Source organism: Candidatus Kurthia intestinigallinarum, from assembly GCF_003991225.1.
Lineage (GTDB): Bacteria > Bacillota > Bacilli > Bacillales_A > Planococcaceae > Kurthia > Kurthia populi.
Genome location: NZ_JTFC01000042.1, coordinates 57,672 through 115,342, shown reverse-complemented (window position 1 = coordinate 115,342; position 57,671 = coordinate 57,672). Strand labels below are relative to the sequence as shown.

Annotated in this window: 58 protein-coding genes, 1 pseudogene, 1 riboswitch and 1 other annotated feature (2 of these 61 cut by a window edge); of the genes and pseudogenes, 19 read left to right on the top strand and 40 right to left on the bottom strand. The window is 39.2% G+C overall.

The window, feature by feature from the left end; genetic code table 11:
* Positions 1 to 502, bottom strand: the 5' portion of a protein-coding gene (gene grpE, locus QI30_RS17050; RefSeq protein WP_126991783.1) for a nucleotide exchange factor GrpE. The gene continues 254 nt to the left of window position 1, outside the view; only the first 502 of its 756 coding nucleotides appear in the window; its start codon is at positions 500 to 502; the stop codon falls past the left edge of the window.
* A gap of 194 nt (positions 503 to 696) precedes the next feature.
* On the opposite strand from grpE, the gene QI30_RS17045 reads away from it, so the two are divergent.
* The gene (locus QI30_RS17045) at positions 697 to 1,173 is read left to right on the top strand and encodes a DinB family protein (RefSeq protein ID WP_126991782.1); all 477 of its coding nucleotides are present in this window, start codon (positions 697 to 699) and stop codon (positions 1,171 to 1,173) included.
* A 153-nt stretch (positions 1,174 to 1,326) separates the two neighbouring features.
* Here QI30_RS17045 and QI30_RS17040 read toward each other — a convergent pair whose 3' ends face one another.
* The 6 genes from QI30_RS17040 to QI30_RS17015 all read right to left on the bottom strand — a co-directional run bounded on the left by QI30_RS17040 (position 1,327) and on the right by QI30_RS17015 (position 8,966).
* Entirely contained in the window at positions 1,327 to 2,496 is a 1,170-nt protein-coding gene (locus QI30_RS17040) for a YbfB/YjiJ family MFS transporter (RefSeq protein WP_126991781.1), read from the bottom strand.
* A 135-nt stretch (positions 2,497 to 2,631) separates the two neighbouring features.
* Complete coding sequence (locus tag QI30_RS17035) at positions 2,632 to 2,943, bottom strand: hypothetical protein (RefSeq protein ID WP_126991780.1); 312 nt, start codon at positions 2,941 to 2,943, stop codon at positions 2,632 to 2,634.
* A 663-nt stretch (positions 2,944 to 3,606) separates the two neighbouring features.
* Positions 3,607 to 5,172: an L-glutamate gamma-semialdehyde dehydrogenase gene (gene pruA / locus QI30_RS17030; protein ID WP_126991779.1), complete on the bottom strand. Its 1,566-nt coding sequence runs from the start codon at positions 5,170 to 5,172 to the stop codon at positions 3,607 to 3,609.
* A 196-nt stretch (positions 5,173 to 5,368) separates the two neighbouring features.
* Positions 5,369 to 6,346, bottom strand: a complete 978-nt coding sequence (locus QI30_RS17025; RefSeq protein WP_126991778.1) for a proline dehydrogenase family protein — start codon at positions 6,344 to 6,346, stop codon at positions 5,369 to 5,371.
* Between the two features lie 202 nt (positions 6,347 to 6,548).
* Positions 6,549 to 8,243 (bottom strand): FAD-dependent oxidoreductase, encoded by a 1,695-nt coding sequence (locus tag QI30_RS17020; RefSeq protein WP_126991777.1) that lies wholly within the window; start codon positions 8,241 to 8,243, stop codon positions 6,549 to 6,551.
* A 90-nt stretch (positions 8,244 to 8,333) separates the two neighbouring features.
* The gene (locus tag QI30_RS17015) at positions 8,334 to 8,966 is read right to left on the bottom strand and encodes a hypothetical protein (protein ID WP_126991776.1); all 633 of its coding nucleotides are present in this window, start codon (positions 8,964 to 8,966) and stop codon (positions 8,334 to 8,336) included.
* Positions 8,967 to 9,155: 189 nt separating this feature from the next.
* Between QI30_RS17015 and QI30_RS17010 the strand changes: the two genes are divergently transcribed.
* Entirely contained in the window at positions 9,156 to 9,887 is a 732-nt protein-coding gene (locus QI30_RS17010) for a DUF2087 domain-containing protein (RefSeq protein WP_233600623.1), read from the top strand.
* Positions 9,888 to 9,939: 52 nt separating this feature from the next.
* On the opposite strand, the gene QI30_RS17005 is transcribed toward QI30_RS17010, so the two are convergent.
* From QI30_RS17005 to QI30_RS16995, 3 genes are all read right to left on the bottom strand, one after another.
* Complete coding sequence (locus QI30_RS17005; protein ID WP_126991774.1) at positions 9,940 to 10,248, bottom strand: DUF3243 family protein; 309 nt, start codon at positions 10,246 to 10,248, stop codon at positions 9,940 to 9,942.
* Between the two features lie 71 nt (positions 10,249 to 10,319).
* Positions 10,320 to 11,099: a TatD family hydrolase gene (locus QI30_RS17000; RefSeq protein WP_126991773.1), complete on the bottom strand. Its 780-nt coding sequence runs from the start codon at positions 11,097 to 11,099 to the stop codon at positions 10,320 to 10,322.
* 73 nt (positions 11,100 to 11,172) lie between these two features.
* Complete coding sequence (locus QI30_RS16995) at positions 11,173 to 11,895, bottom strand: hypothetical protein (RefSeq protein WP_126991772.1); 723 nt, start codon at positions 11,893 to 11,895, stop codon at positions 11,173 to 11,175.
* A gap of 239 nt (positions 11,896 to 12,134) precedes the next feature.
* On the opposite strand from QI30_RS16995, the gene QI30_RS16990 reads away from it, so the two are divergent.
* Positions 12,135 to 13,001: a hypothetical protein gene (locus QI30_RS16990; protein WP_126991771.1), complete on the top strand. Its 867-nt coding sequence runs from the start codon at positions 12,135 to 12,137 to the stop codon at positions 12,999 to 13,001.
* Between the two features lie 38 nt (positions 13,002 to 13,039).
* Here the strand turns inward: QI30_RS16990 and QI30_RS20850 are convergent, their stop codons facing one another.
* Complete coding sequence (locus QI30_RS20850) at positions 13,040 to 13,189, bottom strand: hypothetical protein (RefSeq protein WP_199754713.1); 150 nt, start codon at positions 13,187 to 13,189, stop codon at positions 13,040 to 13,042.
* A 261-nt stretch (positions 13,190 to 13,450) separates the two neighbouring features.
* On the opposite strand from QI30_RS20850, the gene QI30_RS16985 reads away from it, so the two are divergent.
* A complete protein-coding gene (locus QI30_RS16985; protein WP_126991770.1) occupies positions 13,451 to 13,951 on the top strand; it encodes an Lrp/AsnC family transcriptional regulator in 501 nt (166 codons plus the stop codon).
* The gene (locus QI30_RS16980; protein ID WP_186439541.1) at positions 13,951 to 15,126 is read left to right on the top strand and encodes an aminotransferase; all 1,176 of its coding nucleotides are present in this window, start codon (positions 13,951 to 13,953) and stop codon (positions 15,124 to 15,126) included. Before QI30_RS16985 ends, QI30_RS16980 begins: the two co-directional genes overlap by 1 nt.
* A 133-nt stretch (positions 15,127 to 15,259) precedes the next feature.
* Here QI30_RS16980 and QI30_RS16975 read toward each other — a convergent pair whose 3' ends face one another.
* The 3 genes from QI30_RS16975 to aac(6') form a co-directional block, all read right to left on the bottom strand.
* Complete coding sequence (locus QI30_RS16975) at positions 15,260 to 15,871, bottom strand: DUF2247 family protein (protein ID WP_126991769.1); 612 nt, start codon at positions 15,869 to 15,871, stop codon at positions 15,260 to 15,262.
* Positions 15,868 to 16,332 carry a DUF6985 domain-containing protein gene (locus QI30_RS16970; protein ID WP_126991768.1) on the bottom strand — a complete coding sequence of 155 codons (465 nt, stop codon included), beginning with the start codon at positions 16,330 to 16,332 and terminating at the stop codon, positions 15,868 to 15,870. Before QI30_RS16970 ends, QI30_RS16975 begins: the two co-directional genes overlap by 4 nt.
* 655 nt (positions 16,333 to 16,987) lie before the next feature.
* On the bottom strand, positions 16,988 to 17,425 hold the full coding sequence (aac(6'), locus tag QI30_RS16965; RefSeq protein WP_126991767.1) for an aminoglycoside 6'-N-acetyltransferase: 438 nt from the start codon (positions 17,423 to 17,425) through the stop codon (positions 16,988 to 16,990).
* A 128-nt stretch (positions 17,426 to 17,553) separates the two neighbouring features.
* Here aac(6') and QI30_RS16960 point away from each other — a divergent pair, with 128 nt between their 5' ends.
* The gene (locus QI30_RS16960) at positions 17,554 to 21,138 is read left to right on the top strand and encodes a right-handed parallel beta-helix repeat-containing protein (protein ID WP_126991766.1); all 3,585 of its coding nucleotides are present in this window, start codon (positions 17,554 to 17,556) and stop codon (positions 21,136 to 21,138) included.
* A 78-nt stretch (positions 21,139 to 21,216) separates the two neighbouring features.
* On the opposite strand, the gene QI30_RS16955 is transcribed toward QI30_RS16960, so the two are convergent.
* A complete protein-coding gene (locus QI30_RS16955; RefSeq protein ID WP_126991765.1) occupies positions 21,217 to 21,456 on the bottom strand; it encodes a hypothetical protein in 240 nt (79 codons plus the stop codon).
* A gap of 594 nt (positions 21,457 to 22,050) precedes the next feature.
* On the opposite strand from QI30_RS16955, the gene brnQ reads away from it, so the two are divergent.
* Complete coding sequence (brnQ, locus tag QI30_RS16950) at positions 22,051 to 23,394, top strand: branched-chain amino acid transport system II carrier protein (protein WP_255411585.1); 1,344 nt, start codon at positions 22,051 to 22,053, stop codon at positions 23,392 to 23,394.
* Between the two features lie 122 nt (positions 23,395 to 23,516).
* On the opposite strand, the gene QI30_RS16945 is transcribed toward brnQ, so the two are convergent.
* Positions 23,517 to 24,080 (bottom strand): YdcF family protein, encoded by a 564-nt coding sequence (locus QI30_RS16945; RefSeq protein WP_126991763.1) that lies wholly within the window; start codon positions 24,078 to 24,080, stop codon positions 23,517 to 23,519.
* 195 nt (positions 24,081 to 24,275) lie between these two features.
* Here QI30_RS16945 and QI30_RS16940 point away from each other — a divergent pair, with 195 nt between their 5' ends.
* Complete coding sequence (locus QI30_RS16940; RefSeq protein ID WP_126991762.1) at positions 24,276 to 25,970, top strand: methyl-accepting chemotaxis protein; 1,695 nt, start codon at positions 24,276 to 24,278, stop codon at positions 25,968 to 25,970.
* Between the two features lie 43 nt (positions 25,971 to 26,013).
* On the opposite strand, the gene QI30_RS16935 is transcribed toward QI30_RS16940, so the two are convergent.
* From QI30_RS16935 to QI30_RS16915, 5 genes are all read right to left on the bottom strand, one after another.
* Positions 26,014 to 26,400, bottom strand: a complete 387-nt coding sequence (locus tag QI30_RS16935; RefSeq protein WP_126991761.1) for a hypothetical protein — start codon at positions 26,398 to 26,400, stop codon at positions 26,014 to 26,016.
* Between the two features lie 215 nt (positions 26,401 to 26,615).
* A complete protein-coding gene (locus QI30_RS16930) occupies positions 26,616 to 27,815 on the bottom strand; it encodes a M20 family metallopeptidase (RefSeq protein WP_126991760.1) in 1,200 nt (399 codons plus the stop codon).
* Positions 27,816 to 27,835: 20 nt separating this feature from the next.
* Positions 27,836 to 28,690, bottom strand: a complete 855-nt coding sequence (locus QI30_RS16925) for a MetQ/NlpA family ABC transporter substrate-binding protein (protein ID WP_126991759.1) — start codon at positions 28,688 to 28,690, stop codon at positions 27,836 to 27,838.
* 12 nt (positions 28,691 to 28,702) lie between these two features.
* Positions 28,703 to 29,365 carry a methionine ABC transporter permease gene (locus QI30_RS16920; RefSeq protein WP_126991758.1) on the bottom strand — a complete coding sequence of 221 codons (663 nt, stop codon included), beginning with the start codon at positions 29,363 to 29,365 and terminating at the stop codon, positions 28,703 to 28,705.
* Entirely contained in the window at positions 29,355 to 30,380 is a 1,026-nt protein-coding gene (locus QI30_RS16915) for a methionine ABC transporter ATP-binding protein (RefSeq protein WP_126991757.1), read from the bottom strand. The genes QI30_RS16920 and QI30_RS16915 overlap by 11 nt, the downstream gene beginning before the upstream one ends.
* 95 nt (positions 30,381 to 30,475) lie before the next feature.
* Positions 30,476 to 30,581: riboswitch (SAM riboswitch) on the bottom strand.
* Positions 30,582 to 30,893: 312 nt separating this feature from the next.
* Here QI30_RS16915 and QI30_RS16910 point away from each other — a divergent pair.
* Positions 30,894 to 31,766, top strand: a complete 873-nt coding sequence (locus tag QI30_RS16910; protein ID WP_126991756.1) for a YitT family protein — start codon at positions 30,894 to 30,896, stop codon at positions 31,764 to 31,766.
* 35 nt (positions 31,767 to 31,801) lie between these two features.
* Here QI30_RS16910 and QI30_RS16905 read toward each other — a convergent pair whose 3' ends face one another.
* On the bottom strand, positions 31,802 to 32,818 hold the full coding sequence (locus QI30_RS16905) for a 5-methylcytosine restriction system specificity protein McrC (protein ID WP_126991755.1): 1,017 nt from the start codon (positions 32,816 to 32,818) through the stop codon (positions 31,802 to 31,804).
* Positions 32,819 to 32,821: 3 nt separating this feature from the next.
* Positions 32,822 to 34,156: an AAA family ATPase gene (locus QI30_RS20490; RefSeq protein ID WP_158621058.1), complete on the bottom strand. Its 1,335-nt coding sequence runs from the start codon at positions 34,154 to 34,156 to the stop codon at positions 32,822 to 32,824.
* Between the two features lie 109 nt (positions 34,157 to 34,265).
* Between QI30_RS20490 and QI30_RS16895 the strand changes: the two genes are divergently transcribed.
* Positions 34,266 to 35,072, top strand: a complete 807-nt coding sequence (locus tag QI30_RS16895; protein ID WP_126991754.1) for a glycerophosphodiester phosphodiesterase — start codon at positions 34,266 to 34,268, stop codon at positions 35,070 to 35,072.
* 124 nt (positions 35,073 to 35,196) lie between these two features.
* Here the strand turns inward: QI30_RS16895 and QI30_RS16890 are convergent, their stop codons facing one another.
* From QI30_RS16890 to sigB, 5 genes are all read right to left on the bottom strand, one after another.
* Entirely contained in the window at positions 35,197 to 35,424 is a 228-nt protein-coding gene (locus QI30_RS16890; protein ID WP_126991753.1) for a sulfurtransferase TusA family protein, read from the bottom strand.
* Positions 35,425 to 35,532: 108 nt separating this feature from the next.
* Positions 35,533 to 36,660 carry an MBL fold metallo-hydrolase gene (locus QI30_RS16885; protein WP_126991752.1) on the bottom strand — a complete coding sequence of 376 codons (1,128 nt, stop codon included), beginning with the start codon at positions 36,658 to 36,660 and terminating at the stop codon, positions 35,533 to 35,535.
* A 38-nt stretch (positions 36,661 to 36,698) separates the two neighbouring features.
* Positions 36,699 to 37,262: a sulfurtransferase TusA family protein gene (locus QI30_RS16880; protein WP_126991751.1), complete on the bottom strand. Its 564-nt coding sequence runs from the start codon at positions 37,260 to 37,262 to the stop codon at positions 36,699 to 36,701.
* 17 nt (positions 37,263 to 37,279) lie between these two features.
* Complete coding sequence (locus tag QI30_RS16875; RefSeq protein WP_126991750.1) at positions 37,280 to 37,756, bottom strand: DsrE/DsrF/DrsH-like family protein; 477 nt, start codon at positions 37,754 to 37,756, stop codon at positions 37,280 to 37,282.
* A gap of 284 nt (positions 37,757 to 38,040) precedes the next feature.
* The gene (gene sigB, locus QI30_RS16870; protein ID WP_126991749.1) at positions 38,041 to 38,796 is read right to left on the bottom strand and encodes an RNA polymerase sigma factor SigB; all 756 of its coding nucleotides are present in this window, start codon (positions 38,794 to 38,796) and stop codon (positions 38,041 to 38,043) included.
* A gap of 228 nt (positions 38,797 to 39,024) precedes the next feature.
* Here sigB and QI30_RS16865 point away from each other — a divergent pair, with 228 nt between their 5' ends.
* Together QI30_RS16865 and QI30_RS21355 are read left to right on the top strand one after the other, a co-directional pair.
* Positions 39,025 to 39,438 (top strand): VOC family protein, encoded by a 414-nt coding sequence (locus QI30_RS16865; protein ID WP_139992987.1) that lies wholly within the window; start codon positions 39,025 to 39,027, stop codon positions 39,436 to 39,438.
* Positions 39,439 to 39,694: 256 nt separating this feature from the next.
* A pseudogene (locus tag QI30_RS21355) lies at positions 39,695 to 39,867 on the top strand (IS3 family transposase); the annotation flags it as partial.
* 198 nt (positions 39,868 to 40,065) lie between these two features.
* Here QI30_RS21355 and QI30_RS16860 read toward each other — a convergent pair.
* A complete protein-coding gene (locus QI30_RS16860) occupies positions 40,066 to 40,638 on the bottom strand; it encodes a hypothetical protein (protein ID WP_126991747.1) in 573 nt (190 codons plus the stop codon).
* Positions 40,639 to 40,700: 62 nt separating this feature from the next.
* Complete coding sequence (metG, locus tag QI30_RS16855) at positions 40,701 to 42,335, bottom strand: methionine--tRNA ligase (protein ID WP_126991746.1); 1,635 nt, start codon at positions 42,333 to 42,335, stop codon at positions 40,701 to 40,703.
* A gap of 41 nt (positions 42,336 to 42,376) precedes the next feature.
* Positions 42,377 to 42,615: a binding site (T-box leader), on the bottom strand.
* 125 nt (positions 42,616 to 42,740) lie between these two features.
* Between metG and QI30_RS16850 the strand changes: the two genes are divergently transcribed.
* Positions 42,741 to 43,166 (top strand): DUF1284 domain-containing protein, encoded by a 426-nt coding sequence (locus tag QI30_RS16850; protein WP_126991745.1) that lies wholly within the window; start codon positions 42,741 to 42,743, stop codon positions 43,164 to 43,166.
* On the opposite strand, the gene QI30_RS16845 is transcribed toward QI30_RS16850, so the two are convergent.
* The 3 genes from QI30_RS16845 to QI30_RS16835 form a co-directional block, all read right to left on the bottom strand.
* Entirely contained in the window at positions 43,158 to 43,742 is a 585-nt protein-coding gene (locus tag QI30_RS16845) for a hypothetical protein (RefSeq protein WP_126991744.1), read from the bottom strand. The two genes, QI30_RS16850 and QI30_RS16845, sit on opposite strands and share 9 nt — an antisense overlap.
* Entirely contained in the window at positions 43,684 to 44,211 is a 528-nt protein-coding gene (locus QI30_RS16840) for an RNA polymerase sigma factor (protein WP_158621057.1), read from the bottom strand. Before QI30_RS16840 ends, QI30_RS16845 begins: the two co-directional genes overlap by 59 nt.
* Positions 44,212 to 44,377: 166 nt before the next feature.
* Positions 44,378 to 45,286 carry a DMT family transporter gene (locus QI30_RS16835; RefSeq protein ID WP_126991742.1) on the bottom strand — a complete coding sequence of 303 codons (909 nt, stop codon included), beginning with the start codon at positions 45,284 to 45,286 and terminating at the stop codon, positions 44,378 to 44,380.
* A gap of 118 nt (positions 45,287 to 45,404) precedes the next feature.
* Between QI30_RS16835 and QI30_RS16830 the strand changes: the two genes are divergently transcribed.
* Positions 45,405 to 46,277, top strand: coding sequence for a LysR family transcriptional regulator (locus tag QI30_RS16830; RefSeq protein ID WP_126991741.1), 873 nt, complete (start codon positions 45,405 to 45,407; stop codon positions 46,275 to 46,277).
* 131 nt (positions 46,278 to 46,408) lie between these two features.
* Here the strand turns inward: QI30_RS16830 and QI30_RS16825 are convergent, their stop codons facing one another.
* A complete protein-coding gene (locus QI30_RS16825) occupies positions 46,409 to 46,591 on the bottom strand; it encodes a hypothetical protein (RefSeq protein WP_126991740.1) in 183 nt (60 codons plus the stop codon).
* A 551-nt stretch (positions 46,592 to 47,142) separates the two neighbouring features.
* Between QI30_RS16825 and QI30_RS16820 the strand changes: the two genes are divergently transcribed.
* Genes QI30_RS16820 through QI30_RS16800 form a run of 5 tightly spaced genes read left to right on the top strand, consistent with a single transcriptional unit; the run spans position 47,143 to position 54,381 of the window.
* Entirely contained in the window at positions 47,143 to 48,567 is a 1,425-nt protein-coding gene (locus QI30_RS16820; RefSeq protein WP_126991739.1) for a polysaccharide deacetylase family protein, read from the top strand.
* A complete protein-coding gene (locus tag QI30_RS16815; protein WP_126991738.1) occupies positions 48,564 to 50,378 on the top strand; it encodes a glycosyltransferase family 2 protein in 1,815 nt (604 codons plus the stop codon). The genes QI30_RS16820 and QI30_RS16815 overlap by 4 nt, the downstream gene beginning before the upstream one ends.
* On the top strand, positions 50,365 to 52,095 hold the full coding sequence (locus QI30_RS16810; RefSeq protein ID WP_126991737.1) for a polysaccharide deacetylase family protein: 1,731 nt from the start codon (positions 50,365 to 50,367) through the stop codon (positions 52,093 to 52,095). The genes QI30_RS16815 and QI30_RS16810 overlap by 14 nt, the downstream gene beginning before the upstream one ends.
* Before the next feature lie 18 nt (positions 52,096 to 52,113).
* On the top strand, positions 52,114 to 53,073 hold the full coding sequence (locus tag QI30_RS16805) for a glycosyl hydrolase family 18 protein (protein ID WP_126991736.1): 960 nt from the start codon (positions 52,114 to 52,116) through the stop codon (positions 53,071 to 53,073).
* Between the two features lie 21 nt (positions 53,074 to 53,094).
* Entirely contained in the window at positions 53,095 to 54,381 is a 1,287-nt protein-coding gene (locus tag QI30_RS16800; RefSeq protein ID WP_126991735.1) for a nucleotide sugar dehydrogenase, read from the top strand.
* Between the two features lie 106 nt (positions 54,382 to 54,487).
* Here the strand turns inward: QI30_RS16800 and QI30_RS16795 are convergent, their stop codons facing one another.
* The 6 genes from QI30_RS16795 to QI30_RS16770 all read right to left on the bottom strand — a co-directional run.
* A complete protein-coding gene (locus QI30_RS16795; protein ID WP_126991734.1) occupies positions 54,488 to 55,360 on the bottom strand; it encodes an ABC transporter permease in 873 nt (290 codons plus the stop codon).
* Positions 55,357 to 56,256 carry an ABC transporter ATP-binding protein gene (locus tag QI30_RS16790; RefSeq protein WP_126991733.1) on the bottom strand — a complete coding sequence of 300 codons (900 nt, stop codon included), beginning with the start codon at positions 56,254 to 56,256 and terminating at the stop codon, positions 55,357 to 55,359. Before QI30_RS16790 ends, QI30_RS16795 begins: the two co-directional genes overlap by 4 nt.
* 11 nt (positions 56,257 to 56,267) lie before the next feature.
* On the bottom strand, positions 56,268 to 56,663 hold the full coding sequence (locus QI30_RS16785) for a DUF3021 domain-containing protein (protein ID WP_126991732.1): 396 nt from the start codon (positions 56,661 to 56,663) through the stop codon (positions 56,268 to 56,270).
* A complete protein-coding gene (locus QI30_RS16780; RefSeq protein WP_126991731.1) occupies positions 56,660 to 57,112 on the bottom strand; it encodes a LytTR family DNA-binding domain-containing protein in 453 nt (150 codons plus the stop codon). The genes QI30_RS16785 and QI30_RS16780 overlap by 4 nt, the downstream gene beginning before the upstream one ends.
* 127 nt (positions 57,113 to 57,239) lie before the next feature.
* Entirely contained in the window at positions 57,240 to 57,521 is a 282-nt protein-coding gene (locus QI30_RS16775) for a hypothetical protein (RefSeq protein ID WP_126991730.1), read from the bottom strand.
* 44 nt (positions 57,522 to 57,565) lie between these two features.
* Positions 57,566 to 57,671, bottom strand: the final stretch of a protein-coding gene (locus QI30_RS16770) for a DUF3784 domain-containing protein (protein ID WP_126991729.1). Its footprint extends 173 nt past the window's final position; only the last 106 of its 279 coding nucleotides appear in the window; the start codon falls outside the window, past its right edge; the stop codon is at positions 57,566 to 57,568.

The window sequence follows — 57,671 nt, the reverse complement described above, 5'->3', positions numbered from 1 at the left end:
TAATGCTCGTCCCGCTCAGACTTTCTGAAAAATAATCGAATTGGTCAATAATTTCAATCGGTTTATAACTAAAGCGGCGAATGACCTCGATGGCTTGTAGCTCTTCAAAATCAAAATCAGCTAAACTAGCTAATCGTTCAAGCGGCTCATATAACGGCGCGAGTAACTCCTTTGTCATAACATCTAAAAAGCGCTGATGCTCGCGCTGTATATGATTTAATATGCGTAATGAGGCTCCTTCTTGTCGCAGTTGTTTAATTAAATGAACATATTTTTCATCATCATAATCTGCGACATGGTCCAGTTTGGCGACATTTGTTCGCAGTGTCTGAAAGGCATCCAACCACGTTTGGCGTTCCTGCTCACGAAAGCTATACGTTAAAAGCTGCTCAATCGGCTCAAGCATGTCCTTTGCGTAGCCACAAAATACCATCGTAGCATGACGTAGGCGGTCTTCAAGCACCCATTCACTATATTGTTGTAATAACCCGTTGACAGTCATGTCCCTATACCTCCTCATCCTTACTTTAACCACTTCTTTCGATTTACAAACATCATAAATATTATCGTCTTATTTTCCTATTTTTTTATAAATTATCGCATTTTCTCTCTATTAAAGGGTTGCGATTACAGGCATTCCAATTGAATACGCCTGATAAATTATGGCATAATAATAACGAAAAGGAGCGTGTTACAATGTATCGCAAAATGGAAGATTTCAAACAAGACTGGGCACATGCCGCCGGTGGCACAAAAATGGTATTAGGTGCTTTAACTGATGACACATTAAACCAAGCAATTGTTGAAGGTCATAGCACATTAGGTTGGTTAGGCTGGCATTTAGCTACTGCCCCTATGTTCTTCGTCGGACAAGTTGCTGGACTACAATTAACATCTGTAGGCAACCCACAAGAAGTTCCTACAGAAGCCGCAAAAATCGTAGCCGCTTACGAGCAAATTGCAGCAGAGATTACTGAAAAAGCAGACACACTTACAGATGAAGCATTACTTGAGGAAGTACCATTTATTCAAGGAAATGCTCCTCGTGGCGCGGTACTGCGCATGTTCATCGACCACCAAACACATCACCGTGGTCAAATGACGGTTTTATTACGCCAAGCAGGGCTTACAGTTCCTCCAGTAATGGGCCCTACACAAGAAATGCAGCGCTAATAAAAAAGAGACTGAGGCAAAACACGTCATGTTCCTTTTTTAGCGTTCGCAACGAAAAACCGGAACCGCACCACCGCGCGATTCCGGTTTTTCTTATGCTCATAGGAAAGGCTGTTTCTACACGTATGTCAAAGCCTCTTTTTCTTATGCTAATTATTCGCTCAATCCCTCTTGTCGTACGGTGAGCATGCGCCCAACACATAAAATAATAAGTGCAACTGTCACCATTACGCCCGCAAATGCAAGCGCTGCTAATTGATCATGATAAATTGATACAATTTCCCCCGCAAAAAGTGGCCCAATAATTTGACCAAATGCATAGACGCTCGTCAATAACGAGACAACGACCCCACTTTGCTGTGGATAACGTTTTCGCGCATACGCAGTCGTTAGCGTGACGATGCCAACAAACGTTAAGCCGTATAAAAAAGAAGAGAGTAGTACACTTGAAACGGTTTGTGAAAACACCGGTAACAGGATGCCGATAATTTGTAAACTATACGCGCTAACTAGTAACGTAATGGCCGATGTTTTTTCAAGTAATACAGTCCAAATTGGCGCAGATGGTACTGCCGCTAAGCCAACAACAACCCAGCTATAGCCAGCATAGTCCATTAGCGCTGGAATATGATGAATAATATCCACTAGAAAAGTGCCGGTAATAATATAGCCGAGCCCCTCAAAGCCATATGCTACAATAAGCCACAGCATAAAGCCCTTCACAACGCGCGTGTCGGCTGTTTTTTCAATCTTTTTCAGCTCGGGCACTTCAACTGGACGCCATAATACATGAATACATACTACGAAAATGGCTGATAGGATGCCTAGACCAATCCATGCTCCCGTCCATAGCACACGTTCCGCTAAAAATGGCACGATTAAGCCGGATAATGCAATGCCGAGACCAATGCCACTAAATAAGTAGCCTGACCATTTTGCGAGTGCATGATGTGCTAAATAATCCATGATGACGCTTGATGTTAAGACAAAAATTAAGCCCCCAGTAATGCCTGCAATTAAGCGTAATACTAACCATACCGTAAAGAAATCTACAATTCCCATCAATAAGACAGATAGCACGTTGATAACGACGCTCCAAATTAAAATGACCTTACGTCGTTTGTATAAAAAGCCTGCCCAAATGGCTCCGATAAAATAACCAATATAATTGCTAGAAGCTAAATAACTCGCTTCCTGAAATGAAAAGCCGACATCTTGTCGCATATACGGTAAAATCGGCGTAAACGCGAAGCGGCTAATGCCCATCGCAATGACAAGTAACAAAATTCCCCCTACGACTACACCAAAATGACGCCATGTCATACCCATCCCCCCTTAGTTCCTAAGTATACCAATTATCCATACATGAAAGCGTAAAATAATGAATAATATAGAAAAAAACCCCATATTACATTTTTATGTAATATAGGGTTTCACTATGATAGAAAGCATTCCGCTTTAATGTTGTTTAATCAACACAGATAATAGTTTTTTCGGTAACATACGCTCTAAAAGTACCGCAATCAAGCAAACGGTAATAAAGCAATAAACAAAAAACACAACACTCCGAATAAATTTCGTTACATCTAAGATCATAATCCACTTATCAAGAAAATGATAGCCGATGATCATGAGTGTAAATAATCCACAATATGAAGTTAGAGCTAAATAACGTTCCTTGTGCGTAAGTTGCTTAATGATTGTACGTTTTCTAAAAATTTGGATGACAAGTAGCAACGTAATTGCTGTAATCAATATGCTAAGTAGCATTTGCATCCCCCTCTCAAGCGATTCCTTACCTATGTAGTTTTGACTGCTCTTATACTTATATTGTTCCCAAATCGCTCAAAATTCAAGCAATTGCTTTTAAAAATTTAAGAATTTTTACATATTTGAAATATAATAAATATGCTGTAAGTACTTAGTATTTATTGTATAGACTTATATACGATAGAGTATTTGCTTGTATTCAACATAAAAATTTTACTATTTTTAGCCTAAATATCTTAGGTTCTATAGTAAACATATGAAAAAATTCATTGCTACATCATTTTTATAAGGCATTCTTAAAAGGCAACACGATGAAGGACTGGGAAAAATACGGCACGATAAACCGTAGTACCATTTATAAAAAATACAATACTTCATTCGTAAATTCTTACGCTGAAATGAACGTTAGCAAAGATTTCGCCGAAACATTTACACATTTTATCTTCTTAAAAAAATAGCTACCACAGCCTTTCAAAACGAAAAAATTCGTTACTTCTACAAAAATAAAGACATGGTGATATGACGCAATGGCATTCTAAAAAATATCAACAAGTCATACTATTAAAAAAGAGAACCCGTCGAATCATACGGGTTCTCTTTAGTCGTGTAAGCGATATTGTTGGCATCTATTATCGATTAAAAAATGGACTTTCTTCTATTATATTAGCGTAATGCAGTTGAAATTGATTTTGATTGTAGATGCAGACCGATAAAGTCTGGGCCACCTGCTTTTGAGCAAGTGCCGGACATATTGTAGCCACCAAATGGTTGGTAGCCAACGATGGCACCTGTACAGCCACGGTTGATATATAGGTTCCCAACGAAGAAATCTTGTTTTGCCTGTGCAATATGGTCTTCGTTGTCTGAAATAACAGCACCTGTTAAGCCGTATTCTGTGTTGTTTGCGATGTCTAATGCTTCATTAAAATCTTTTGCTTTTGAGAAAGCAACGATTGGACCGAAGATTTCTTCCTGCATTAAGCGTGCGTTTGGTGCAACATCTGCGACAACTGTTGGGTTGACGAAGTAACCTGTTGAATCATCCGCTGTCCCACCAGCAACGATGCGACCTTCTTCTTTCGCTACATCGAAGTAGCTTGTAATTTTTTTGAATGCAGCCTCGTCAATAACGGTTGCCATGAAGTTTGAGAAGTCTTGTGGATCCCCGATTGTTAAGTCATTCGTTAATTTCACCACTTTTTCAAGTACCTCATCGTACACATCCTCTACGATCACCGCACGTGAACAAGCTGAACATTTTTGACCAGAAAAACCAAATGCTGATTTCACAATAGATTCAGCTGCTAAATCTAAATCCGCCTCTTTGTCGACCACAATCGTATCTTTTCCGCCCATTTCTGCAATGACACGTTTGATCCAAATTTGACCTTCATTTACTTTTGATGCGCGCTCGTTAATGCGTAAGCCGACATCACGAGAACCCGTGAAGGATACAAAGCGTGTACGTGGATGGTCAACTAAGTAGTCACCCACCTCACCGCCAGGCCCTGGAATGTAGTTGACAACGCCGGCCGGAAGACCAGCCTCCTCTAAAATTTCCATAAATTTATAAGCAATCACTGGCGTTGTTGACGCTGGTTTTAATAACACCGTATTCCCTGCAACTGCAGCTGCAACCGTTGTACCCGCCATAATCGCAAATGGGAAATTCCAAGGTGAGATGATCACACCGACACCAAGTGAACGGTATTCGAATGTATTTTTCTCACCGTCACGTGAGTTGACTGGCTTGCCATCTTTTAGCTCCAGCATTTGACGCGCATAATATTCCATAAAGTCAATCGCTTCTGCTGTATCCGCATCCGCTTCAATCCATGGCTTGCCTGCTTCTAGCGTCATCATCGCTGACATTTCATGGCGACGTTCCTTCGTAATTTCTGCTGCTCGTAATAAAATCGCCGCGCGCTCTTCCGCTGGGGTTTTACTCCACTCATCGAATTTTGCATCTGCGACCTGCATCGCACGTTCCGCTAATTCTTTTGTTGATTTTGACACCGTCCCTACAACTTGTGTTTTATGCGCTGGGTTATAAGACGTAATTTTGCCATCCGTTGTAACACGTTCGCCACCAATAATTAACGGATAGTCTGTGCCAAGCGTCGCTTTCACTTTTTCAAGTGCTGCTTTGTAAGCCGTTACATTTTCCTCTTTCGAAAAATCTGTTAATGGTTCTGTTACGTAGTCTGGTAAGTTTTTTACATCAATCATCAATAAATCCTCCTCGGTGAAAGTGCCAAAATATTTTGCACATTTATATTTTACATTTTTATTATAGTGCATAATTATTTTACAAAGCAACTGTTTTATACGATTTTTTTGTTTTTTCGAGAATTTAATTGCCCCAAACAACATTTACGCGTAAAAAAAGAAGCCAAGGAATCCATTCCCTGACTTCTTTCATGCTTTAACGTTTTGAAAGGCGACCGATTAAGAAAGCCCCTGCTGCTAAACCAAGTAGCGTATTTGTTTTTTTGTTGAACACTTGCTTCGTTACAAGCGCTAAATTTTGTGGACGCTCTGCTAGACGGCGCATAAAGTAGCCGTACCAATCTTCGCCAAACGGTACATATGTTGTGAAGTGATACCCTTCTTTTGCCAATTCCTTTTGCATATCTGAACGGAAACCATAGAGCATTTGGAATTCAAATTTATCATTCGAAATATCATGCTCTTTAACAAATTTTTTAATATGCGCAATAATCGTATGATCATGTGTCGCAACCGATGTATATTTTGCATGCAGTAAACTATATTCTAAAAGTTTTACATAGTTTGCATCAATGTCTGCCTTGTCTGTATAGGCCACATCTGCTGGCTCCTTATACGCACCCTTTACAATGCGTAATCGATAATCACTGTATTTTTCTAAATTATCCATCGCCTCGTGGAAATACGCTTGAATTACTGTACCAACGATACCTGGGTATTTGGCATGGACCGCTTCTAAAATCGAAAATGTCGGATGTAAGCGTGAATAATTTTCTTGATCTAAGTTAATAAAAATACCATACTCATACGCTTTTTCAGCAATTTCTAATACATTCTCTAAGCAAAAATCATAATCAATATCCAGACCCACCTGTGATGGCTTAATCGAAATATGGGATTGAACACCACTCACATGAATCGCTTCTACGACTGCTAAAATTTGCTCTTTTGCTGCTGTTGCTTCAGCGCGGTCATGTACAAATTCCCCTAAATTATCAATTGTTGCTTCGATGCCTTGCTCATTCAAATGACGAATCGTCTCGATTGCCTCGTCAATATTTGTCCCCGCCACGACAGATTGTGCACCTAATTTCAATCCAAATTTTTGTGCCCCTGCATTTAGCGTACGACTATTTGATAGTGTCAAAAAGAAATTTTTTAGTAGTTCAGCCATTGCCCAAACCCCCTTGCATTATTTGATTTGAAGCATAAAACGTTTTTTTTATTTTTGCAACTATTATTTTTTCTACTTTTTCTCGTTTATCACAGAAAAACGTTCACTAAAGCGCTTTCATCATTCATAAAAAATATTTTTGAAGCATAATAAAAAGGCCTTTCTTTTGCAAAAAGAAAGACCTTTTATACCCTTATAGGTATTATTTAAAGTTATAGTTCGTTACAATCGGCTCGCGACCTTCTGTTGTATCACGGAAATATTCATATAAGCATGTGCCTAAGAATGAGCCTGCCATATTTTTTACATTTGTAAAGCCAGCACCTTGAAGCGCTACCGTTGCGTTATAGCTTCGTTGTGCAGAACGACAGTGAATATAAACTGGAATATCGCGAGGAATTTCATCCATACGTTCACGTAACTGGCTTAAAGGAATATTATATGCACCTTTTAGCATGCCATTTTTTAATTCTGCCTCTTCACGCACATCGACAATATAGGCCCCTGATTCTACTAATTCACGCGTTTGTGACACATGAACTTGCTTGAAGCGCCCCGCTAAAAGATTATCCGCTACGAGTGCCGCCATATTCACAACATCTTTCGCTGTGCCATACATTGGTGAATACGATAACTCTAAATCTTTTAAATCATCGACTGTGCCACCAAATGAAATAAGCGTCGCAATGACATCAATTCGTTTGTCCGCATTGCCTTTACCAATTGCTTGTGCACCGACAATCTTTCCTGTTGGCACTTCAAAAATTAATTTGAAATGAAGCGGATTACTATTCGGCATTAACCCCACTTTATCAGGCGAAATAACATAAACGCTATCGACTGTCATACCTGCTTCACGTGCTGTGCGCTCATTGATGCCCGTTGTCGCACATGCGTAATCAAAAATTTGAATGCTTGATGAACCAATGACACCGCGGTGACGGTTTGTGATGCCGTACATGTGGTCTGCCGCTGCACGCGCTTGTTTTTGAGCTGGTCCTGCCAGCGCAAGACGTGTTTTCTTATGCAAAATTTGGTGGAATACTTCAATCGCATCGCCTACCGCATAAATCGATGGATCACTTGTAACATAATTACCATCGACAACAATGGCACCCGTTTCGCCAATATCTAAGCCCGCATCCTCTGCTAAAGTAGTATCTGGACGAACGCCAATGGCTAGTACGACTGCATCCGCTTTTACTTGCTTACCTGACTGCAATGTAACTGTTTTGTCCTCGATAGATGCAAGACCATCTCCTACACGTAAATCAATGCCTTTATCAAGCATCTCCTTATGAATGATTTGAACCATATCGTCATCAAATGGCGCCATTACTTGTGGTGCAAATTCAATCAGTGCAACATTTTTATTCGCTAGGCGTAGATTTTCTGCCACTTCTACACCGATAAATCCACCACCGATAACGGCGATATTTTCAATCGTATCTTGTGATACATACTGCTGTAAGCGTTCAATATCCACGACATTACGCACTGTAAAAACATGTGTCGCATCGATACCCGGAAGCGCTGGTACGATTGGTTTGGCACCAGGAGACAGCACCAACACATCATAGCTCTCATCACTTGTTTCACCTGTTGCATGATTATGTATTGTCACTTTTTTATTCACTTTATCAATATGTGTTACCTCTTGAAAAACACGTGCATCAATATTGTATTTTTTCTTAAATTGTACCGGATCCATCATTAATAATTTTTCGCTATTCTCAACAATTCCACTTAAATGAAACGGTAATGAACAATTAGAAAATGATACATGTGGACCTTTTTCAAGCATAATAATCTCAGCTTTTTCATCTAAACGACGAACACGTGCAGCAGTAGAAGCTCCTCCTGCTACGCCGCCAATCACAACAACTTTTTTCGACATACTATCCCTCCATTATTGAATATAGCTTAATTTTATACCTATAGGGGTATTAAAACAATACATTACGTAAAAAACTTCCTAGCATTGCTACTAGAAAGTTTTCATTTCTTCATCAGAGAACGTCATTTTTAAAGGCTCTATTTTATGTGCAATAAGCCAACCTGCCGCATTACGCACCGCAATTTTCACACTTTCACCATAAACATTGTTATGATTACGATCTTTAATCAATGCATGTATTAGCTTGCGTTGATGACTTTGAAAGCGCTCATTCTCCTCTGATTTTTGTACAGCATCATAGTAAAGCTTCGTCTGAGAATCAAATGAATTAAAATATTGAACATTTTTAGTATCCATTATTTTACTTAATCCTTCTGTTGTTTTTTGCAATATAAAATGTGCCAATACATACGCTGAAGGCGCATAATAAGCATATTTTTGTAGAAAATCTGTGACTGCTGGATGATTGTACATAATTTCCATCAAATAATAATTTGCTGGATAAACAAATGATTTTTCCCAATTTCGAACACTGACTAAACGCTCACTATTTAACTGCGCCCATATCGAAAGTTTCGCTGTTTCATAATCATCTGTCATCGTTGACCAAGCAGGAGACGCTGGTAACGCATCCTCTAGCAATGCTTTCTCTTCCAGAAAGACAGTGAATTGCGCTTGATCAATTAAAAACAAACAATTTTTTTGTATAATTTGATTGTTCATTTGATTGCTTTACTCCCTTATCACATATCGAAAACACATTAATTTTAGAAAAATTCAAATACTTTATTAAGAATACCATACCATTATAGTGTTTTCTATTACTTTATAAACTTTTTATTTTTTTGTTTACATTTATTTAAATAAAATATATATTGTTTATTATAAAACAAACGAAAGGTGTTTTTGTTTATGAAAAATATTGAAAAGGTGTCTTTACACCTTGGTTATAAAACGGATAATGAGCAACTCCATTGTTTATATTGTGATTTGACCTTATCTGTTCATGAAATTTTTTCAATAGACAGTCGTTTTTTTGATGCTACGTATAAAATGCAACAACATATAAACGAAGTACATGGCGGCAATTTTGAAATGCTTTTACAACGCCCTAAAAAAGACATCGGTCTCTCAGATATTCAGGTGGAAATGCTACGCTATTTTTATGAGGGCTTAAGTGATGAGGAAATTGTCGAAAAGTCCGATACCATTTCAAGTGTCTCAACTGTCCGACAACATCGTTTTAAAATGCGCGAGCGTGAGCGCCAAGCACATTATTATTTAGCCTTAATGGAACTATTAAAAACACCACATCCATATTCGGTACATGAGGGGGCAAAGCAAGTGGATGAACGTTATGCCATAACAAATGATGAGCGCCAAAAGATTTTAAGTAACTATTTTAAAGAAGGTTTAGATGGTGCTATCGAGACCATTCCGAGTAAAGAAAAGCGCAAAATTGTCATACTACAGCATATTATCACACGATTTGAAGCAAAAAAATCGTATACAGAGGCACAGGTCAATGCCATTTTGAAAGGCGTTCATGAAGATTACGTTTCGCTACGCCGCTATTTAATTGAATATGGCTTTATGACGCGTAGTGATGACGGTTCACATTATGAACTGACAGCTCATTCGTAGCCAAACAAAAAACCAGGTGCTATTAAAAGACACCTGGTTTTTTCAAGATAATTTATTGTTGAACGAGTCGCACAAGTAATGTCGAAAGTGTTGTTTTTTCTTCATCTGATTGTGTAACTTTCCATAGCTCTTGCAGTAAATTTTGCTCACTATTTTGCGGATCTTCATTTTTAGCTAGATGTTCTGCGACGAATTTAGCACCTTTTGCTAACGTTTCTTCGCTCAATCCAAGTTTTTCACCACGTAATACTTGCTTACCTAAATAAGATTTGAAATCTTCAAAATCATCTAAGATTTTTTGCTTCTGTTCGGGAGTTAAATTATTTAACTTTTTATCTACTTGGTTTAAATTTTCATCCATTGCTAGAACCTCCTTGAAATAGTTTGTACTAGTACATGTATTAGGATGCCCTTTATTTCTCTAATTAAACATTATAATTTGAAAAATCGCTTTGTATTCTCAGCTACTGTTTCAAAAAAACCCGTTTCCTCTACTTGCATAATATCCGCAATTTCACGGCCGATATGCGGTAAATACATTGGTTCATTCGTACGTGATTTGGGCTTCGGTTTCAAATTTTTTGGAATTAAATACGGTGCATCTGTCTCAATCATGAGACGGTCTAGTGGCATATATTGTAGTGCATCACGTAATTCCGTACCGCGTTTTGGATCACATACCCAGCCCGTCACACCTATATGAAAGCCTAAATCTAAATAATTTTTAAGTTGCTCCTTATCACCCGTGAAGCAGTGTACAACTGCACGTTCAATAAGCGCTGGATGCTGCTTCATGACATCGATAAATTCGCGATGTGCTGCACGTTCATGTAAAAAAATCGGTAAATCATTTTCTTCAGCTAAAGAAAGCTGTGTCTCAAATACGCGGTATTGGTCCACCGGGTCTGAATAGTTGCGATCAAAATCAAGGCCACATTCTCCAACCGCAATCACTTGTGGGTCCTTATAAAGCGCACGTAAACGCTCCGCAGACGTATTATCAAATGTTTTCGCATCATGTGGGTGCACACCAGCTGTTGAAAACAATACATGCTCATGCTTCTTCGCCATCGCTAATGCACGCTCACTACCTTCTACACTACCACCTGTTAAAATCATTTGTTTGACCCCCGCTTCTAGTGCGCGTGTCAGTACATCACGTTCTTTTCCTAAAAATTGATCTTCCGTTAAATTTAAGCCAATATCAATCATGTTGTCAGTCCTTTTCGTTAAACAATATCCTTATCATACGATGTTATATGCCGTTATACAATGATATTGTTTCCTACAAATCTTCCAGTTCATTCGCCTGCTCTGTTGTTAATTTGTAGTTATCAATTATTTGCTGCTTCGTGCCAAGTAACGTCACTTCACGCAGGCCCTGCTGTTCAAATGCTATTTCCATAAATAACCCTGGCATAAAAGAATCCCCGTATTTTAACACACGGTACAGGCGATAGCCTTTTTCAAAGCCGATAAAATTCTCACTCAGCACAAAGCTTTCGGTCGTCATCATTTCCTCTTCTAAAAATAAATCGACAAAGTCCGGTGTCTCAATCGGATAGCCCCGATACATCCGTGGATAGCGCTCGGTAAACTCTAAATGCTGCTCCTCGCAAAATTCTTTACTATAATAGGCGACATCCACCATATCCGGATATTTTTCGATGTCCTCCCACACGACATCTGCCATTGTAAACGGCTCCTGCTCTATATGATACTCTTTTTTTAAGGTGTCATAATGCTCGTCAAAATAGCTCTCCCTCGTTTGATGCATTTTATAAAATAAACGAATTTCCTCGCTGGCAATAAAGATTGCTACCGGTCCGAGTGTAGGATCTGGAAATACCCACACCTCTGCAGGAAAGGTTTCTGCTAAATAATCACTATCGAGAATCCAGATGCCATTTTCCTGAATTGCAAATAAGCGCTCGTCTTCACATCGCTCAATCACTTGCTCAGTCGTTAACTTTAAAGCTTTCGCTGCCTCGGTTACACTGATTCTCATCGTTACTAGCCCCTTTCGCTAAAAATAGTTGTAGTAGTATTATTCTCGTATTTGAAGGACTTAAAACCGAAGGCCTAAAAGCAGCCAATTAACCTAGATAATTTACAACAAAAATGTGTACCTTCTAAGCTATGATGTCTACTGGCAAAACGCACTTTCCCAAAAAGCGTCAAAAAATTATTTGAACTTATTGTTAATTATCATCATACTATGGAATAGAAAGGGGATTTTTTCGATATATGATTGAATTACTGATTGTTCTTATTATTGGCCTTGCTTCTCTTGTGGCCATATTTTATTTTTTAAAAACAGAGAAAATCGTCTATCTCGTTGCGTTTGTGGCAATTGCCTTAGTACCGATTCTATCTATGACTTACGTGCCACAATGGACAGCAAAAACCACAACAGCTGACAAAATTACTGCGACGACGATTTATTCAGCAGCTCATGTCAACGCACCTAATGATCAATTTTTAGCGAAGCCGTCTATTTTTTATTTTACGAACCAAAAAATCACCGACACCAAAACGCTTAAACAGGTGAACGAGGCTGTAGCAAATGCGACAACAACAAGCGCCCCATCACGTAGCGAGGCCTGGATGGACTTCATTATGATGAATGACAAAAAAGAGCAAAAACGCTATCAGCTATTATTAGCGGAGCCTCATGCCGTATTATACGATGTCGACAAAAAACACTATTATGATTTTGCGAATACAGCACAAGAACAGCAATTATATGATATTTTCTTCCCGCAAACACCCAATCTATTTTTTGTCGCCTTATTTGTCTTAATTCTTTTAAATGCTGGTGTATCCGCATGGTTACGTCATCGTCTAGATATTCCAAAACGCACACTCCTGAAAACGCCACTTTGGTCAATCGTCATTCTCGTTGTGGGAGCCATTATCTTTTTAGCGTATATTTCGGCTGCGACAATGTTTAATGCAGCAATTTTCCTTTGCCTGATTACGCTTCACATCGCCGTTTATATTTGGTATGAGCATCGCTATCATAAGCTCAGTATGCATTACTTTTACGCGATTATTATGTATTGTGGCTTTTATTTATTTGCCGTTATTGTGATGGCTAAAAATATTTTATAACAAAAGAAGAAGGACCCTAATAGGATCCCTCCTCTTTTTTACGTTGTTTTAACTTGAATGACCTTGCCGCCACATATCATTCGCACTTGTTTACGTGCCTCTGCCATCGTGCGTGCCTGTACTTCGGTCGTTTGACGCTTTCCATCCTGTTCATATTCAATCGTAAATCGCTTCGTTCCACAGCGCATAACGCCTCACCTCATATGCGATTGTAACACAGATGAAACAGCAACGCGCACTACAAGTTCTAGCCTTTCGCCCGTAATTTTTCTGTTTTCATATCATTTTCCACGAATTCGCAACATTTTGTTGTAATACAGCGTTTCTTTTATACGTTGTCTATTGTAAAATAGATACATTCGAATTATGTGATAATTCAAATAGTTTATGTAAAAATTCGGATATTATGGATGAGAGCACCTTTTCTCATCATCATTGGAGGGCAATTTATGAAACTTACAGCACAAGAAATCGAAATTGTTGAAATCTTAGAAAAAGACGCTCGTATGGATTTAGCGAATGTAGCTAAAATGGTCGGGTATACATTAGAAGAAACTGAAGCTGCTGTCAAAAAATTAGAAGATCAAAAAATTATTGTACGCTATTTATCCCTTGTTGACTGGACAAAAATTGAAGAGCACCCAGGTGTACGCGCAATGATCGATGTCAAAGTAACACCAAAACAAGGTGTTGGCTTTGATGATATTGCAGAGCGCATTTACCGCTTCGACAAAGTGCAATCTGTCTACTTGATGTCAGGTGCCTACGATTTATCCGTTATCGTTGAAGGCAAATCAATGAATGAGGTCGCAAACTTCGTGTCACAAAAATTATCAACACTTGATTCCGTCATCTCAACAACAACGCATTTCATTTTAAAGAAATACAAGCACGATGGCACAGTTTTAGAGGCTGGCAATCAAGATAAACGAATCGTGGTGTCTCCATAATGATTACATCTAGAAAAAGCTATGTTTCCAAAATGGTGAGCGAGCTGAAGCCATCTGGTATTCGTAAATTTTTCGACTTAGCAGCAGGAATGGAGGGTGTTATTTCACTTGGTGTTGGTGAGCCCGATTTTGTGACACCATGGCATGTACGTGAAGAAGCCATCCGATCACTCGAACAAGGATTCACTGCCTATACGCCAAATGCGGGACTTCTTGAACTACGTCAAGAAATTGCACAGTATATGTATAATGAATTTGATGTTACATACGATCCAGAACATGAAGTCATCGTAACCGTTGGCGCAAGCTCTGCCATCGATATTGCGATGCGCACGATTTTAGATCCGGGTGATGAAGTAATTGTTGTTGAGCCTTGCTTCGTATCCTATGTACCGACTGTCGAGCTTGCAGGCGGGACTGCGGTGACGGTACAGGCTTTACAGGAAAATGACTTCAAAATTTTACCGGAGCAATTAGAAGCGGTGACAACTGAACGTACAAAAGCGATTATGATTTGTTCACCAAATAACCCGACCGGTACGATGCTATCAAAAGCTGATTTAGAAGGCATTGCCACATATGCCATCAAGCATGACTTACTCGTGATTTCGGATGAAATTTATGCGGAGCTTGCTTATGACGAAAACTATACGAGCTTTGCGGCAATCAATGATATGCGCGAGCGTACGATTTTAATCAATGGCTTCTCAAAAGGCTTTGCGATGACTGGCTGGCGCTTAGGCTTTGTTTGTGCACCACAGGAAATTTCAGAGGCAATGCTAAAAGTATTCCAATATCAATTAATGTGTGCATCGACTATGGCACAGTATGCGGCCATTGAAGCTCTACGTAACGGTCGCCCCGAAGTCGACATGATGGTCAAAAGCTACCGTCGTCGTCGTAACTTTATCGTCGAATCCTTTAATGAAATGGGCCTTAGCTGTCATAATCCTGGCGGTGCATTCTATGCCTTCCCGTCAATTAAATCAACAGGACTTAGCTCGCAGGAGTTTGCTGAGCAGTTATTACAACAGGAAAAAGTAGCCGTTGTACCTGGTGATGTATTCGGAGAAAGTGGCGAGGGACATATTCGCTGCTCATATGCTTCATCACTTGAAAATCTACAAGAAGCGGTAACACGTATTAAACGCTTCGTCGAATCATTAGAAAAATAATGCATGAAAGAGACTGTGACAAAATACGTCATGTTCCTTTTTTAGCGTTCGCAACGAAAAACCGGAACCGCGCCACAGCGCGATTCCGGTTTTTTTATGCTTATAGGAGCAGTTGTTTTTTTACACGTATGTCTCAGCCTCTTTGTGTTGCGATTAATTTTTGTTCGCTTAAAAACTGCTCCCACGCGGTGAGATAGCCTTTTTTATTGTCCGCTGTCACTTGATACGTAATCGTGAAACGGTAAAATTCCTCTGCCACAAGCGAAGACAATTTAAAATCATATAATACGTCATAGACCTTTACATTGTACTCAAACGACTGAAAGGGTTTTTCAAAATTTATTGATTGATTATAGTCATCGCGGTTTTCATATAGCCAAAGCATTGCTACATATAGAAATTGATTTTTACAGCGTAGCATATGCGTTTCATCCGTTAGTAGCGCACGTGAAATGACGTGCTCCGCCACTAAATCCTCTACGTATTGTGCTGCTAATGCATCCTCGCCCTTAAAAATAGAGGCAAGTGCGAGCACTGTATCTGACTGTGCGCCACTAGACACTTCTTCTAGCGCCTTTTTCACGGCATAATCTAGTGGAATATACGCACTTTTCAAACCAAAATAAAGCCTATCCCAGTCTAGTGTAATATGCTCCATTAAAAATTCGTACGACATCGCTAAGGATAGCGGATTTTCTGGCATGACGAATAATTCATCTGAAAATAATAATTGTTCATTTGTCATACGATATAATTCCAATCTTCCCCTGCACCGCAGTCTCCCTCGGGATCTACACCCTCATAGGCACCTACATATAGCACCTTATCGCCTCGAATAACCCACTGCATACCATGCTCCTCTTCCCAACTACAATCTAATTCTAAATCAATAATCGGTACACTACGATCTGCTGGCTGTGTAATTTGCATACCACGTGGTGTGATTTCTTTTAATACATCGCGCGGCGTTGCAAAAATTTGTGGCTCCTCATCAATCTCTTCTAAAAACTCATTGCAATAACGAATAGCTGCCTCACAAATTTGTGTAATCTGTTCTTCGCTCAGTGTATTGAAATGCGCCACACACAGTTCTGCATAGGCAATATCCTCTTCGCTTTCAAAATGAATTTCAATCTCTTTTTCAAATAAATTGATATACGCATCTGCTTCGAATTCACCATCATAGTCTCTAATATTTTTAATCATTCTATGTATCCCCTTTGGTTTATTTTGAAATAAACAATCACAACTAACTGATTACCTCAGATAGCGTGTTTTAGATACGACTTAATTTTAAATATGCGTCATTTCTAAGAAAATAGCGCTATAAAAATCGTATTTATTTGCCTACATTCTATTTTATCAAAAATAAATAGTAAATGTTTGGCGATAATTACTAACTTTTGTCCATTCAAGCAATTAAAAACGGGCGAAAAACACCCCATAGAGGACGATTTTCGACCCATTTTATGCGATTTCGGGCATTTATAAGCCCCCCTTTCTTCGCTGTCAGTGCTTTATAATGGCGCATTTTCGTGGGCGTTAAATAAATGACATCATTTTTGTTTCCATCTTGATTTTCGAGCACAAAAGCACCCGGCAGAGCACCAAAACAGCCTCGTTTTAGCTCTTTATCGGTTAAAATCCGTATTTTGCATTACTTAAAAATAATGATCATTTGATAAAAAATCGTAAATAAAAATTTTCATTGACAGCTTTTTACACGTTATTTAGTAATTGCTTATTTTTTCGTATGAAAATAGCTGGATTTTGGCACTTATTTTTAATTATGTTGTAGTCAAAACCCGCTTCCTGAGCGCCTAAACGATTTCATATGAGTCATTTTTCTGTTCATCGTCAGTTAACACAGCGTCTTTGTAAAACATACGATACGATTGGCCTCAGTAAAACCTAGCTTTTTATGCATTCTAATGCTGGCATCATTTGATAACTCACAATCACTCGCAAACTCGCGACATTTTTTATCCTTAGCCCAAAGCTCACAGCTCTTCACGAGTTCATTCGCGATGCCTTTCATGCGGTACGCTTGCTTAACATATAGTCCCTCTAAATAACCAACAGGAGATGAATCGGTGCCCTCCACATACTCATGACGCAGCTGACACTGAGCAAAGCCAACTGCATAATCTTGATCTAGCGCGAGTAAAATCAATGCCTCGTCATCCTCAATCCATGTTTTAAATTCCTTTGTAAATGCTGCTAAATCATTGTTTGGCCATAGTAGTAAAGCAAGCTCGGCGACCCGCATGGCCTCATTTTTTTCTGCTTGACGAATCATTTTACTTCCTCCCTCGTTTGGATATACTACCTGTTTCCCCTATATGAAAAAGGCAACCATGTTTTCGTTAAAATTAAGTTGGGGTATAGAAAGATTAGACCTATTTGAAGAACATGAGGTGAGCAACGGTGGGACAAACATTAATCGTATCAACAGAATCTTTTTCTCCCTACAAAACCATTGCCGCTGCACTAGAAGTAGCGGTAGATGGCGATACCATCGACATTACAGGACAATTTCAAGAACCAGTAACTATTGCGAAAAACATCCGTGTCCGCGGACAAGCAACTATTTTTAAACAACCGATTCGCGTACAGGCCAATGTGCGCTTTGAAAATATACATTTCCATTCCACTGTGACAGTCGAACAAGGCACGCCGTATTTTGCAAATTGTACGTTTGAACCTACTGCAGCTAACGCTCTTGACATTTTTGCACCTACGACATTTTTGCAATGTCAAATCCGTGGTGGGGACTACGGTATTTTTACGAAGGCGCAAACGATCATTCAAAGTACGACCATTCATGGTGCGACCATTGGGCTTTATAGTCAGCATGCAGCTGTCACAGTTGAACATAGCACGATTTTAGACTGTAAAAAGCTTGGCATTTCAACAATTGATGGTGAGCTATTAGTGCATCACTCGAAAGTATTACGCTCCGCCGAATCGAACATTAAAGTAGACGGCACCAAAACCACATTATCTGATAGCATCTCGAAAAATAGTCAGGATGGTGCCGGCCTATGGGCACTAAATCAAAGTGTGATTAGCATTACACGAAGCGAATTATCCAATAATGCCAAGCCAAATATTAGCATCGCGCATAGTCAACTTTTTATTGAACAGACACAGCTACTAAATTCCAATCAATGTGGCATTTGGATGAAAGATCAATCGAAGGCTCAGGTGCTTGATTGTACGATTGGGCATAATATTTATGCCAATATCGAGCTTGCTGATTCCATGATTAATTTACAGGATTGTCGCATTGACCATTCCGCATCAGATGGGCTATATATTTCCAAGCGTTCGATTGCGCATGTGACAGGCTGTGATTTCAATGATAATGCAGGCTCAAATGTATGCTTTATTAATAGTGATGGCAGTATCATTGATTGTACATTGCATGATTCCGCTAAAAATGGGCTATGGATATCAGATAATAGTAAAGTAACGCTCAAGCAGTCAAAACTATTCCGTAATAAATACCCGGCAGTCGGTGTGGAGACGAGCGAAATTGAAATGGAGACATGCGATTTGTTTGATAGCTTACAAAGCGGTGTGTGGTTAAAGGACCGCGCAATAGCGAATATCCACGATTGTCAGTTCAATAATCAGGAGGCTTCGCATTTAATTGTGGAAAAAAGTAGTCGCCTAACGATGACGCGCTGTACGCTAACAAAGGCCAATCAAAATGGTGTGTGGGCACGTGAGCAAGCCACAATCGAGATGGATGATTGTAAAGTTTCCGAATGTCGTTATCCTGGTGTTGGCGGTAGTCAATCAACGCTACATATCAAAAATTCAACGATTGAACGTAATACTGAACATGGTGTGTGGCTAAAGGAAGGCAGTGTTGCAACGATTGATAATTGTGATATTGCGCTCAATGGCTATAGCAATATTTCACTCGATGATAGCGATTTGACGCTCGCAAATAGCCGTTTAAGCGATGCGAAAGAATACGGCGTCATCTTAAAGGAAAATAGCAATAGTATTTTACAACATACGACAATTCGGACGAGTGGCTATGACAATATTTATGTAGCGAGCATGGCAGCACTACAAATGACCGGCAGTATTTTAGAATATGCGGAGCGTAATGGTCTCTACATTCACTCAAATGCGAGTGCAACGGTGACAGATAGCCGCTTCGAGCATAATAAGCAGTATGGGGTATACGAAAAAAAAGACGCCACAGCGGTGCAACTCATTACGCCAGATTACGCTGGCAATACGCGCGGTAACTATTTAAAAGAAAGTGAAACGGTTGCCTCTACAGGCCCTGTACGCTTTAAAATTAGCACCCCAAAAACACAGGAAATTAGTGCTTTAAAAGAGTTAGATGCATTAGTGGGCTTACCAAAAATCAAAAAATCGCTCCATGATCTTGTACGTATTTCGCAGTTTAATGCCGAAGTGGCAGAGCTTGGCTTTGATGACCCGATTCAAACAATTGCAAGTCACACGGTATTATATGGTAACCCCGGGACAGGGAAAACAACTTTTGCCCATATTTTAGCCAAGCTGTATAAGGAGCTTGGCTTACTCGAAAAAGGGCATGTTGTGCAAGTAAATCGCGAGCAATTAGTTGGTCCTTATATCGGGCAAACGGCACCAAAAACGCAGGAGAAAATCGATGAGGCGATGGGTGGTATTTTATTCATTGATGAAGCCTACGCGCTATCAAACCGTCATAGCTCAAAGGATTTTGGTTCTGAAGCAATTGAAGTGCTATTGGAAGCAATGGAAAAACATCGCGGGGAATTTGTCGTTATTGCGGCGGGTTATCCTGAAGAAATGCAGCATTTTTTAAAAAGCAATCCAGGCTTTGAAAGTCGTTTTACACAGTTTTTCCATTTTGAAGATTATACACCGGAAGAAATGGTACAGATTGCTGATAATATGCTAACGCAGCAAAAACGAACGCTTGATGCGCGTGCAAAAGAGGCGCTACTAAAGGAATTTATTCGCTTATGGCGTAAAAAAGATAGCTATTTTGCCAATGCTCGGACTGTTCGTAATGATGTCGCAAAAATGGTGACTGCTCAAAAGCTACGTTGTATGGACATCGATCGTACATTATGGACGAAGGAGCTGCTCTCAACGATTACGATTGATGATGTAAAAACCGTTGTGGCAAGCCCGCAAAAGCGCGATTTCACCGTTCCTATTCAAGAGGACATGCTACAAGAGGCACTCGATGAATTATACACACTCGTTGGGCTAGACAATGTGAAGCAATCCGTTACTAAGCTAATTGAGCTGACACGTTACTACCGTGATGAGCACAAAGGTGTCGAGCATTTAACGACGAATTTTGTATTAACAGGACATCCTGGCACTGGGAAAACAGTCGTCGCACGCATTATCGCGAAAATTTATGAGGCACTCGGTATTGTGGAACGTGGTGAATTAGTTGAAGTAACACGTGATATGCTCGTCGGGCCACATGTCGGTGATATCGAGCGCTTCACGCAACATTATATTCAGCGAGCGCGCCATGGTGTGTTATTTATTGATGAAGCCTATCAGCTCGCTCAATATGGCAATGAAGACGTCGGCAAGCGCGTCGTCGATACATTACTAAACTATTTAGAGCAATACCGCGATGAAATGGTCGTTATTATCGCCGGTTACCCCGAAAAAATGACCCAATTTATTAATCAAAATGAAGGGTTACAGCGCCGCTTCCGTGATTGGCTAAACTTCCCTGATTACACACCGGAACAGTTGCTAACTATTGCGACGCAAATGGCACAGCAATCTGGCTATCATTATTCCGAGCAGGCTTTACGCGCGCTCTCATTTTATTTAATGAATGCGTATGAATACCGCGATGAAACATTTGGCAATGCGGGCCTTGTACGTAATATCGTCCAAAAAGCGATTCAAAATACCGATTACCGCTTTGCGAAACAAGCAGATCCACTAGTCGATAAAACACTGATTACCGAAGATGATTTAATGCTTTGGGAATCAAAAGAATAATAATGTATTAAAAAAAGTAGGTATCGCTCATTGCGCTACCTACTTTTTATTTATATAGCCACGACTTAAGAGAAAGGGTTATTTTTTCTTTGACGATTTTTTCTTCGTCGTCTTTTTCGTTGTAGCCGGTTTATCCGGTGTAATCGCTACCTCATCCGTTTTGGCAATAGCGTTATCACTCATCGGTTTCCATGTCACTTTTTCTGTTTTTGTTTCAACAACGACTGCTTGATCTTCCACAGTTGCTGCGCTTGTTGTCAATGGTGTAGCTGTCACAAGAGCCACGCCACATAATGTAAATACCCATTTTTTCATCATTTTCATACTCCTTCTTCTCAAGTCGATTATAGTATTTTTTATCTGATACTAATTTACTATATAAGCATTATTAAATAAATATTTTTTATAATAAAAGGTCTTATTACTCACTATTTTTTCCTAAAAATAATTTGCAGGATTTTGGACCTATTATTTTTTCTCAAAGACATAAAATGACTATTGACATAGAATTATCAGTTTGTTACGATAATTCACAACATAGAGCATACAAATTCATTGACGAGAACGAGTACATCCGATAGGTAGCACAGAGAACTGCTGAAATGGTGAAAGGCAGTGTACCGATTTGATTGAAAATCCTCTCCGAGAAGATTCGCTGAATTTCAGTAAGCGTATCCGGCTGTCTACCGTTAAAAGGAATGCGTATGATTGTACGTTATTGAAGTGCTATTGAACGAGTTGATGTATTCTTTCAATGTTATAGTGCTGTTGACGAGGCAAATTAGACATATTATGTCCAAAGGAATTGCGTATTGTAGCGATTCCTTTTTATTATTTTAGGACATACCTTACCTTCTGTTATCTATCTCGCTTTGTATGTATCTAATCTTTTATAGAAAGAAGGGCACTCTTTTGAGTAAAAACAATGTTTCATTTTCAACCTACGCACTAATTGGCACGATGTTATTTGGGCTATTTTTCGGTGCTGGGAACTTAATCTTCCCTATTCAGCTTGGACAAATGGCCGGCGAAAACTTTTGGCCGGCATTAATCGGTTTCCTCGTGACCGCAACGGGACTACCATTACTCGGTATTTTAGCAATTGGCCTAACAGGTAGTAATGGTCTGCGTGACCTTGGTAGTCGCGTACACCCAATATTTGGGCTTGTATTCTCTGTTGCGCTTTATTTAACAATCGGTCCATTCTTTGCGATTCCTCGTACTGCGACTGTACCTTTTACAGTTGGTTTTGAGCCGTTTATCGCACCAGAACATCTGACATTATTTCTAGCATTATTTAGCTTCATCTTTTTTGCAATCGTTTATTATTTCTCATTAAATCCCGCAAAAATCATGGATTATATCGGTAAATATTTAACACCGGCCTTTTTAATTTTCTTATTCGTATTAATTATTATTAGTGTAATTAAGCCGATGAGCTCATTTCAAGGTGCTGTAGGTGATTATATCGACCATGCCTTTATTAGCGGCTTCAAAGAAGGCTATAACACGCTTGATGCGCTTGCGTCACTAGCCTTTGGTATCGTTGTCATCAATGCGATTAAGCAACAAGGCATTACCGATAAAAAAGCCATTGCTAACACAACATGGAAAGCAGGTCTTTTCGCCATTCTTCTAATGAGTATCATTTATGGCTTCATTACGTATATGGGTGCAATGAGTGTTGGCACAATCGGCTCATTTGAAAATGGGGCACTTATTTTTGCAGCAGTGGCAGATCATTACTTCGGCTCATTTGGCGCCATTTTACTCGCCATCATCATCGTGCTTGCTTGTTTAAAAACAAGTATCGGCTTAATCACATCATGTAGTGAGTTTTTCCATGAAGTATTCCCGCGCATTAGCTATAAATGGTACGTCTTCATTTTATGTGCCGTATCATTTACAATTGCCAACTTTGGTTTAAATAATATCATTACGTACTCTGTACCGGTATTAATGTTCTTATATCCACTTGCCATTGTATTAATTCTTTTAGCGCTTTGTGCACCATTATTTAAAGCGCGTCGTGCCGTATTTGCGACCGCAATGTTCTTTACATTCTTCATCAGTATTATGGATGCCTATACGGCATTAATTCCGAATGTAAAAGCAGCACAACTCGACTTCCTTGATAGCATCGTCGCATTTTATGCCGAATTCCTGCCATTTTATAGCTTAGGACTTGGCTGGATTGTTCCGGCTTTCGTCGGCGCATTACTTGGCTACGTCTACACACTTTTTAAAAAAGCATAAGCACGTATTGGAAGCCTTGACATACGTGTCTCCTATCGAGCATTAAAAAAACCGGAATCGCGCTATGGCGTGGTTCCGGTTTTTCGTTGTACAAAAAAATCGCTATTGTTAGCGATTTCTCCTTATTCACCTACTACCCATGTTTTTGCGACAGCGGCCATTTCGCGAATATGCAGTTGTACGGTAACGGACTCAGGCGTTTTTGCCGCCACTCTATCGGCCGTTAAGCCCTCTTTTTTCGCTAAATAGCCGGCACGATACAAATGAAAATCGTTGGAAACGAGCGTAATCGCTGTCTCATTTTTTGGTAATAATTTTTTTGAGTAGCGCAGATTTTCTGTCGTTGACATCGACTCATCTTCTTTGACAATACGCGTCGCCTCAATTCCATGTGCGATTAAATAATTGGCCATTACTACTGCCTCTGACTGCGGCTCATCGGCTCCTTTACCACCAGAGACGATGACATTCACATGCGGATATTTTTTCAAATAAGGTACCGCCGCATCTAAGCGCTCCTTCAATGCTAATGAAGGTTCTCCGCTCGCCTTCACCTTGGCCCCTAAAATAATCATATAATTCGCTTGTCCGTTAGCTGTCGTTTTAGCACCACTCATGACACAGGCAAATAGCACTCCTACGATACTGACTACGACCACAAGTAGACCAATAATCCATTTTTTCATCAAATCCCCTACCTTTTCTTCATAGTACGTATTTTTTCATAATAGGTTGCTCCCTAGCGTTAAAAAAAGCGGATACTAAGTCATCATTAAATAGATAAAATAGAATAAAATACCCATTATAAAGATTGCTATAGACTGATTCTTTTTATTCATATATAATAAATTGAATTTTCAAAAAAAGAATGGAGGGTTTGTATGAAAAGCATTAAAGCAAAGATTTTAACTGTGTTATTAAGTATTACAATCGCGTTTGGCGCATTGATTGGTTATTCCATTTACTCCTTACACTCAACAACGGATTCGTATTCAAAACTAATTGATAACGAAGGGCAAGTCCGCAATAATATGCAGGTTGTCGTTAGTGAATCTGTGAAGCAGTCATTATCCGTGCGTGGCTTGATTGTATCAACAGCACTTAAAAATGAGGAAGAATTTAATAAGGCAAAAGATGAAATTGATACACGTCTACATACGTCGCAACAACTTATTACTAAGCAGCAAGACAAAGATACGATGAACCATTTATTAGCATTAAATAATGATTTTAAAACGCAATTCGATGACATGAATACATTAGTGAAAAATGGTGGTACAGAAAAAGAAGCGATTAATTATTGGCAAATGAAGGTCTACCCTGTTGGGCAAGAAATGATGAAAACTGCGCAAACATATGCAACAAAAGTAGCGGAGGATATGGAGAAGCAAAATGAGCTAAATAACAAGCATACGTCACAAGTATTTATTTTTATGATTATTTTAACAGCAATTGCAATCATTGCAGCAATGCTTGCAAGTATGATTTTTGCACGCATTATGAGTGAGCCTATCAAGCGCGTCACAGAAGCAACGCAGCGTGTCGCAAATGGTGATTTAACTGTAGCTACACTTGATATCCGTTCAAAAGATGAGGTGGGTGCTTTAACGACAGCCTTTAATCAAATGGTCGAAAATTTACGTGGACTCGTTCAAACGGTATCAGAAAGTAGTGAGCATGTGGCGTCGTCATCTGAGCAATTAATGGCGAGCTCGGACCAAACATCAAAAGCAACCGAACAAATCACCTCATCGATTCAAGAGGTGGCATCAGGCTCGCGCATGCAAGAGGAATATATTGATGAAAATAAACGTGCACTAGAAGAAATGTCAATTGGTGTATCCCGCGTTGCCGAAGCAACACATTCAGTTGCGGAGCTATCGGACAATGCGACACAAATCGCGCAAATCGGACAGCAATCTATCGAGCAGGTCATTACACAGATGAGTCAAATTAGCACCTCAACGAATGATACAGCACAACGTATTCACTCATTAAATAACCGTTCGGCGGCGATTGCTGATATTGTGAGTGTCATTACCGACATCTCAGATCAAACAAATTTACTAGCACTCAATGCAGCGATTGAAGCGGCTCGTGCTGGTGAGCATGGTAAGGGCTTTGCGGTCGTTGCAGATGAAGTGCGTCACCTTGCAGAGCAATCGAAACAATCTGCCGATGATATTGCGAAATTAATTGCCGAGATTCAAACCGATACAAAACAAGCGGTTGTGGCGATGTCGCGCGGTTCAGAAGATGTATCTGCCGGTATGAAGGCTGTATCACAAGCCGGTACTGGCTTTAATAAAATTAATGAAGCGGTTGTCCATATTTCTGGTCAAATTATGGACATTACAGCCGTTGCACAGCAAATGTCTGCCTCAGCAACGCATATCGTCGATGCGATGCAACAAATTGCGACGCTATCACAAGATGCTTCTGGCAACTCAGAAAGCGTAGCCGCTGCGTCTGAAGAGCAACTTGCTTCAATGCAGGAAGTAACCGCCGCCGCGGAATCGCTATCACAGCGCGCAGAATCCTTATTACGTGAAATGCATTTCTTTAAAATTCAATAATTAAAAAAGGCAGGAATCACGCGATTGACGTGGCTCCTGCTTTTTAATCTTGTGTCCATCCTTTAAAACAAATATTCGCAAAGCAACGAATATTAAAAATATCCGATGCACGAATATTAATCAGTTGAACCCCTCGATCTGTCGGACTTGTACGCGAGAAGAAAAGGGTTCCGGGAATATCCATTTGCGTACCATTTTGTAGACAAATTGACCAAATCGGTTGATGTTCCTTGTAAGCTGCGAGCTCATCAACTAAAATAACGAGCTCATCCGAATAGTGAATCACCGCATAGCGATTGGCGCGTAACTGCCGACAAATCTCCGCACGAAACTCTGCCGTATTGCCCGAATTAAAAATTGAAATTCTTTGCGTCTGCATCCATGTATTGTCGTCACACCTAACTGCATACATTGCTGTGGGACCGCCCATTTTGCACACCCTTTCTTTTTTATGTTACGTTCTTTTATACCCGTCTTCATTCCTTTTCTACCATGCTGTCAATTTTTTAATAGGTTTGGATTAGTCGCTCCTCTTGTATTCTTAAAGTTGGCTAAAATTCTCTTTACTATTTTACACATCAAAAGACACTTTCAATATTTATACATTGAAAGTGTCTTTTAGATTTCTACTGCATAATTCGTGAGTTATTGTTTTGCTGCTAATGCCTGTGCATGTGCTGTTTTTGCTTGCGCTAATAATGTAGGTTGCTCAAGATAGTCTAGCCCAGTAAGCGCCAATGCCTTTGCACCGCGAATCAGTGCGCCATAGCCATAGTCCGAGTTTGCCGCTTCACGAAAGGCTGGTGTATGCGGCACAAGTGCTTCATCACCAATTTTCAAATAGCCATGTGCTGTCGGAACCTCATAGCTAATATTACCGGCATCTGTTGAACCGAGTGACTTGCCACTATCTAATATGACGTTTTCACCAACTGCGGCTAAATGCTCACTTAATACTGCATCAACTGCGGGTGTCACGACTAAATCCTTCACCTCATTTTGGAAGCGTTCAATTTTCACCGTCGCACCTGTTGCAAGTGCGGCCGCTTCGGCAATCGCTTCGACCTTTTTAGCCGTTTCAGCGGTACGATTCCATGAATTTGCACGAATATAAAAGCGCGCTGAGGCGTAGTCTGGCACAATATTTGGTGCGTCTCCACCGTTTGTAATAATGCCATGAATCCGCACATCAGCTGCCACATGTTGACGTAGCGCATTGATGCCATTGTAAAGCTGAATCACCGCATCTAATGCATTAATGCCTTCCTCTGGTGCACTGGCCGCATGTGCTGACTTTCCGTAAAAATGAAAATCAATCGGGTCAACTGCAAGTGAATCTGTCGTTGGCATCGTAATACCGAATGGGTGCAGCATAAGGGCTAGGTCAATCTTTTCCAAATAGCCATGCTTTACAAAACTTCCCTTCGCACTACCATTTGGACCCCCCTCCTCTGCAGGCGTCCCAAGAACAACAACCTTCCCACCTGTTGACTCCGCTATTTCACTCAGTGCAATCGCGGCCGCTGTACTCATAACACCAATTAAATTATGCCCACAAGCATGTCCTAATCCTGGCAGTGCATCATACTCTGCTAAGTACGCAATCGTCGGACCGGGCTTCCCACTATCCTTTACTGCATAGAATGATGTTTCATGACCCGCAACAGCTGTCTGTACATCAAAATCATTTTCCTTAAGCAAAGTCACGAGCTGCTCACTCGCGAAAAATTCCTCGTTGCCGATTTCAGGATTCGCGTGAATGGCCTTGCTAATGGCAATATACTGCGCCTGCTGTTTATCAATGAACTGCGTAATACGTTGTTGCTTACTGAGTACTGTCTGCATGATTAGAACCTCCTAAATGGTTATTTTTTTAATTCATCAAATGTTTTTAATAAGTCTTCTTGTGGCTCAACAACGATGCTTTGACCGCCCTTTGTTTCTTCTTTTACAGCTTTTTGAATATCTTCGCTTTGGTATAATTCAGCGATTTTTTTGTATGTTTCATTGTCTTTATCTTCTGCACGAACGGCAAAGATATTAATATATGGTTTGATATTATCACTTGCCTCGTCCTCGAGATAAAGTGGATCTTCACCTGGTGATAAGCCTGCTTGGCCTGCGATACCATTATTAATAATAGCTGCCGCAACATCTGGTAATACTTGCGGTGTTTGCTGTGCCACCATTGGTTTAATGTCTAGCTCTAATGGATTTTCTGTAATTTTTGATGCATCATCATATAAGCCGAAATCTGCTTTTAATTCAATTAAGCCAGCTGATTCTAATAATTTTAGTGCCCGTGCTTGGTTTGATGGATCATCTGGAATCGCGATTGTATCGCCTTTTTTAATGTCTTTTACATCTTTTAATTTTTCTGAGTACAAGCCAAGTGGTGCAAATACGGTTGATGCTAATGGTACTAGGTCATTGCCACTTTCTTTTACATAAGAAGAAAGGAATGATACGTGCTGGAATGCATTAATGTCGATATCCTTATGTGCTAATGCATTGTTTGGTAATGTGTAATCTTCAAATTCAACAAATTCAATATGGATGCCTTCTTTTTCTAATTTTTCTTCTAGTAATGGCCACTGCATGCCATCTGAGCCACTAATACCGATTTTCACGGTCTTATCTGCGGCGTCATCTGATTTCCCACACGCTGCTAATACAACGACAAGTAATGCTGTTACTAATACATATCCTAATTTTTTCATCTCTTAATCCCCTTATCTTCTTAAAATTTTCTTCGATACCGTATTTCCAAGCCATTGCGCTAATTGCACAAGCACAATCAAGATAACGACCGTTACAATCATGACACTCGTATCAAAGCGCTGATAGCCGTATGTAATGGCAATATGTCCAAGACCTCCGCCGCCTACTGTGCCGGCAACTGCTGAGAAGTCAATCAAACCAACCGTCACAAAGGTTAAGCCTAACACTAATGGTCCAAGTGCTTCTGGAATTAAGACAGTGAACACAATTTGCCAAGAGCTCGCACCCATTGCCTTCGCTGCTTCAATAACACCTGGGTCGATACTAATTAAGTTATTTTCGACAACACGTGCGATGCTAAAGGCCGCCGCAATCGTCATTGGGAAAATTGCCGCTGTCGTGCCAATCGTCGTTCCCATAACGATACGCGTTAATGGTGATAGCGCCACAAGGAAAATAATAAATGGAATGGGGCGAATAATATTAACGAGAATATTTAAAATGGTAAAGACGACTTTGCTTTCCATAATATTATTTTCGCGTGTCACATAAAGTAGTAACCCAATTACAATGCCGATAATGGCGCCAAAAATTAATGTTAGTAGCACCATGTAAATCGTTTGACCTGTCGCTTCTAAAATACGCGGCCAAAATAATGCCCAATCAACTTTCATGCACAACCACCTCCTCCATCTCTACGATTTGCTGTAATTCCAAAATAGCTTTTTTTATCGCTCGTTCATCGCCCTCAAAGGAAACGAGTAGATTGCCAAACATCTGCTGTTGCAATTCTCGAACCGTACCATAAAGAATATTGAAATAAACGCCGTATTTTTGCGTAATCTCCGATAATAATGGCGTATGTGTCGTCGAGCCCTTAAATAACACACGATATAAATGATTGCCGCCATTTTCCCGCCATTCTTTTAAAATTGCCTCAGACGGTCTATCTTGATTCACCGACTGAATAAAGCGCTGTGTCGTTGGATGCTGCGGGTTTGTAAATACGTCATACACATCCCCCGATTCAATCACAAAACCGTTTTCCATGACTGCCACACGATTACAAATTTCTTGGATGACATTCATTTCATGTGTAATTAATAACACTGTAATACCAAGCTCTGCATTGACGCGTTTTAACAGCTTTAAAATATCCGCTGTTGTTTCCGGATCAAGTGCCGATGTTGCCTCATCACAAATGAGAATGTCCGGGTTATTTGCTAGCGCTCGTGCAATACCGACACGCTGTTTTTGACCACCAGACAATTGCTCCGGATAATCCTTTGCCTTCTCTGATAAGCCGACAAAGGATAACAGCTCTTTTGTACGACGCTCAATTTCCTTTTTTGGCACTTTTTCAAGCTTCATTGGGTAGGCAATATTGCCAGCAACCGTGCGTGAGGTCATCAAATTAAAGTTTTGAAAAATCATACCAATGTTACGACGTAGGCCACGTAATTCTTTAGGTGAAAGCTTCATTAAATCGGTATCATGCACCTTGACTGTACCTACTGTTGGCTTTTCTAATAAGTTCACCATGCGTAGTAGCGTGCTTTTTCCCGCACCACTAAAGCCGATGACGCCAAAAATATCTCCTTTTTCAATTTTCAATGATACATTTTGCACCGCTTTCACTTCACGATTTTTTACTTTGAATATTTTAGAAACATCTGAAAATTCAATCATTTAAGCATCTACCTTCTCCCTCTTAAACGTAAGTTACATCAAAAAAACCTTTCGCTTCTCGAAATAAAAGAGAAACGAAAGGTGTTAAAATCGTACTCTTATCTTCCAAGTGAAACTACTTGCAGGATTTGGCACATTACTTTTTAAAAAGCTGTTGCCGAGATTTCACCGGGCCTGTCCCTCCATCTCTCTTGATAAGAACTATGTAATTGTTGTTTGTTTTGATTGGTTTCATGATAAACCCTAGTAAATTACTTGTCAATAAATTTACTGAAAAAATATTTTTTTCTGAAAATAAGAAAATTATAGTCTTTAAAAAGAAAGCGATTTCATTTTTTTACTGAAAATAGACAATTACTCACTGAAATAACGTAAAACACGTATTTATATCCTTGTCATTCAGTAGACTTTTAAAAAAAATCGTGAAAAAAATACTTATAATTATACATTTGAGTCTAATTTTTTATAAAATAATAATAGAACAACAATTTGTAGCAAAGTGAAGGAGATTCTATGGCAGAAGGAAAAACAAAAAAGAAGAGTTTTAAGAAACCACTATTTAAAGGATTAATGGTTATTATCGGGGCTTTGATTGCGGCCTATGGACTAGAAGCAATCCTAATTCCAAATAGCGTATCCGATGGTGGCGTTACAGGTATTAGTATCGTACTATCACAATTATTCGGCTTACCGCTTGGCACATTAATCGCAATTATTAATATTCCTTTTATTTGGCTAGGCTATAAGCAGATTGGTAAAAGTTTTGCACTCTATTCAATTTTAGGGATTGCAACGTTAGCAATCGGAACAATTATACTCCACCATGTCGATACAATTATTGAAGGGGACACGTTATTAATTACCGTTGTCGGTGGTATCATTTTAGGTTTTGGTATGGGTCTTGCACTACGTAACGGTGGTGCTCTAGATGGTATTGATATGCTCGCAGTATTATTAGCGCGCAAGCTACCATTTGGTACGAGTGATTTAATTTTATTTTTAAATATGTTTGTCTTCATTCTCGTATCAACGGTATTCGGTCTTGAAGGTGCGATTCTTTCTGGTCTAGCATACTTCATCGCCTCAAAAGTAATTCATATCGTTGAAGAAGGTCTGAGCGGCTCGAAAACATATAAAGTCATTACGAAGGACCCTGATTTACTTGTCGAAACGATTCGCGATCGTCTTGGTCGTAGTTCGACATTGTCAGAGGTCTATGGTGGCTATTCAAATGAAATGTTCAAAGAAGTAACATGCGTCATTAACCGTATGGAAGATACAAAAATGAAATCAATTATTTTTGAAACAGACCCAAATGCCTTCGTTACTGTGTATGACACAGCCGAAGTTAAGGGCGGGAATTTCAAGAAAAAAGATATTCACTAAGACGAAAGAGGAATTGCAAATGCAATTCCTCTTTTTTAAATGCGTTCAATTAATTGCATTAAACGCGTATGAATGACAGACCAATGCACATTTAAATCGACGGTTGCGACAGTTAACGGATAGCCATTTAACTCGACAACTAAATCAATTGGCTCATCGACCTGCGGATATAGCAGCATACCCGCCATCATGGGCCGAGATTCAGCATTCTCTAAATAACTATAGAGCTGATACAGGTTTTGCGAATGTACGCGCTCTGCTCCGTAACGCGTCGTCATGAGCGTATGCTCGTAATATTTCGTATCAATAATGATTTTTCGCGCCTCATTCGTCAAACAAATATCCGTCTGCATTTTTGGAATGAGTGAACGGTCTCCCTTTACAACACGCCCAACATGCCAATCCATATATTCACGTGACACCTGATAGTCATGTAGATGCTGCTTATAAAAATTACGGACAAACTGCTCAAATAGCTCATGCATACGATGCGTCTTTTCAAAATCAATAAAGCGCAGTCGCCCGTCTACCTCATCAATCATCGTATATAAATGAATCATGCGGCAAATATCTAGCAGCATGCGGTCATTTTGATTTTGACGATGAAATGTTAAATTCTCAAAATGCTGCGCTGTGACACGAATGGGTGTGATTTCTTGAAAATAGCGCAGCTGACGCGTTAATTTTGTTGTCGTTTGCCGCGTCAATGAGCCGTCATGAATTAATTTCACTAATGTTGCCCGTATAATTTGATTATGCAAAATATCGACTGAAAAGTGGTCTACCTCACTCACAACACGAGGCTTATGGCCAAGACGCATCGTTTCACGCATTAAAATTTTGCCGCGTGGTGCAGTCGTTTCTTGCTTTGTTGTTACATACTCTTTATAAAATCCACGCTTTACAACTGGCGTCAATCGGCGTTCAAAGGCTTGTGCAAATAACTCCACAAGTGCCTCATCATTCGACGCTGTCACAAAACGCTCACCCTGTTCTGGCAAAATACCAGCACTGTAGCTCAGCATATAATAAATATTCGCAATTGGAATCATCCACTAAACCTCATAGCGTAACTTCGCAATTTCCGTACGCGCAAGCTCCGGCTCATCGAACCAATACTCTTCTAATAACGGCGCAATCTCTAGGCGAATGACGCGATTATACCACTTCACCGCATCTGCCTGTGGCTGTGAAAAATAACTATGCCCTATCATAAAGCCACGTCCTAGATTTGGTTCCTCTGCAATAATTGCATTGAGCTTCGTCATTTTTTCATTAATAAAATTCGCTAATACGAGCGGTACTTCTGCATCAAGTAAATGCTGGCGAAATTTCTGATTAAACTGCGGTGTCAACGTCACAAACGCAAAACGACGACGCAGCGCATAATCCACAACCGCCAGTGAGCGGTCTGCGGTATTCATCATGCCAATAATTGATACATTTTCTGGAATATAAAACGGCGTTTCATCATATGCTAGTGGAATCGCAAATGACGGTCCGCGTTTATCTGCCTCCATCAGCGTCATCAACTCACCAAAAATCTTACTAACATTCCCGCGGTTCATTTCATCAATAATAAAATAATAGGGATGCGATGGATCTTGCTGTGCCGTCTGACAAAATGTATAAAACACCCCATTTTTCAGCTCAAAGCCTCCGTCAACGGTCGGTTTATAGCCCTGCACAAAGTCATCATAGCTATACGACTGATGAAACTGCACCGTTCGAATGAAATGCTGTTCTTTAAACGGCATGTTTAAATAGGCTAACTGCTTCGCTAAATAGGTTTTCCCAACACCTGGAGGTCCTTGTAAAATGATATTTTTCTTGTATAAAAGTGCCTCTTGTATCATGTCTAATTGGGCTTCATCGAAAAAGAGCTGTTGCTTAAGTTGTTCTTCATCAACCGTTAATTCTGCCTCAAATAAAGAGTACTGAATATGATTTGATGCTAAAAACTGCTCGTATTCGATATCATCGAAGGCATAAAAATCCCATTCAATCTTTGGCACATCAAGCGCTGTTAAAAAACCATCAATCGCCGGGTGTACCAATCGAAAGGATTTCTCAAACCAAATAAGCGGCTGCTCATATGTTGGAGAAAGCTCAATTTTATCCGTTAACGTCTCATTTACTTCATCAAGTTCTTTCTTTGTCAGCACCTTCTGAATGCGCGACATCATGACCGGCGCTCCGTCATACCAATAAAGCGCATATAATGCTTCCCCTGTTTCGAGTTGTTCATCAATAAACCGTTTCACAAAAGGAAGTTCATCCCCCTCCTCTGTGAACCAATATTTATCAAAGGAACCATCGCGATTATTATGCTCAAAATGAAAATAAGCCATTGGATTTTCATCAAAATCAAATCGAATGACTACTGCCATATTATCGCCCCCTTTTTCTATTCTAACAACATTTTAGCATACCCTTTATATTGCCTTAATATATTCCCTTTATTATAAGGTTGTACGATAAACTAAAGGGAGTGACCTCATGAAAAAATCACTTATAGGAACTATGGTTGCTGTTGCAGCAACTATTATCTTTACAGGAGAGGCAAGCGCAGCCAAACATTCTCAATGGCTTCAAAGTAATAAAACTGAACTTAGCGCACATCGGGGTGCACAAATAGTAGCTCCTGAAAATACGGTTGAAGCCATTGCAGCAGCTGGTAAATTGCGCTATGGTTTTGTCGAAATTGATGTTCAACGAACGAAAGATCATCATTACATTTTAATGCATGATAAAACGGTTGATCGCACAACGAATGGTAGTGGACAAGTAAGTAATATGACGCTTGCTGAAATTGAAAAATTAAAGATTGAAGATGATACAGGTCATTTAACCTCTTATAAAGTACCTACATTACAAGAAGCGCTTGAAGAAGCGGACCGTTATGATGTTGGTATCAATTTTGATGGTTCTAAGGGGAATTGGGATGATAAAGATTTTGTAGATGATGTGATTCAACTAGCACAACAAGAAAATGTATATAACCATTCGTTCTTTGTTCTAAGTAATACAGAAATTCGTGAACAATTTAATAAATGGTACCCTGAAGCACCCGTAACTTTCCTTGGGAACGCACTTAAAAATGTTGATACAGATCTTATCGCATTGAAAAAATATAATCAAGCACTCTACTCAGTTTCTATTAATAACATAAACGCGGAAACTGCAGAAAAGATTAAACGTGCTAAACTCAAATTGCATATCTATGGCGTCAATACAGAAGCACAATATGAAAAAGCTCAAAAATTGCATCCTCGTTTAATCGAAACGGATGTTATTATTCCGTAAGAATCGGATGAGTATAGGGGATAGGTTTTCTGAATGAGCATTATTTTATAAAAAAGAAGGAATCGTCTTATCGATTCCTTCTTTTTTCTATTCATTTTTAGAGTATTTTATCCTAGTTCATTTTTTATGCTTTTTCAATGTAAAACGTAATCACATCGCCATCTTCTTTTTGCTCCAAGATGTTATGACCACCTGCTTGTGCCCATGCTGCGAAGTCATTTAGTGCGCCTTTATCTGTAACGAAAACTTCTAATACGTCACCTGCTGCTAGTGTATCCATTGCTTTTTTTGTTTTAACGATTGGCATTGGGCATGCTAGGCCTTTTGCGTCTAATGATTTTGTAATATTCATGTGTAATTCCTCTTTTCCTGTTTTTGTGTAAGTGATTTATAGAATCAGCCGTTTGGGACAGCTCTCACGCAGTGTGTGACAATAATATGCTCCAGCAAACTGCGAATTTTAGCGTACAGCACAACGGTTTGGACCGATTTCCATTTCCGTTTGCTCGTCGTTATTTGGTGTTACTTTCCCCATATTTACATGACGAATTTCTTGGTATGCGTTTGGTTGTGGTGGTAAGTTATCTGTTACTAAATGACGGAATTCGTCTGCATCCGAAACATTTAAACCATGATTTTGTGCAAATAAATCGCCTAAACGACGTGCTACTGTACCATCTTCATTCAATTCATCAATAATCATAAAGTGTGCCGGTAAAACGATTAAATCTTCCGCTAATGCACGGTAACGACTATATAATGTTTCGCGTAAATCAGCTACCCAGTCCTCTGCGAGACCAGCTAAATCAGGACGGCCAATTGAATCGATGAATAAAATATCACCTGTTAATAAGAAGCGATGATCGATAACAAACGATGTTGAACCAATTGTATGCCCCGGAGAGTATAGCGCGCCAACTTCGATTTGAGATGCACCAATTTTTACTGTTAGACCATCTTCTAATGCTGTATAGTCGAATACAACTTCTTCCGCATCTTTTTCTGGTAAATAGTAAGTTGCACCAGTTTGTGCTGCAATATGACGACCACCTGAAATATGGTCAGCATGTAAATGTGTATCAAATACATGTTTAATTGTTGCGCCTTTTTCAGCTGCGAAGTTTGTAAACACTTCTGTAAAACGCACTGCATCAATGATTGCTGCCTCGCCACCTGAGATAATCATATACGATAAGCAACCTTTACCTAAACGTACAAATTGATATAATTCGCCACCGTCTGTTAAATCAGCTACTTTAATTGGCTCTAAATACATTGACCAAGATTTCATGCCACCTTGTAAATACGCTACATCCAATCCTTCTTCTGCTAACATTTCTGCTACCATGATAGAAGAACCTTCTTTTGCGCAGACAACTAAAATGTCTTTATCCGCTGGCAATTTCGGTAAAATTTCTTCTACACCATCTAATAATTCAAAGTATGGAATATTTAAATACTCAAATTTGTGACCTTCAATTTTCCAGTCGGCAAACGCATCTGCATTTCGAACGTCTAAAATAAATAATTCATCATTATTAATTACTTTTTGTGCTACTTGTTGTGCTGTCCATGTTGATACTGTCATCTTTTTACCCCCATAGGTATTATTTTTTTGAAAAAATTTTATAGTTCTTGCGCGGTTTCACCCTGCCATTCACTCATGCCTGGTAAAACATTATATACATTTGTAAAGCCGTTTGCTGCAAGTGTTTGTGCGGCTAAATCTGAACGTGTACCTGTACGACAAATAACGTAGATTGCTTCATTTTTATTTAATTCATTCATACGTTCCTCTAACTCACCTAGTGGCATTGATAGCGCCCCTGGAATATGACCAAATGCATATTCAGCTGCTTCGCGAACGTCTAAAATAGTACCTGTTACATTAGCTAAATCATCATTTGAAGCAGTTTGTGTAAATGTTTTCTCAGTAGCATCTGCTTTTTCTGGGTTGCATTTACGAATATAGTGGAATAATATGTCGCCTTCTTCAATTAGGCCGATATATTGATGGCCTGTTGATTTTGCCCATGCCACTAAATCTGCTTTTGAGCCTTGATCCGTTGCTTGAATTTCTACTACCTGTCCTTCTTGTACTTCTTTTTCAATTGTTTTTTTCGTTTTTACGATTGGCATTGGGCAAGCTAAACCCTTTGCATCTAATTTTACATCTGCATGAATTGTCATAATTTGTTTCCTCCAAGTTAAATAAATAAGTTGACGTTGCCTTGTTCAGCATCCGCTAAATACGCTGCAACACCTGCATACGTAATATCATCTAATAGCTCCTCTTTTTGAAGCCCTAATAAATCCATTGTCATCGTACATGTTACTAATTTAATATCTTGCTCCTGCGCCATTTCAACAAGTTGAGTTAGCGTTAGTGCATTATGCTTTTTCATTACATGTTTAATCATTTTTGGACCCATGCCTAACATTTGCATTTTTGATAAACCAAGCTGCTCTGCTCCGCGCGGCATCATTTTAGCAAACATTTTTTCAAGAAATCCTTTTTTCACCGCTACTGGCTGTTGTTTGCGCAGGGCATTAATACCCCAGAACGTATGAAAAATCGTTACCTCATGGTCGTACGCTGCTGCCCCATTTGCAATAATATAGGCAGCCATTGCCTTATCATAGTCTCCACTAAATAATACGATTGTCGTGCGTTTCTTTTCCATTAAGTCCTCCATTAATTACCCACATAGGTATTTTTTTATTGAAAAATAAAGAGCTGTATACAACAATTTATTTGTTTTTTCATTTTTATTTTGTGATATCTTACAAGCTCTATATTAATACCCTGTTAGGTATATGTCAACGAATATTATTTATTTTCTTTAAAACACCGTAAATGAAGGGTTTTATAAAGTTATATACATCGATATTTCCTTATATATATAGGGGTATATGTATTTTTTCATAAAAAAAGTATCTAATTTTCATTAGATACTTAAAGTTTTCTCTAGCTCATTACAGCTGTTTTTAATTTATCAAGTGCCGTTCGCTTAATTCGTGATACATGCATTTGTGAAATACCTAGCTGCTTACCAATTTCAATTTGTGTCATATTTGCCATAAATGTTAGCTCAATAACATCCCGTTCCCGGTGATCTAATACTTGAATGCTTGCTTGAACAGCCATCATTTTCTCCAAATAATCAAAGTTTTCATCTACCGATCCTACTACATCAAAAAAAGTTCGATCCCTATCCTCACTGTCCACATCCATAGGTACATCTAATGATAAGGTGTTGTAGCTTGTCATCATTTCCATCGTTTCAAGCACTTCTTCTAAACTTGTATCTAAAGCTTGTGCAATTTCTAAAATCGATGGGGAACGCTGTAAAGTAGTCGTTAACTCTGCTACCTTACGTTTAATTTTAGGTCCCAATTCTTTTACCCTACGTGGTACGTGTACATCCCATGTCGTATCCCGAATATATCGCTTGATTTCTCCTAAAATTGTCGGTATCGCAAATGCTTCAAAGCTACGTTGAATGGATACATCAAAGCGACGTATCGCTTTTAATAAGCCAATAACCCCTACCTGAAATAAATCTTCTTGTTGCGCATAGTTTTTCACATATCGATTTGTAATGGAATAAATTAATGATTTGTAATTAAGTACTAACTGCGTTTGCGCATCCTCATCACGATTTTGCTGACACTGCTGAATCCACTGATGTACTTGCTCTTTTGATGCATACTTTGTTGTCATCGATATACACCTACTTTTCATTGGTATGAAGCATTCACACAAAAACAACATACTACAATAAGGACCTTCTCTCACTTTTCTACCCATTAAGTGTAAAAAGAAATCTTTATTTCTGTAAAATAGTGTAAAAGTGGGAGTGCTCAGGCATATGGTTGCATAAACAAAATCCTTTTTATGGAAAATTATCCGTTGTTAAAACGGGTATACAATAAAAAAGGAGGGAGCGGAATGCCGACATTCGGTTTAGCAATTAACGCATCAAATGTGACCCAATCTGCTGCATTTTTTTGTGAGGTTTTAGGCTATGAAGTGCAAACAAGCGTTGGGGATTGGTATCGTTCACTTGCGCGCTCTGACATGCAGCAAATGGCCATTGATTTTGTACAGAAAGACCATGAAAGCTTACTTAAACGCCAATTCCAAGACCCAGCAGGATTTTTACTCGCCTATATTGTTGAGGATATTCAGCAAATGTATAAGAAAATAGAAGATTTAGGCGTGCCTATTTTGACAAATATTTTACGGGAGCCATGGGGACAAACGCGTTTTCAAATTGAAGCCCCCGACGGTTTAATTATTGAGTTAATCGAGTTAGTGCCGCCTGATCCTGAATGGTTAAAAGCTCAAGGACTCGATGCATAATAGAATCTTATCTTCATTTTAGGAGCCGTACACAATATAAAGAAGGAATTGCGCTGGCGAATTGACCTAAAAATCTGAGACAGTATAAAAAGAAAAAGCACCTTCAAGGAGAAAAATCTTTAGAGGTGTTTTTTAATGGGTGAAGCAGTATCCAGACGGAGAGGCGCATTGGTTACAACAGCCTTTCGGAAAACAATACACCTATGGGAAAGACATATCTAAACTGACGTCGCATGATTATTAGCAAGCAATCAAAAAAGGCGTTATCATGAGCATGTCCCGTAAAGGCATGCCCGCTAATAACGCCATCATTAGTACGAAACATTTTATTTTGATGGGCTTTTGATAACGACAAATGGCATTGTCGTTCAAGCATACATCAACTACGATAATGATACGCGGATTTTGGCCAAGTTACACCCCAGTTGAATACCGGAAAAAGATGGTTTAACAAGAAATTGACGGCGACTCCTAGAGGCCCCTAGGAGTCGCCGTCAAATTCAGCTGAAAGATATTGTCTTTTTCTTTATCTCACTTTCGTGGGTCAGTTCCCGCGCAAACGATTCTTTCTTTTCTTTTTGCTAATTTTTGTCAACTGGACATCTGTTATGGACCCAGCTTCTTTTATTATTTAATTTTTATTGCTTCTAAAATGGACTTGCCGTTTTGACTAATTTGAATCAAGCCATGCTTTGGTGCGATAACATAATTAATTGCTTTTTTGCCGCTACCGATTTTTGCGACTGTACATTTTTTAAACGTACCCGCTTTTATTTTCACCGTCTTATTAGCAGATGCTACACGCATTTTGCCATAATCCGTTTGAATGCTCGTACCTACTTTACTTAGCTTCACTGTGAAATAATCTTCGCTAGTGCCACTAAATAACGAGAAGGTTATAATTTTCTTTTTTGGCTCATACATTGTAATCAGCATTGTTTCTTCATCTTCTGTACTACCAATCACACCTGTTAGACCCTCTGCTGTTTGCTGCCATTCTTCCTCTGTCATAAAAGCAGTCGGTTCATCCGCAAGTAACGCAAATTTTTTCGTGATTAATTTATCATTGTCGTCATTCATTAATGCCTTGTATGTATACGTTTTTCCAACTGTCGGCATATAATTTGTCGCGGCACTCGCTTGAAGCGGCACCCAAGCCAATACAAACGCAAACAAGGCTACTAAAAACCCTTTTTTCATATCATTACCACCTTTCTTCTCCATATTACCCTAAAAAGATGGTTTTTCATAATAAATATTTACTATTTAATGTTATTTTGCAAGCGTTGTAACTCTTCGTCAATTTTTGCCACATCAATGCGTTCGTAGAGTGGCTGTACTTGCTGGACTACTGCTGGCAATGTCGAAATCATTTGCCAACCGTTTGCCTCGATGGCTAACATACGTTTTAATTTTTCACACGCAAATGGAATAAAGGGCTGCAAAAGTTGTGCCAAATTTTCAATTAAAAAAACACATGTTGCAAGCGTTTTGGCACATTGCTCAGGAGCCTCTGTTAATGTGCGCCATGGCTGTGCTTCATCAAAATAACGATTGCCTGCTCGTATGTCTTCAAAAATGAGCTCTAGTGCTTGCTTTAAGTGCCCGTTTTCAATCAATTGGCCAGCTTTTTCATACAATACAGCAACACGATGATATATGGCCACATCAATCGGAGCTTGCGGTACGTTGCCATCAAAAGATTTGGCGATAAATTTTAGATTTCGATTCACAAAATTCGCAAATGCACCAAGTAACTCACTATTATGGCTATAAATAAATTCACGCCATGAAAAATCAGCGTCGCGATTTTCAGGCGCGTTAATTGTTAAAAAATAACGCAAGGAATCGGCATCGTAGCGCTCTAAGAAATTAGGTACCCACACCGCCCAGTTTTGACTGGTAGAAAGTTTACGTTTTTCTAACGTTAAATACTCGTTCGAAACAATATGTGTTGGCAATGCCTCATTATGTGCGCCCATTAAAATAGCTGGCCAAATGATCGTATGAAATGGAATATTATCTTTACCATGCACGTAATAAGCTCTTGTTCGTGCGGGCCACCACTTCTCAAGCGCCTGTCCATTTTGCTGTGCCCATACTAAACTCGCTGTATAATACCCCGCTACTGCTTCAATCCAGACATATATTTTCTTTCCGTCATAGCCGGCAATTGGTACATCGATACCATTAGGCAAATCCCTTGTCACGGCACGGTCTGGTACACCTTCTTGTAAATAACGTTTCGTTAGTTGCAATGCATTATCTCGCCAGGTACCCGCCGCTTCTGCTTGCTCGACAAAATGCTCTAGCTGTTTCTGGAAAGCACTAAATTGGTAATAAAAATGCTCTGTTTTACGAATTTCAGGTGCTGTGCCACAAATTTTACACTGCTTTTCAAGCAACTCAAGTGGATCTAAAATCGTCGAACAATTATCGCATTGGTCGCCGCGTGCCTTTGCACCGCACACCGGACAGATGCCCTCAACAAAACGATCCGGCAAAAATTGTTTATCTACAGGACAATAGGCTTGCTCTATTTTTTTCGTATACAAATAGCCATTCGCTTGTAGTGTTAAAAATAAATCCTGCACAGCCTGATGATGTGCCTCACTATCCGTACGCGTATACAAATCATAGGTGAAGCCTAGTTCTTGAAAACAGGCCTCAAATTCCTCGTGATACCGGTTGGCAATGGCTTTAACCGTTGTCCCCTCTTGATTTGCACGTATTGAAATCGGCGTACCATTACAATCACTACCAGAAACATATAATACATCTTCTCCTTTTAATCGATAATAGCGTGCTAAAATATCCCCTGGTAATAATGCTGCGACATGCCCTAAATGTAGTGAGCCATTCGCATATGGCCATGCGCCACCAATAAAAATACTCATAATATCTCCTCCTAATAAAAAAACGCCCTAATCGAAAAATCGATTAGGACGAATCGTATCGTGGTACCACCTAAATTTACTAGTTGCATCTGCAGCTAGTCTCTATCAGTACGTGTTCATACTGCTCCTGTTGTAACGAGTGGCTTCTCGCTGCAGCCTACTTTCATTTCGGTGCAGGGCTCCAAGGTCATATTCATTCTCCGTCATACGCTTCATTTCCACCAGCAGAAGCTCTCTTTACTATGCGACAAGAATTACTCTTCCTTTTCTTCGCCTGAATATTTTACAAGTATGAGCATATCATTTTTTAAATTGTTTGACAATTAAAATAATTTGGATTGCCTTCAACCTCCATTTGAGTTAACATTAATAAAAATAAAGTTAACCTAAATGAGGTGCAAAAAAATGTATCAATTACGCGGACACCATATTTTTTGTATGGTCGGCTATCAAGGAGTTGGGTATTCTAAGGAATACGCGGATAATATGACAGCTGTTCATAATAAATTACAGCAACAACCCCAAAAATTAGTTCAACTGATTAGTGGCCCTGATATGCTCTGTGCAAAATTCCCATGTTATCAGGAAAATCATTGTCATGAAAAAAGAATTTATGCGCAAGATGCGGCTATTTTAGATTTCCTCGGTCTACAAGTTGGGCAAATTGTGTCCTGGGCGACGATTGAGCAACGCTTAAAAATTTATGCAAAGCCTAATAGCATTCAAACACTTTGTGGGCATTGTACATGGCGAAAATTTGGCTATTGTGAGCAAGGTTTTAAACATTTACTCGATGGGCACGGGCTACAAGATGTGAAGTTTTCACCATAGGCTTTCAACTGTTTCACATCCATTAGAAGATACATGATAAAAGAAGAATCCATATAACACGAAAACAATTAAAAAACTAAAGAAAATAGGCCAGCCAATTGTATGAAAAACAAGTGCTTCAAACTGCAGCATCGCCAGTAAATAAAATTGGAAGCCAAACATTTTTTTGCGCATTCGCAAGCGAAATGTTGTTGTCCCACAACGAGGACAAGGTGTTTTTCCCTTCCACATTTTTTTACGTAAATAACGCTCGGAAAGCTCCTCCCCACATGATGGACAGTAAATCGTTTGTTTCACACGTCTTAGTAAATAAATATAGACGATGTGACTTAAAAAAATAAGCACAACGATAGCGTACCACCAGTTAAACGCGACTGTAGCGCCCGTATGTAACGTTGTCGTAAAAGTCGGCAGTAATAGTACAAAAAATAACAAGGCTGTCGCTACCCATGCGACACTGATAAGCATTGGTTTTCGAGAGGGTTTCGTCACCGTTTGCGTTTCTCGCACGATGCGTTCAATCTCTTGTTCCGTTAGCATAATAGGCTTCAATTCCGCTTCGAGTTTCTTCTTCATCTATCGCCACCTCCAATTTCTCCTTTAAATGCATGCGTGCCCGCTGTAATCGACTGCGCACCGCCGAGGACGTAATCGACAAACAGGAAGCAATTTCAGGCGTTGTCCATTCCTCAAAATAATGTAAAATAATCACTTCACGCTCTTTAAATGTGAGGGTATGTATCGCGCCAATCAGATTTTCTGTGCGTTCTTTTTGTAGTAGTCTTCGTTCGGGTGTCCTAAAATCGACTTTCTCTGTCATCGGCTCATACCATTTTTTCTGCTTACGTAACAAATCATGACATACATTCACCGTCATCCGCACTAAATACGTTTTAAGCTGACTTTCCGCACGAAACTGGTCCACCTTCTTCAAACGCTTTAGCCATACTTGCTGGACAACATCTTTTGCGAGCTCGCGGTCCTTAACATACAAATACGCAACCTGATGTAAATAGCTACTGTATAGCCGTATTTCCTGTTCCATTTTCTCGCCCCCTTTACTTATTAGACGTAGTAGCTGCCAAAAACGTCCCATTTTCTTTTAAAATAAATGAAGAAAATAGAGAGATGGACTAATATAATGTTATCTTTACTAACCCCTGACTTACAGCAAAAAGGAGCTCGGATATTTATCCAAACTCCTAAAAACCCTAATGAGACTCTACACGTTCGACTGCGCGGAACAAGCGCAAATCTAATTTAGCAGTCATAACACCTATAAGCATAAAGGCCGCTCCTATATAGCCTTGCATCGTTAAAACTTCGTGTAAGAAAATGAAGGAAAAGACAATCGTAAATACGGGCTCTAATGAGAAAATAAGTCCCGTTCGAAGCGGTGTTGTATATTGCTGCGCGACCGTTTGTCCAATAAAACCACACGCACTGCACAAAATACCTAAAGCAAGTACCGCTACCCAAGCAGTTGATGTTTCTGGTAGTTTAGGTGTTTCAAATAAAAATGCGATGACGAGTCCCCAAAGCGCTGTAAATGCAAGCTGCCAAATGCCAAGTGCAAGCGCATCACTCTGCGTTGCGACACGATCAGTCACTAATATGTACAATGCGTATAATAGCGCACCAATAATAATGAATAAATCACCCATGCGAATACCGAATCCATGTGTCATCGTCATCAAGCAAATACCGATAAAAGATAGCACAACGCCAAATAACACATGCCGTTCTGGACGTTTTTTATAAAATAACGCTAATAATAACGGCACAAATACGACCGCAAGACTAAATAAAAAGCCTGCATTCGATGCCGAAGTAGATTTGACACCAATGGTTACCACAATCAATGAAGCAAACAATAAAGTGCCAAGTAAAAAGGCATGTTTCAGCATAAGCCATGTCGTTTTGCGCATCCGTTTATAAAAAACAACTGCTGCTAATATAAAGGCAATACCAAAACGCAATGCTAATAAATTGCTCGGTTCAATTGACCCTAAGCCCATTTTAATAAATAAATACGAGGCACCCCAAAATAATGTCACAACGACCATAATCAAATCGCCACGCATTTGCAACTTCGAGGTACGTTCTTTTGTCTCGTGCATTTTGTATCACCTATCTTTCAAAATTATATAAAACTTATTATAATAGCCTTATACATATAAGAAAAATGAATGTTTTTGACGATTTACATGAAAAAAATTCACGTAAGGAGAAATGGTCATGTCTCTAGCAAAATTTGAAATTATTAGCACAATTATTGAGTTAGGAAGCTTTGCAAAAGCTGGCGACAAACTTGGACTTACGCAGTCTGCCGTTAGCCATGCTGTCTCTAGTTTAGAAAAGGAATACGGCTTTTCGTTATTAACTCGCGGCCGTGCGGGTATTCATTTAACAACAAACGGCGAGCGTATGCTTAGCTATATGCAAGCCATGCTCAAAACACAAAAAGAAATGGTACAAGAAATCGCCAACATTAACGGCCTTATCGTTGGTGAAGTACGCATCGGGACTTTTTCAAGTGTATCTTCGCAGTGGCTACCAGAAATCTTACAGCAGTTCACCGAACTCTACCCTAATATTGATATTCAACTCTACGAGGGAGATTATGACGCCATTGAGTCGTGGATTGCGAATGGCTATGTCGATTTCGGTTTTGTATCACTCCCTACTTCCTATCAATTGGATGTTATTCCGCTTAAAAAAGATCGCATGGTCTGTTTTGTGGAAGAGCATCATCCGTTTACAAAACTTGATGCCGTCACATGGGCTGATATTAAAGAACAGCCATTTATACGTGCAAAAAAGGGTAGTGACAACGATTTACGACGGATTTTAAAGCAACAACAAATCATCCCCAATGTCCGCTTTGAACTAGCAGATGACCAAGCCATTTTTTCAATGGTATCGCATGGTATGGGCATTAGTGTGCTTTCAGAATTAGCGATGTTCCGTATCCCTGAAAATATTCATATTATTAAATTAGAGCCTGAGGAATACCGTACAATCGGCATTGCAGCACCTTCCTTTAAAACGATTGCACCCGCTACAAAACGCTTTATTTCCTACTTACAACAATATGTCGACCAAAAATAGCTTCTGCATTAAAAAGACACCTCCAAAAATTTGGAGGTGTCTTTTTCATCTTTTATTACCGATAAGCACGTAAAACATCCGCATAAGATTGACGCTTTTCGATACGTTTAGAACTACGCTCAGCAAGCGGATTATTTGTTTTTTTCATCCTGTTTTTGTACATCTTTCAAATGATTCATCAGAACTTTCTTTTCGACTGATGACAACGAACTTTTTGAAATCGTTGATAATAAATGCATAACCGTCATATCCACATCCGATTTTGTACGCGCCATCCGCATCATTATTTCCATCATACGTCGCTTTCGCATCATTTTTTCAACCTCAATCATTTTATCTAGTGTATGGAAACGTAAATATACAATCTTGCTTGCAGTTAATGCTTTGTCCGCCGTAAATTTTGCATAGATTGTCTGTACACGCTTATCTATTGTTGCACCTTTTTATAAAACGGAGGACGACAACGTGTTGTACATTTGCTTTTGCCTAAGATTATAGACAATAGCTGAAAACGTTTGACTTTTTGTCTGGGGATTAATGTATTTTTTCATTACAGCAAGCATCGCTTGTTCCACAAAAATTGAATGAATGACCATAACATTCTCTCCTATCACTTTTTATCGAAACAAACCTCTTTTTTGTAAAATAATTGCTAGAAAATCCCGAATATCAAAAACATGTCTTTCCTCATTGTTTTTAACTTCTTTTTAACCTTAAGTATATCTTTTTGATTATATCAATATTAAAAATAAGTTAAATTTAATTTCACAATAGTTAAATAGATATAAAAATAGACTTTATGAACTAGGTTATTTTATTTTTTTTGGGGCATTTATAGTAAAAAGCAGACAAGGACGGTGAGCACATGAAAAAATTAAGCTATACTCTTCTCTCTTGCATGTTACTAGCAGGATGTGCGGGAGAAGAGGCACAACCCGTAACAAAAGCACATGAAAAAATAATGATTCCAACACCTTCAAAAAAATCTGTAGAACCTATTTCACAAGTAAAAATACCTGAAAAACTCATCGCACTTACATTTAATGGACTTGCAGATGATGGCAAAATGGACCAATTACTCACTGAATTAAAAGCGAATAATATAACAGCAACTTTCTTTATTCCTGGTATTGAAGTTGCTGAACGCCCTGATCTTGTGAAACGAATTTTAGCAGATGGTCATGATGTGGAAAATAACACGTTAAACTTTGTCATGCCTGAGAAATTAACTTATGAAGAAGCGTACTTAGAAATTTCCCTTGCTAATAAAGTAATGAAGGATAAATTAGGTATCGAACCAAATTTAGTTCGTTCTCGTTCTGGAGATTCAAGTAGCAATTTCGAACAAGCAGCTGCTGAACTCGGCATGCAAGTTGTTACGAATAATATCAATCCAAAAGACGGTGACATGCAAAGCGCTGAAGAAATCACAAAATATGCGAAGCGCTGGGCAAAAAGCGGCTCGATTCTTGAACTGAATACGTATTTAAATGATGAGGTCATTCATGCCATACCGATGCTTAAAAAAATGTTCGCCAAACAAGGCTATGAAATGACCACCATTAAAGAAGCGATGAAGCATGCGTATTTAACCGACAACTATAAAACAAACAATTTAGATTATGCAGAAGATTATAAAGATGTTCAGCCCAACATTGTCAAACGCTTCAAAACAAATGGCAAAAAAGAGCTCGCGATTACATTTGATGACTGGAGCAGTGAGGAAACCCTTACAAAGGTGCTCAATATTTTACGAGAGCATCACGTAAAAGCGACCTTTTTCTTAATTGGAAACGGTGTTCATACTTCGCCGCAACTTGCTAAACAAATTGTGGACCAAGGACATGAAGTAGCAAATCACTCTTATGCCCATGACGATTCCACTACCCTTACGCCTAAACGCTTACAAGAATCCGTTATAAAAACTGACAAAGCCATCTCTTATGCAATTCAAAAGCCAGGAAATCGTATGTATCGTCCACCTTATGGCTCAATCGACAATAAAAGTGCACAGGCGATTACTGCAACGGGTATGGATTACATTATTTTATATGATGTCGCATCTTTTGACTGGGACATGACGCGTTCATCAAAAAAAGTATTAAATAAGGTACTCGATAAAGGGCAGCCAGGTAGTATTCTTGGCATGCATATTCTAGACGACTCCCATATCTTAACTGTGTTACCAACAATTTTAGAGACTTACGAAGAACGAGGCTATCAATTCCGTTTAGTCTCGGATATGTTAGAAGACTATGACTATTACACGAATGAAGGTGACGATAGATGATACAAGAAGTATTAACATTGGTGAAAAAAGACCGACGTAAATTATCTAATATTCCAGACCCACATCAAATACGCCATCAAGTCGACCGACGTGGTATTTCAGCAAATGATTTAGACGCAAATGAGCAATACGTACAGCGCCAACAAGGTCAACGTTATGTTAGCAATTTTCCAGTAAAACTACTCTCTACAAAAGAAGCGGCCCAAACCGTCACTTGTTTAGACATTTCTAATAAAGGCATGCTTGTACGTTCAGATGAGCCCATTCATACTGAACAAACAGTAACCCTGAAATTTAAAATAGATGGTGGCGTTATGCCAGAGGGTTACGAGGCACGTGTAAGCATCCGGGCTACACCTATTCGTGCTTACGAGGAAGATGGCGACTACTACCAAGCTTTTGAATTTGAACAGCCACTGAACCGTTACATGAAAAAAAGACGCTGGGGATTATCCTTTTTTGCTGCAAGTTTATTTTTACTATTCTGTGCTGTCATCGTGCTCCTAATGCGTACGGAAAGTGTATTGTATTTTAAATTCAATAAATTCCTTTATTTATATAGTTTAATTGCTGCAACGTTTTTATTAAGTCGTTATGTATTTGGGCTCTTTTACCGAAATGTTCCCATCAATCCACATTATGAACCGGGTGTCACCATTATTATTCCAGCCTTTAATGAGGAACAGTGGATTCACCGCACAATTACTACATGTGTCGACCAGGATTATCCGATTGATAAATTAGAAATTATCGTTGTTGATGACTGCTCGACAGATGAGACATTCCGTAATGCTCAGCGCACGATTCAAGAATTAGCAAGAGACGGTGAGCGCTTTCAAATTGCAGAACGTCTACAATTGATTCGTCTAGCGCAAAATAGTGGCAAACGCGAAGCACTCGTTGCCGGCGTTGAAAAAGCAAAGCATGAACTGATTGTTTTCGTCGATTCAGATAGCTTTTTAGAACCAAATGCCATTCGTAATATCGTACAGCCATTCCAAGACCCTAAAATGGGTGGCGTTTCTGGTCGTACAGAAGTCGAAAATAAATATACAAATACGATGACAAAGCTACAAACCGTGCGTTACTACATCGCTTTCCGCATTATGAAAGCGGCCGAGTCATATTTCGATGTCGTTACATGTCTCTCAGGCCCTCTATCCTGCTATCGTAAAGATTTAATTGAGAAGCACCAGGAGGCTTGGTTAAAGCAAAAATTTTTAGGCCACCCCGCTACCTTTGGCGATGATCGCAGTATGACAAACTATATTTTAAAAACACATCGTACTGCTTATCAAGATGCGGCGATTTGTTCAACAATTGTGCCATCTCAATTTAATGTATTTTTAAAGCAACAAATGCGCTGGAAACGTTCTTGGCTACGTGAATCGCTACGCGCACTAACGTTTATGTGGAAAAAAGAGCCGCTCATGTTCCTGTTCTTTATCGTCGGCTTGATTGTCCCGATTGCGGCACCTATTGTCGTTGTCTACAATTTAATTTATGTCCCAATTGCACACCAGGTTTTCCCTACTACTTTCGTTGTGGGACTCACAGTTATGGCACTACTCCTAAGCTTTGCCCATCTGTTATTCCGTAAAAGTACACTTTGGCTACATGGTTTAACATTCGTATTATTTTATGAGTTCGTACTACTTTGGCAAATGCCAATTGCTTGGTTTACTTTCTGGAAATCTACATGGGGAACGCGCGATACCCCACAAGATTTAGAGGAACGTCGTTTAAAAGAAGAACGAAAAATGCGTCGTGCGGCACTAAAGCGAGGAGGTCGTCTAGATGGCGAAAAATAAAGAATTAAATGTCAAAGCAAAAAATCGTCATAAGGTCATCCGTACAATTTTAGAAGTCATTGCGATTATTGCTGCTGGCTTTTTTGTCATCAAATCGGTGTTCTTTCTTTATCATTATGAAGAACCAAAAGCAGCTGCAAATGATGCAAAAGGCTTTGTTGCTATCTCGTACTTTGGTGTAGATCGTAGCGGCTCAACAAAACATATTGGACGCGAACAATTAAACAAGCAGCTTAGCATATTAAAGGAACAAGGCTTCACTACAATTTCACAGCAACAAATTATTGATTTTTATAACAAAGGAACACCGCTTCCTGAAAAAGCGCTGTTCTTATCGTTTGAAGATGGGCGTACCGATTCAAGTATTTTCTCACAAGCTACCCTCGAAGAGTTAAATTTCAAAGCAACGATGTTTACGTATGCCGATAATATGCAAAGTAAGGACAATAAATTTCTAACAACAAAAGATATTCAAGCGATGGTTGACAGTGGCTACTGGGAGCATGGCACAAATGGTAATCACCTTTCGTACATTAATGCCTATGCTCCAAATGGTGACTACCTCGGTGAGATTGCTGAAAAGAATGTTACAGATAAAACAAAAATCGAATACTACAACCACTTTTTAATGGATTATTTACGCGATGAGTATATGATTCCAAAAGAAACAAATGAAGAAATGGACATACGTTTGACAAATGAGTATACAAAGATGAAAAAGCTCTATACGCAAGATGGTGGCGCGCTACCAAAAGCCTATGCCATTATGCACTCAAATGCTATGTACAATATGATGGATGACAGTGTTGAGAAGGTGAATGAACGTAATATTCAACATCTCTTCTCCCTACATTTCAATACAAACCATCAAAGCTATAACGACGCCGAACAAAATATTTACAATCTAAATCGCCTTCAAATTGCACCATTCTGGTCAACAAACCACATGCTATTAAAAATGAAAGATGAATCTGATTTGGACATTAAAATGGTCACTGGGAACAAAAAGCTTGCAAATGATTGGATTGTCGAACAAGGTTATGGTGAATTTACAAAACAACAAATTATTTTAACCTCTGAGGCGAGTAAAGAAGTTTCCGCAACATTAACGAAAAAATGGCCCGCACAGTCGATTGTCGAAGCAGATTTTAATGGGGCTATTATGGGCACACAAAGCATGACATTATCCGACGGTGTAGTAAAAGCTAAAATTAGCTTACAAAAAAATAAACTACTCATTGCAACAGAAAATGGCTACAAAAAAAGCCAGCTTCAAAAAATCAACTTACCAGAAATTGATTGGAAAAATGAAAATTACGCCTTTGGTAAAGCAACCAATTATACGTATCTTGAAACGCAGCAAGGTTCTCGTGTCAATTCCGAGACGTATCCAAATAATATAATGAATGATCGCTATGTACGCGTTCAGGCAGTGAAAAACAAGCTTTTAATTACGGTCGATGGCAAACATTACGAAGCTAAGTTACCAAAAGAATTAGCTGATTTTGCGCTCACATTATCTGGAGAGCACTTAACAAGTGATAGCGAGAAAGAACAATATACAGATACACGCTACGATGCCTTTTTTGAAGATGTAATCGTTTCCAAAAACCGTGAAATTTTATACTCAACACGCGCTTCTGTCGCTGAACGTGTTCGTGATAGTACGAAAAAACAATATGATAATGTTGTCGATTTCTTTATTCAAACATTTTAATGGAGGTGTAGCAACAGGATGAAGAAATTATTTGTAGCCACTTTAATTATCATCATGCTGCTAGGCTTCTATCTTTATAGCCAAAACAAAGCCACTAAGTCAACAGCTTCTTCTAGTATGTGGCTTGTTGATTGGCAGCCAGAAGCCGGACTTCAAGATGCACAAAAGCTAGGAGATGCGCTCGGCAGCGTGTCATTATTCGGTATCTATTACAATAAAGAACATACTAGTTTCCTACCGGCTTCTTCTAAAAAATTAATTATGGATTCAAAGCATTTACATGCAAAACGTTATTTAACCGTTGTGAATGATCAAATTCAAGGCAAAAAAAAATTAAAATCCATTGCAGTCATCAATAGCATTTTGGATAACCCAAAAAGGCATCAGCAACAGCTCATTCATCTAACAAAACAAGCACAGGTCGATGGGCTCGAACTAGATTATGAAAATATTCCAGCCGACAAAGAAGCACAGTATCTTCAATTTATAAAAGACTTACAGCAGCAACTAGATGATGAAGAAATAGCCTTACGTGTCGTCATTGAGCCAACATTTAAGGCGCCTCTACCGGCCAATACCCAATTTATTATTATGGCCTATAATCTTCATGGTCCGCATAATGATGCCGGTCCAAAAGCAAATTTTGAGTTTTTAGATACACTCGCAAAACGGTTTCCAAATGACGCAAAAAACATCACCATCGCCTTTTCACTTGGTGGCTTCCTTTTCACACAAGATGGTGTAAAAAGTTTAACGGATAAAGAGATCGCAGCACTTGATACATCTAAAGCAAAACGTGATTCAGCGAGTGCCGCCATGTCATTTACAAATGAAGATGGTAGTGAAGTATGGTACAGCGACACAGAAACACTTAAACAATGGCGTGATTATATGCAGAAAAAGAACTATACGTATTTTGCCTATTGGCGTGCAGGCGGTATAGCTGAAAAAACGCTAACAATGCTCAAAGACGACTAATTATTAATGGAGGTGTAGAGAATGCCACACAAAATTGCCATAGTTGGTTTAGGATATGTCGGATTGCCACTGGCTGTTGAATTATCACATGCTTATGATGTAATAGGCTTTGATATCCAACGTGAAAAAATCGCTCTTTACAAAGAAGGCATCGATCCTACAAAAGAAATCGGGAATGAAAAACTTCAAGCAGCTGCTGTACAATTCACATATGACGAAACATTATTAACTTCTTGTAATATGTATATCGTGACGGTTCCTACACCGATTCATTTAGATAAAACACCTAATCTTGAGCCACTCATTGGCGCTTGTGAAATCATTAGTCGTCACTTATGTAAGGGGGATATTGTCGTTTTTGAATCGACGGTTTACCCTGGTACAACAGAAGAAATTTGTGTACCTATTTTAGAAGCACAATCAAATTTACAGTTTGAACAGGACTTTGCAGTTGGTTATTCGCCAGAACGTATCAATCCTGGTGACAAAAATAATAGCTTACGAACCATTTTAAAAATTGTTTCCGCTTCTGATGAAGCAGCACTCACTGTGTTACAAGAGATTTACGGTTCCATTATTGATGCAGGTCTTCATATTGCGCCGTCGATTCGTGTAGCAGAGGCAGCCAAAATCATTGAAAATGCACAGCGTGATATTAACATCGCTTTTATGAATGAATTATCGATGATTTTCAATAAAATGAATATCGATACAAATGAAGTGCTCGAAGCGGCTGGAACGAAGTGGAATTTCCTGCCCTTTACACCAGGGCTTGTAGGAGGGCACTGCATCGGTGTCGATCCATATTATTTTCTCTACAAAGCAGAAGTACTCGGATGCAAATCAAAAATTATCGCCGCAGGACGTCAAGTCAACGACGGCCTCGCCCATTACATTGTCGAAAATTTCACCAAGCAATTCTTCACAAAATACCCGCAAAAAACGACGCGTAAGGTGGGGGTACTGGGCGTTACGTTTAAAGAAAATTGTCCCGATACGCGCAATTCGAAAGTCATCGATATTATTACAGAGCTACAGCAATATGGTTTCGATTTACACATTTATGATCCGTATGCCGATGCAAAAGAAACCGTATGTGAATACGGCATTGAGCTTTGTTCATTCGACGACCTCCAAAAATTAGATGCGCTTATCGTTGCGGTGAAACATGATGTGTTCTTAGAAGCCTTCCCAGTAGAGACATTACACACCCATTTTTCAGCAGACAGTAAGCTCTTATTTGATTTAAAACATTTATATAATCGGCACGATTTAACTGTCCAAGATTTTGATGTTTGGAGCTTATAAACAAAAAAACGACTTCTCTTTTGAGAAGTCGTTTTAAATGTCTGGTATATAAGAACATTTTATAGAATTGCCTTCATTATACGTGATGAAAGCTGTTGTTGCAATGCTATTTGTTTTTCAAGCGATAAATCACGAGGGAAATGAGCGTAAAAACGACGATTGCGAAGATGACATACCCTGTACTTTGTGCCATTGTTAGAATAGCGCCATTGACCTTATATTGTCCACCAAAGGCGAGCATATACGACTCCTTGTTCGCCGTCATATTACCAAAGACCGTTGGCAATGTTGGCTCCATAAACAATTGACGCAGTAACACTGTCGTATGACTAATCGGGAAAATTTCAACCACTTTTTGTACAAAGACGGGTAGCACACCCATTGGCACATACACGCCACACAAAAAGCCAATCATTGTACTAACAATTGATGTAAAGGCCGAAAATGTACCCGAATTTTTAATAATTAATGTGAAGAAAAACATCATAACACTGCTCAAAAAGACTGCTAATACAAGAACACCTAATACTTTTAACAAGCTCGTGAAACTTAGCCATTCACCACCAGTAGCTACGAGAAAAATTTCACAGCCAATAAAAGCAATCAATGTCATGAACAGTCCAATTTGGAAAGCACTTAACATATAGCTAAACTGAATCGTATGACGTGACATCGGCGTCGTCAAAAAATCATATAATATTTTGCGCTCGTTATCTTGAACATATAAACTATATGCCCCAAGTGTCGATGTGACAGGAATAATCGATAATACGCCCGCAATCATCCATTCATTCACAAGTGTTTTAATCGCCGCATTTTGCTTCGCCATTTCAGCAATAGAATCTACTTGTAGCTTCTGCAAAAAAATCGCATACAGTCCAATTAAAATAATAATCGATAGCACAGAGAAAAAAACTTGCATCCGGTTGCGGAAAAACATCTTATTGTTACGAATAACAAAGTTTGCTAAAGCACTCATACGCGTCTCTCCTCATTCAGGCGAATAAAGACATCGTCAAGCGATCCTTTAATAACCTCAAAAGATGCGATATATGGGCGCAACTTCAGTAGCAGTGGCAGGGCATCTCGTGTATCCTCAAGTTGAAAATGATAGCGTTCTCCTATTTTTGTAGCATGTAGCTCTGCGGGCAGTTCGGCATCCTCTTTTAATACAATAATTAATTCATCCGCTGCATAGGCTGCCTTTAAGCTTTCTGGTGAGCCCTCTGCAACAATAGTGCCTTCTTTCATAATGATAATTTTATCAGCCACCGCCGCTTCTTCCATATAATGTGTCGTTAAAAAAATCGTCATATTCGTTTCCTGACAAAGTGTTCGTACCGCATTCCAAACGAAGCGACGCGTTTGCGGATCTAAGCCGGTTGTTGGCTCATCTAAAAATAAAATATGTGGTCGATGAATCAATGCACGCGCAATATCTGCACGACGACGTTGCCCACCTGATAACTTCTCATAACGCTTATGTGCAATATCATCTAGCTTTAAATAATGATTCACGAATGCATAATTTGCTTCAAATTCCTTTTTCGATTGTTGATAAAAGCGACCTCGGTGACGAATGTTTTCATATACTGTTAAATAGTCATCCAGCAAATTTTGTTGAAACACAATGCCAATAGAACGGCGAATATGCTCATTTCCTTTCAATGTACCAAGAGATTGACCTGCAACCATTACTTCACCAGTTGTCGCCTGGCGTAATGTACATAAAATTTCAATTGTCGTCGATTTTCCCGCACCATTTGCTCCTAAAAAAGCGAAAAAAGAGCCTTCTTCTACCGTAAATGAAATATCGTTAACCGCGACTTTGTCGTTGTACGTTTTCACTAAATTCGTCACTTCAATCGCATTCATAAACATACCTCCTATTTTTTACGGATGAATTCATTCACCTCATACACTTGTCGCTTCAAGGATTGATATTGGAATAGCCAAATCAAGCTATAAATAACGACAAAATAGAATGTTAAAAAGCCGAAAGATAGCCAAGTAAACACATACCAATGACCAATATAACCAGCAACTAATACGCTCATATAGGTCGCTATAAAATGAAGGATTAGTGCAACAATCATTGGGAAACGTTCCATCGTAAAAATATGTGTAAACAAGCCAATAAAGGCACCCATCATCGAGGAGATGAGTAATTGTTGACGTAAATTTTCAATAGAGATACTCCCAGTTGTCGTTAGCGCGATAATAATCGTACAAATCGTCATGCCAATCATTGCACCTGTAATCGCATTTAATAAAAATCTCATTGTGCGCCCCTCCCTATACCTAGTTTTTCCTTGAGCGGCTTTAGAAATTTGCGACTAATCGGAATTTCCACACCATTTGATAACACTACTTGCGTCGTCCCTAATGCTTTTAACTGCAGTGATTGAATATGATTAATTTGAACAAGTGTCGATTTATTCACACGAATCAATTGTTTTTCAAATTGCTCCTCTAGCTCATACAATTTCAGCTTCGCACGATATTCTTCTTCCTCTGTTTGAATAAAAACTTTCGCTTCTTCTACAAAGATAGAAAATACCTCCTCAATTTTAATGAGGTGAATATCCTCCTCTATATACCCAACAACAGTCGTCGCACGCTGTTGCTTTAAGCCCTTCATTAACATTTCGACACGCTCGTCATATTGCGCGGTATAAACATGGACATCTAACCCCTCGTGCGCGGGTTCAATGTGTAAATGAATGTTCATATCATCCTCCTGCATCTACTATAACTCCCTTCTTTCTCCTATTTCTAAAATCCATTGTATGTGGTCGTTTTTCTAACCTAACACGTCACTTTTTTTAATTAAGTGGCACAAAAAAACGCAACCTTATTTAGTAAAGTTGCGCAAACAATGTAATAAAACCAGATATTACGCCCGTCACAAGTGTCAGCACCGAGTAGCCAATCATTTCTCCCGTAGTCATCAACTGTTTCGCACGACAATAAATGAGTAGTCCACAAACACCGATAAACGTCGCAAAGGTTAGCAAAGTTAGCATCGACGTTACGATCTCTGCTGAGGAGCCTGTCATCTTATTCATCAAATACATATTTGTAAACGCGAACATTAAGCCAAGCACGCTAAGTGTATAGACATAGAGCCCATTTGCCACAAAGCATCGCCCCCTTTGCTATTTGATACCCCATTTAAATTTGTTCAACGCATCATCTTCACATTGACGTAAAGCACCGCAAGTAATAGCACAAAAACGACTGGTGTCAAAACCATCTCTGCAGGTGTAATACCAACTACCCCCATTGTA

Coding starts and splice junctions, on each gene's coding strand:
- QI30_RS16805 (WP_126991736.1), top strand. CDS start 52,114: ATGAAGAAATTATTTGTAGCCACTTTAATTATCATCATGCTGCTAGGC.
- QI30_RS17010 (WP_233600623.1), top strand. CDS start 9,156: ATGAAAAATATTGAAAAGGTGTCTTTACACCTTGGTTATAAAACGGAT.
- QI30_RS16930 (WP_126991760.1), bottom strand. CDS start 27,815: ATGCAGACAGTACTCAGTAAGCAACAACGTATTACGCAGTTCATTGAT.
- QI30_RS16800 (WP_126991735.1), top strand. CDS start 53,095: ATGCCACACAAAATTGCCATAGTTGGTTTAGGATATGTCGGATTGCCA.
- QI30_RS16970 (WP_126991768.1), bottom strand. CDS start 16,332: ATGATTAAAAATATTAGAGACTATGATGGTGAATTCGAAGCAGATGCG.
- QI30_RS16940 (WP_126991762.1), top strand. CDS start 24,276: ATGAAAAGCATTAAAGCAAAGATTTTAACTGTGTTATTAAGTATTACA.
- QI30_RS16990 (WP_126991771.1), top strand. CDS start 12,135: ATGATTGAATTACTGATTGTTCTTATTATTGGCCTTGCTTCTCTTGTG.
- QI30_RS16795 (WP_126991734.1), bottom strand. CDS start 55,360: ATGAGTGCTTTAGCAAACTTTGTTATTCGTAACAATAAGATGTTTTTC.
- QI30_RS16875 (WP_126991750.1), bottom strand. CDS start 37,756: ATGGAAAAGAAACGCACGACAATCGTATTATTTAGTGGAGACTATGAT.
- QI30_RS16815 (WP_126991738.1), top strand. CDS start 48,564: ATGATACAAGAAGTATTAACATTGGTGAAAAAAGACCGACGTAAATTA.
- QI30_RS17015 (WP_126991776.1), bottom strand. CDS start 8,966: ATGAACAATCAAATTATACAAAAAAATTGTTTGTTTTTAATTGATCAA.
- QI30_RS16910 (WP_126991756.1), top strand. CDS start 30,894: ATGGCAGAAGGAAAAACAAAAAAGAAGAGTTTTAAGAAACCACTATTT.
- QI30_RS16865 (WP_139992987.1), top strand. CDS start 39,025: ATGCCGACATTCGGTTTAGCAATTAACGCATCAAATGTGACCCAATCT.
- QI30_RS16895 (WP_126991754.1), top strand. CDS start 34,266: ATGAAAAAATCACTTATAGGAACTATGGTTGCTGTTGCAGCAACTATT.
- QI30_RS16935 (WP_126991761.1), bottom strand. CDS start 26,400: ATGGGCGGTCCCACAGCAATGTATGCAGTTAGGTGTGACGACAATACA.
- QI30_RS17045 (WP_126991782.1), top strand. CDS start 697: ATGTATCGCAAAATGGAAGATTTCAAACAAGACTGGGCACATGCCGCC.
- QI30_RS16790 (WP_126991733.1), bottom strand. CDS start 56,256: ATGAATGCGATTGAAGTGACGAATTTAGTGAAAACGTACAACGACAAA.
- QI30_RS16905 (WP_126991755.1), bottom strand. CDS start 32,818: ATGATTCCAATTGCGAATATTTATTATATGCTGAGCTACAGTGCTGGT.
- QI30_RS20850 (WP_199754713.1), bottom strand. CDS start 13,189: ATGCGCTGTGGAACGAAGCGATTTACGATTGAATATGAACAGGATGGA.
- QI30_RS16845 (WP_126991744.1), bottom strand. CDS start 43,742: ATGAAGAAGAAACTCGAAGCGGAATTGAAGCCTATTATGCTAACGGAA.
- QI30_RS17035 (WP_126991780.1), bottom strand. CDS start 2,943: ATGCTACTTAGCATATTGATTACAGCAATTACGTTGCTACTTGTCATC.
- QI30_RS16995 (WP_126991772.1), bottom strand. CDS start 11,895: ATGAGAATCAGTGTAACCGAGGCAGCGAAAGCTTTAAAGTTAACGACT.
- QI30_RS17040 (WP_126991781.1), bottom strand. CDS start 2,496: ATGACATGGCGTCATTTTGGTGTAGTCGTAGGGGGAATTTTGTTACTT.
- QI30_RS17020 (WP_126991777.1), bottom strand. CDS start 8,243: ATGTCGAAAAAAGTTGTTGTGATTGGCGGCGTAGCAGGAGGAGCTTCT.
- pruA (WP_126991779.1), bottom strand. CDS start 5,172: ATGATTGATGTAAAAAACTTACCAGACTACGTAACAGAACCATTAACA.
- QI30_RS16810 (WP_126991737.1), top strand. CDS start 50,365: ATGGCGAAAAATAAAGAATTAAATGTCAAAGCAAAAAATCGTCATAAG.
- QI30_RS16920 (WP_126991758.1), bottom strand. CDS start 29,365: ATGAAAGTTGATTGGGCATTATTTTGGCCGCGTATTTTAGAAGCGACA.
- QI30_RS16860 (WP_126991747.1), bottom strand. CDS start 40,638: ATGAAAAAAGGGTTTTTAGTAGCCTTGTTTGCGTTTGTATTGGCTTGG.
- QI30_RS16980 (WP_186439541.1), top strand. CDS start 13,951: ATGATTACATCTAGAAAAAGCTATGTTTCCAAAATGGTGAGCGAGCTG.
- QI30_RS16780 (WP_126991731.1), bottom strand. CDS start 57,112: ATGAACATTCATTTACACATTGAACCCGCGCACGAGGGGTTAGATGTC.
- QI30_RS16890 (WP_126991753.1), bottom strand. CDS start 35,424: ATGAATATTACAAAATCATTAGACGCAAAAGGCCTAGCATGCCCAATG.
- QI30_RS16840 (WP_158621057.1), bottom strand. CDS start 44,211: ATGGAACAGGAAATACGGCTATACAGTAGCTATTTACATCAGGTTGCG.
- QI30_RS16850 (WP_126991745.1), top strand. CDS start 42,741: ATGTATCAATTACGCGGACACCATATTTTTTGTATGGTCGGCTATCAA.
- QI30_RS16915 (WP_126991757.1), bottom strand. CDS start 30,380: ATGATTGAATTTTCAGATGTTTCTAAAATATTCAAAGTAAAAAATCGT.
- QI30_RS17025 (WP_126991778.1), bottom strand. CDS start 6,346: ATGGCTGAACTACTAAAAAATTTCTTTTTGACACTATCAAATAGTCGT.
- QI30_RS16880 (WP_126991751.1), bottom strand. CDS start 37,262: ATGACAATTCATGCAGATGTAAAATTAGATGCAAAGGGTTTAGCTTGC.
- QI30_RS16830 (WP_126991741.1), top strand. CDS start 45,405: ATGTCTCTAGCAAAATTTGAAATTATTAGCACAATTATTGAGTTAGGA.
- QI30_RS20490 (WP_158621058.1), bottom strand. CDS start 34,156: ATGGCAGTAGTCATTCGATTTGATTTTGATGAAAATCCAATGGCTTAT.
- sigB (WP_126991749.1), bottom strand. CDS start 38,796: ATGACAACAAAGTATGCATCAAAAGAGCAAGTACATCAGTGGATTCAG.
- QI30_RS16975 (WP_126991769.1), bottom strand. CDS start 15,871: ATGACAAATGAACAATTATTATTTTCAGATGAATTATTCGTCATGCCA.
- QI30_RS16885 (WP_126991752.1), bottom strand. CDS start 36,660: ATGACAGTATCAACATGGACAGCACAACAAGTAGCACAAAAAGTAATT.
- QI30_RS16925 (WP_126991759.1), bottom strand. CDS start 28,690: ATGAAAAAATTAGGATATGTATTAGTAACAGCATTACTTGTCGTTGTA.
- QI30_RS16985 (WP_126991770.1), top strand. CDS start 13,451: ATGAAACTTACAGCACAAGAAATCGAAATTGTTGAAATCTTAGAAAAA.
- QI30_RS16835 (WP_126991742.1), bottom strand. CDS start 45,286: ATGCACGAGACAAAAGAACGTACCTCGAAGTTGCAAATGCGTGGCGAT.
- QI30_RS16945 (WP_126991763.1), bottom strand. CDS start 24,080: ATGAAAAAATGGATTATTGGTCTACTTGTGGTCGTAGTCAGTATCGTA.
- QI30_RS17005 (WP_126991774.1), bottom strand. CDS start 10,248: ATGGATGAAAATTTAAACCAAGTAGATAAAAAGTTAAATAATTTAACT.
- QI30_RS16820 (WP_126991739.1), top strand. CDS start 47,143: ATGAAAAAATTAAGCTATACTCTTCTCTCTTGCATGTTACTAGCAGGA.
- QI30_RS16825 (WP_126991740.1), bottom strand. CDS start 46,591: ATGATGCGAAAGCGACGTATGATGGAAATAATGATGCGGATGGCGCGT.
- QI30_RS16785 (WP_126991732.1), bottom strand. CDS start 56,663: ATGAGATTTTTATTAAATGCGATTACAGGTGCAATGATTGGCATGACG.
- QI30_RS17000 (WP_126991773.1), bottom strand. CDS start 11,099: ATGATTGATATTGGCTTAAATTTAACGGAAGATCAATTTTTAGGAAAA.
- QI30_RS16955 (WP_126991765.1), bottom strand. CDS start 21,456: ATGATGAAAAAATGGGTATTTACATTATGTGGCGTGGCTCTTGTGACA.
- metG (WP_126991746.1), bottom strand. CDS start 42,335: ATGAGTATTTTTATTGGTGGCGCATGGCCATATGCGAATGGCTCACTA.